52 protein-coding genes (1 of these 52 only partly in view) are annotated in these 56670 nt (G+C 62.7%); 24 read left to right on the top strand and 28 right to left on the bottom strand.

Going from position 1 to position 56670, the window contains the following annotated elements; translation table 11 throughout:
* The coding region (locus AC1DVW_RS23400) for an alcohol dehydrogenase catalytic domain-containing protein (RefSeq protein WP_477326280.1) at positions 1-294 on the bottom strand (294 nt) is incomplete at its 3' end.
* Between the two features lie 197 nt (positions 295-491).
* On the opposite strand from AC1DVW_RS23400, the gene AC1DVW_RS23405 reads away from it, so the two are divergent.
* On the top strand, positions 492-2504 hold the full coding sequence (locus AC1DVW_RS23405) for an acetyl-CoA carboxylase biotin carboxylase subunit (RefSeq protein ID WP_477326282.1): 2013 nt from the start codon (positions 492-494) through the stop codon (positions 2502-2504).
* Between the two features lie 21 nt (positions 2505-2525).
* Here AC1DVW_RS23405 and AC1DVW_RS23410 read toward each other — a convergent pair whose 3' ends face one another.
* Positions 2526-2978 carry a hypothetical protein gene (locus AC1DVW_RS23410; RefSeq protein ID WP_477326284.1) on the bottom strand — a complete coding sequence of 151 codons (453 nt, stop codon included), beginning with the start codon at positions 2976-2978 and terminating at the stop codon, positions 2526-2528.
* A gap of 5 nt (positions 2979-2983) precedes the next feature.
* Positions 2984-3211 carry a hypothetical protein gene (locus tag AC1DVW_RS23415; protein ID WP_477326286.1) on the bottom strand — a complete coding sequence of 76 codons (228 nt, stop codon included), beginning with the start codon at positions 3209-3211 and terminating at the stop codon, positions 2984-2986.
* A gap of 271 nt (positions 3212-3482) precedes the next feature.
* Between AC1DVW_RS23415 and dnaE the strand changes: the two genes are divergently transcribed.
* Positions 3483-6977 (top strand): DNA polymerase III subunit alpha, encoded by a 3495-nt coding sequence (dnaE, locus tag AC1DVW_RS23420; RefSeq protein ID WP_477326446.1) that lies wholly within the window; start codon positions 3483-3485, stop codon positions 6975-6977.
* On the opposite strand, the gene AC1DVW_RS23425 is transcribed toward dnaE, so the two are convergent.
* Entirely contained in the window at positions 6974-7855 is an 882-nt protein-coding gene (locus tag AC1DVW_RS23425) for a DMT family transporter (RefSeq protein ID WP_477326288.1), read from the bottom strand. The two genes, dnaE and AC1DVW_RS23425, sit on opposite strands and share 4 nt — an antisense overlap.
* 185 nt (positions 7856-8040) lie before the next feature.
* Between AC1DVW_RS23425 and AC1DVW_RS23430 the strand changes: the two genes are divergently transcribed.
* Positions 8041-8547, top strand: a complete 507-nt coding sequence (locus AC1DVW_RS23430; protein WP_477247330.1) for a hypothetical protein — start codon at positions 8041-8043, stop codon at positions 8545-8547.
* Positions 8548-8557: 10 nt separating this feature from the next.
* On the opposite strand, the gene AC1DVW_RS23435 is transcribed toward AC1DVW_RS23430, so the two are convergent.
* Positions 8558-9886 (bottom strand): DNA polymerase IV, encoded by a 1329-nt coding sequence (locus AC1DVW_RS23435; protein WP_477326290.1) that lies wholly within the window; start codon positions 9884-9886, stop codon positions 8558-8560.
* A 65-nt stretch (positions 9887-9951) separates the two neighbouring features.
* Here AC1DVW_RS23435 and AC1DVW_RS23440 point away from each other — a divergent pair, with 65 nt between their 5' ends.
* Together AC1DVW_RS23440 and AC1DVW_RS23445 are read left to right on the top strand one after the other, a co-directional pair.
* Positions 9952-10527 carry an N-acetyltransferase family protein gene (locus AC1DVW_RS23440; RefSeq protein ID WP_477326292.1) on the top strand — a complete coding sequence of 192 codons (576 nt, stop codon included), beginning with the start codon at positions 9952-9954 and terminating at the stop codon, positions 10525-10527.
* A 103-nt stretch (positions 10528-10630) separates the two neighbouring features.
* Positions 10631-12163, top strand: a complete 1533-nt coding sequence (locus tag AC1DVW_RS23445; protein ID WP_477326294.1) for a hypothetical protein — start codon at positions 10631-10633, stop codon at positions 12161-12163.
* 25 nt (positions 12164-12188) lie between these two features.
* On the opposite strand, the gene AC1DVW_RS23450 is transcribed toward AC1DVW_RS23445, so the two are convergent.
* Together AC1DVW_RS23450 and AC1DVW_RS23455 are read right to left on the bottom strand one after the other, a co-directional pair.
* Positions 12189-12842: a hypothetical protein gene (locus AC1DVW_RS23450; protein ID WP_477326296.1), complete on the bottom strand. Its 654-nt coding sequence runs from the start codon at positions 12840-12842 to the stop codon at positions 12189-12191.
* Positions 12839-13138: a DUF3572 domain-containing protein gene (locus AC1DVW_RS23455; protein ID WP_112564834.1), complete on the bottom strand. Its 300-nt coding sequence runs from the start codon at positions 13136-13138 to the stop codon at positions 12839-12841. The genes AC1DVW_RS23450 and AC1DVW_RS23455 overlap by 4 nt, the downstream gene beginning before the upstream one ends.
* A gap of 237 nt (positions 13139-13375) precedes the next feature.
* Between AC1DVW_RS23455 and AC1DVW_RS23460 the strand changes: the two genes are divergently transcribed.
* Positions 13376-13747, top strand: a complete 372-nt coding sequence (locus AC1DVW_RS23460; protein WP_023667574.1) for a response regulator — start codon at positions 13376-13378, stop codon at positions 13745-13747.
* A gap of 33 nt (positions 13748-13780) precedes the next feature.
* Positions 13781-15154 carry a PleD family two-component system response regulator gene (locus AC1DVW_RS23465; RefSeq protein ID WP_477277293.1) on the top strand — a complete coding sequence of 458 codons (1374 nt, stop codon included), beginning with the start codon at positions 13781-13783 and terminating at the stop codon, positions 15152-15154.
* Positions 15155-15634: 480 nt separating this feature from the next.
* Here AC1DVW_RS23465 and rpmG read toward each other — a convergent pair whose 3' ends face one another.
* The 8 genes from rpmG to AC1DVW_RS23505 form a co-directional block, all read right to left on the bottom strand.
* Positions 15635-15802, bottom strand: coding sequence for a 50S ribosomal protein L33 (rpmG, locus tag AC1DVW_RS23470; RefSeq protein ID WP_006201775.1), 168 nt, complete (start codon positions 15800-15802; stop codon positions 15635-15637).
* Between the two features lie 164 nt (positions 15803-15966).
* Entirely contained in the window at positions 15967-16425 is a 459-nt protein-coding gene (locus AC1DVW_RS23475; RefSeq protein WP_477326298.1) for a YqfO family protein, read from the bottom strand.
* Between the two features lie 121 nt (positions 16426-16546).
* Positions 16547-17722, bottom strand: coding sequence for an MFS transporter (locus tag AC1DVW_RS23480; RefSeq protein WP_477326300.1), 1176 nt, complete (start codon positions 17720-17722; stop codon positions 16547-16549).
* 23 nt (positions 17723-17745) lie between these two features.
* Positions 17746-18486: an NUDIX hydrolase gene (locus tag AC1DVW_RS23485; RefSeq protein WP_477247693.1), complete on the bottom strand. Its 741-nt coding sequence runs from the start codon at positions 18484-18486 to the stop codon at positions 17746-17748.
* Positions 18487-18662: 176 nt separating this feature from the next.
* Positions 18663-19115, bottom strand: coding sequence for a DUF983 domain-containing protein (locus tag AC1DVW_RS23490; RefSeq protein ID WP_477326302.1), 453 nt, complete (start codon positions 19113-19115; stop codon positions 18663-18665).
* Positions 19115-21421 carry a ribonuclease R gene (gene rnr, locus AC1DVW_RS23495; protein ID WP_477326304.1) on the bottom strand — a complete coding sequence of 769 codons (2307 nt, stop codon included), beginning with the start codon at positions 21419-21421 and terminating at the stop codon, positions 19115-19117. Before rnr ends, AC1DVW_RS23490 begins: the two co-directional genes overlap by 1 nt.
* 4 nt (positions 21422-21425) lie before the next feature.
* On the bottom strand, positions 21426-24062 hold the full coding sequence (gene topA, locus AC1DVW_RS23500) for a type I DNA topoisomerase (protein ID WP_477326306.1): 2637 nt from the start codon (positions 24060-24062) through the stop codon (positions 21426-21428).
* Positions 24063-24435: 373 nt separating this feature from the next.
* On the bottom strand, positions 24436-24813 hold the full coding sequence (locus tag AC1DVW_RS23505) for a COG4315 family predicted lipoprotein (protein ID WP_477247308.1): 378 nt from the start codon (positions 24811-24813) through the stop codon (positions 24436-24438).
* A gap of 195 nt (positions 24814-25008) precedes the next feature.
* Here AC1DVW_RS23505 and AC1DVW_RS23510 point away from each other — a divergent pair, with 195 nt between their 5' ends.
* From AC1DVW_RS23510 to AC1DVW_RS23525, 4 genes are all read left to right on the top strand, one after another.
* A complete protein-coding gene (locus tag AC1DVW_RS23510) occupies positions 25009-25755 on the top strand; it encodes a cytochrome c biogenesis CcdA family protein (protein ID WP_477277301.1) in 747 nt (248 codons plus the stop codon).
* A gap of 125 nt (positions 25756-25880) precedes the next feature.
* Positions 25881-27239 (top strand): bifunctional UDP-N-acetylglucosamine diphosphorylase/glucosamine-1-phosphate N-acetyltransferase GlmU, encoded by a 1359-nt coding sequence (glmU, locus tag AC1DVW_RS23515; protein ID WP_477247304.1) that lies wholly within the window; start codon positions 25881-25883, stop codon positions 27237-27239.
* Between the two features lie 190 nt (positions 27240-27429).
* A complete protein-coding gene (gene glmS, locus AC1DVW_RS23520) occupies positions 27430-29253 on the top strand; it encodes a glutamine--fructose-6-phosphate transaminase (isomerizing) (protein ID WP_477326307.1) in 1824 nt (607 codons plus the stop codon).
* 80 nt (positions 29254-29333) lie between these two features.
* On the top strand, positions 29334-30092 hold the full coding sequence (locus AC1DVW_RS23525; protein ID WP_477277308.1) for a DUF502 domain-containing protein: 759 nt from the start codon (positions 29334-29336) through the stop codon (positions 30090-30092).
* Here AC1DVW_RS23525 and recG read toward each other — a convergent pair.
* Positions 30044-32152 (bottom strand): ATP-dependent DNA helicase RecG, encoded by a 2109-nt coding sequence (recG, locus tag AC1DVW_RS23530; protein ID WP_477326309.1) that lies wholly within the window; start codon positions 32150-32152, stop codon positions 30044-30046. The two genes, AC1DVW_RS23525 and recG, sit on opposite strands and share 49 nt — an antisense overlap.
* Before the next feature lie 93 nt (positions 32153-32245).
* Between recG and AC1DVW_RS23535 the strand changes: the two genes are divergently transcribed.
* The 4 genes from AC1DVW_RS23535 to AC1DVW_RS23550 all read left to right on the top strand — a co-directional run bounded on the left by AC1DVW_RS23535 (position 32246) and on the right by AC1DVW_RS23550 (position 38436).
* A complete protein-coding gene (locus AC1DVW_RS23535; protein ID WP_477326311.1) occupies positions 32246-32533 on the top strand; it encodes an FAD assembly factor SdhE in 288 nt (95 codons plus the stop codon).
* Positions 32534-32546: 13 nt separating this feature from the next.
* Positions 32547-36038 (top strand): transcription-repair coupling factor, encoded by a 3492-nt coding sequence (gene mfd / locus AC1DVW_RS23540; RefSeq protein ID WP_477326313.1) that lies wholly within the window; start codon positions 32547-32549, stop codon positions 36036-36038.
* Between the two features lie 130 nt (positions 36039-36168).
* Positions 36169-37542: a class II 3-deoxy-7-phosphoheptulonate synthase gene (locus AC1DVW_RS23545; protein WP_477247291.1), complete on the top strand. Its 1374-nt coding sequence runs from the start codon at positions 36169-36171 to the stop codon at positions 37540-37542.
* Between the two features lie 189 nt (positions 37543-37731).
* Positions 37732-38436, top strand: a complete 705-nt coding sequence (locus tag AC1DVW_RS23550; protein WP_477326315.1) for a hypothetical protein — start codon at positions 37732-37734, stop codon at positions 38434-38436.
* Between the two features lie 157 nt (positions 38437-38593).
* Here AC1DVW_RS23550 and AC1DVW_RS23555 read toward each other — a convergent pair whose 3' ends face one another.
* From AC1DVW_RS23555 to AC1DVW_RS23565, 3 genes are all read right to left on the bottom strand, one after another.
* The gene (locus tag AC1DVW_RS23555) at positions 38594-39361 is read right to left on the bottom strand and encodes an RES family NAD+ phosphorylase (RefSeq protein ID WP_477326317.1); all 768 of its coding nucleotides are present in this window, start codon (positions 39359-39361) and stop codon (positions 38594-38596) included.
* Positions 39321-39704: an antitoxin Xre/MbcA/ParS toxin-binding domain-containing protein gene (locus AC1DVW_RS23560; RefSeq protein WP_477326319.1), complete on the bottom strand. Its 384-nt coding sequence runs from the start codon at positions 39702-39704 to the stop codon at positions 39321-39323. The genes AC1DVW_RS23555 and AC1DVW_RS23560 overlap by 41 nt, the downstream gene beginning before the upstream one ends.
* A gap of 92 nt (positions 39705-39796) precedes the next feature.
* Entirely contained in the window at positions 39797-40867 is a 1071-nt protein-coding gene (locus AC1DVW_RS23565) for a GGDEF domain-containing protein (RefSeq protein WP_477326320.1), read from the bottom strand.
* A gap of 333 nt (positions 40868-41200) precedes the next feature.
* Between AC1DVW_RS23565 and AC1DVW_RS23570 the strand changes: the two genes are divergently transcribed.
* The 3 genes from AC1DVW_RS23570 (at position 41201) to AC1DVW_RS23580 (ending at position 42706) form a co-directional block, all read left to right on the top strand.
* Complete coding sequence (locus AC1DVW_RS23570; RefSeq protein WP_477326322.1) at positions 41201-41620, top strand: GFA family protein; 420 nt, start codon at positions 41201-41203, stop codon at positions 41618-41620.
* Positions 41621-41712: 92 nt separating this feature from the next.
* On the top strand, positions 41713-42072 hold the full coding sequence (locus tag AC1DVW_RS23575) for a diacylglycerol kinase (protein WP_477247279.1): 360 nt from the start codon (positions 41713-41715) through the stop codon (positions 42070-42072).
* Positions 42073-42112: 40 nt separating this feature from the next.
* The gene (locus AC1DVW_RS23580; RefSeq protein WP_477326324.1) at positions 42113-42706 is read left to right on the top strand and encodes a hemerythrin domain-containing protein; all 594 of its coding nucleotides are present in this window, start codon (positions 42113-42115) and stop codon (positions 42704-42706) included.
* 16 nt (positions 42707-42722) lie between these two features.
* Here the strand turns inward: AC1DVW_RS23580 and AC1DVW_RS23585 are convergent, their stop codons facing one another.
* Together AC1DVW_RS23585 and AC1DVW_RS23590 are read right to left on the bottom strand one after the other, a co-directional pair.
* Positions 42723-43328, bottom strand: coding sequence for a DedA family protein (locus AC1DVW_RS23585; RefSeq protein ID WP_477326326.1), 606 nt, complete (start codon positions 43326-43328; stop codon positions 42723-42725).
* A complete protein-coding gene (locus AC1DVW_RS23590) occupies positions 43325-43882 on the bottom strand; it encodes a DUF1003 domain-containing protein (RefSeq protein ID WP_477326328.1) in 558 nt (185 codons plus the stop codon). The genes AC1DVW_RS23585 and AC1DVW_RS23590 overlap by 4 nt, the downstream gene beginning before the upstream one ends.
* 96 nt (positions 43883-43978) lie before the next feature.
* Here AC1DVW_RS23590 and AC1DVW_RS23595 point away from each other — a divergent pair, with 96 nt between their 5' ends.
* Positions 43979-44692 (top strand): DNA-3-methyladenine glycosylase I, encoded by a 714-nt coding sequence (locus tag AC1DVW_RS23595; protein ID WP_477326330.1) that lies wholly within the window; start codon positions 43979-43981, stop codon positions 44690-44692.
* Positions 44693-44866: 174 nt separating this feature from the next.
* Here the strand turns inward: AC1DVW_RS23595 and AC1DVW_RS23600 are convergent, their stop codons facing one another.
* Together AC1DVW_RS23600 and AC1DVW_RS23605 are read right to left on the bottom strand one after the other, a co-directional pair.
* A complete protein-coding gene (locus AC1DVW_RS23600) occupies positions 44867-45823 on the bottom strand; it encodes a tetratricopeptide repeat protein (RefSeq protein ID WP_477326332.1) in 957 nt (318 codons plus the stop codon).
* A gap of 14 nt (positions 45824-45837) precedes the next feature.
* Positions 45838-46263, bottom strand: a complete 426-nt coding sequence (locus AC1DVW_RS23605; protein WP_477326334.1) for a hypothetical protein — start codon at positions 46261-46263, stop codon at positions 45838-45840.
* Between the two features lie 338 nt (positions 46264-46601).
* Between AC1DVW_RS23605 and AC1DVW_RS23610 the strand changes: the two genes are divergently transcribed.
* The 4 genes from AC1DVW_RS23610 (at position 46602) to AC1DVW_RS23625 (ending at position 52359) form a co-directional block, all read left to right on the top strand.
* Complete coding sequence (locus AC1DVW_RS23610; RefSeq protein WP_477326336.1) at positions 46602-48284, top strand: NAD+ synthase; 1683 nt, start codon at positions 46602-46604, stop codon at positions 48282-48284.
* Between the two features lie 35 nt (positions 48285-48319).
* Positions 48320-49213, top strand: a complete 894-nt coding sequence (locus AC1DVW_RS23615; RefSeq protein WP_477326338.1) for an SPFH domain-containing protein — start codon at positions 48320-48322, stop codon at positions 49211-49213.
* Between the two features lie 4 nt (positions 49214-49217).
* Positions 49218-50168: a diacylglycerol kinase catalytic domain-containing protein gene (locus AC1DVW_RS23620; RefSeq protein ID WP_477326340.1), complete on the top strand. Its 951-nt coding sequence runs from the start codon at positions 49218-49220 to the stop codon at positions 50166-50168.
* Between the two features lie 385 nt (positions 50169-50553).
* On the top strand, positions 50554-52359 hold the full coding sequence (locus AC1DVW_RS23625) for an ABC transporter ATP-binding protein (protein WP_477326342.1): 1806 nt from the start codon (positions 50554-50556) through the stop codon (positions 52357-52359).
* A 65-nt stretch (positions 52360-52424) separates the two neighbouring features.
* Here the strand turns inward: AC1DVW_RS23625 and AC1DVW_RS23630 are convergent, their stop codons facing one another.
* The 5 genes from AC1DVW_RS23630 to AC1DVW_RS23650 form a co-directional block, all read right to left on the bottom strand.
* On the bottom strand, positions 52425-52736 hold the full coding sequence (locus AC1DVW_RS23630; RefSeq protein WP_477277329.1) for a PilZ domain-containing protein: 312 nt from the start codon (positions 52734-52736) through the stop codon (positions 52425-52427).
* A gap of 106 nt (positions 52737-52842) precedes the next feature.
* Positions 52843-53331, bottom strand: a complete 489-nt coding sequence (locus tag AC1DVW_RS23635; protein ID WP_477277331.1) for an NUDIX hydrolase — start codon at positions 53329-53331, stop codon at positions 52843-52845.
* 211 nt (positions 53332-53542) lie between these two features.
* Positions 53543-54043, bottom strand: coding sequence for a xanthine phosphoribosyltransferase (gene gpt, locus AC1DVW_RS23640; RefSeq protein WP_477247260.1), 501 nt, complete (start codon positions 54041-54043; stop codon positions 53543-53545).
* A gap of 124 nt (positions 54044-54167) precedes the next feature.
* Entirely contained in the window at positions 54168-55001 is an 834-nt protein-coding gene (locus tag AC1DVW_RS23645; RefSeq protein WP_477277333.1) for a universal stress protein, read from the bottom strand.
* A gap of 81 nt (positions 55002-55082) precedes the next feature.
* Positions 55083-55826, bottom strand: a complete 744-nt coding sequence (locus AC1DVW_RS23650; RefSeq protein WP_477247252.1) for a competence/damage-inducible protein A — start codon at positions 55824-55826, stop codon at positions 55083-55085.
* Between the two features lie 176 nt (positions 55827-56002).
* Here AC1DVW_RS23650 and AC1DVW_RS23655 point away from each other — a divergent pair, with 176 nt between their 5' ends.
* On the top strand, positions 56003-56670 hold the 5' portion of the coding sequence (locus AC1DVW_RS23655; protein WP_477326344.1) for an alpha/beta fold hydrolase. 346 nt of this gene lie beyond the right edge of the window; the window shows 668 of its 1014 coding nt (coding positions 1-668); it begins with the start codon at positions 56003-56005; its stop codon lies off the right edge, out of view.

Below are 56670 nucleotides of genomic sequence, written 5' to 3' on the forward strand. Positions count from 1 at the left end.
GCAGGACGGGCACTGGCGGCATTCCGGCGTATAGAGCGGGATGACGTGGTCGCCCTTCTTGACCGAGGTGACGCCCTTGCCGACATCGACGACGATGCCGGCGCCCTCATGGCCGAGAATGGCCGGAAACAGGCCTTCAGGGTCGGCGCCTGACAAAGTGAACTCGTCGGTGTGGCAGATGCCGGTCGCCTTGATCTCGACCAGCACTTCGCCGTCGCGCGGACCATCGAGGTCGACCTCCATGATCTCCAGCGGCTTTCCGGCGGCGACGGCAACAGCGGCGCGGGTTTTCATCAGGCAATTCCTCCCAAGGCGATTTTTTGCTCAAGCTTTCAGGTTTTCTCGATGCGATCAACTGGAAGCTGGTGGCAAGACTGGGCCACAGCGGCGAATTGGAATCGCAAATCGATTGAAAGGCGGTGAATTGCATGGTCGGCTTGACCGTACAAGCACAAGCCATAAAAGGAATGGCCGGAGGGAACGACATCAGCATGTTCACGAAAATCCTGATCGCCAACCGCGGCGAGATCGCTTGCCGCGTCATCAAGACGGCGCGCAAGATGGGCATTGCCACGGTCGCCGTCTATTCCGACGCCGATCGCGACGCCGTGCATGTCGAGATGGCCGACGAGGCGGTGCATATCGGGCCGTCGCCGGCCGCGCAGAGCTATCTCTTGCCGGAAAAGATCATTGCCGCCTGCAAGCAGACCGGCGCGCAGGCCGTGCATCCCGGCTACGGCTTTCTCTCCGAGCGTGCATCCTTCTGCGAGGCACTGGAGGCGGAGGGCATAATCTTCATCGGCCCGAAGCCCAAGGCGATCAAAGCGATGGGCGACAAGATCGAATCGAAGAAATTCGCCAATGCCGCCAAGGTTTCCACCGTGCCCGGTTGGCTCGGCGTCATCGAGAATGCCGATCACGCCGAAAAGATCGCCGGCGAGATCGGCTATCCCGTGATGATCAAGGCCTCGGCTGGCGGCGGCGGCAAGGGCATGCGCATCGCCTGGAGCCAGTCGGAGGTGCGCGACGGTTTTGACCGGGCGCGCTCGGAAGCCAAAAGCTCGTTCGGCGACGATCGCGTCTTCATCGAAAAATTCGTCGTAGATCCGCGCCACATCGAAATCCAGGTGCTGGCCGATGCGCATGGCAACACGCTCTATCTCGGCGAACGCGAATGCTCGATCCAGCGCCGCAACCAGAAGGTCGCCGAGGAGGCGCCGTCGCCTTTCCTCGATGCCAAGACCAGAAAAGCCATGGGCGAGCAGTCGGTGGCGCTGGCCAAGGCCGTCGACTACCAGAGCGCCGGCACGGTTGAGTTCATCGTCGACAGCGACAAGAACTTCTATTTCCTTGAAATGAATACACGATTGCAGGTCGAGCACCCGGTGACGGAACTCGTCACCGGCATCGATCTGGTCGAGCAGATGATCCGCATCGCCGCCGGCGAAAAACTCGCCATCAAGCAGAGCGACGTCAAGCTGAATGGCTGGGCGGTGGAAAGCCGCCTCTACGCCGAAGATCCCTATCGCAATTTTCTGCCGTCGATCGGCCGGCTGACGCGATACCGGCCGCCGGAGGAAGGACAGTTCGGCGACGTCATCATCCGAAACGATACCGGCGTCACCGAAGGCTCGGAAATTTCGATGTTCTATGACCCGATAGTGGCAAAGCTCTGCACCTGGGCGCCGACGCGGCTCAGGGCAATAGACGCCATGTCGGAAGCGCTGGACAGTTTCGTCGTCGACGGCATCGAGCACAACATCCCGTTCCTGGCCGCGCTGATGCAGCATCCGCGCTGGCGGGAAGGCCGGCTGTCGACCGGCTTCATCGCCGAGGAATATCCCGACGGGTTTGCGCCGATCGTGCCGAACGGCGAGGAAAAGGCGGTGCTGGCATCGATCGCCACCGCGGTCGAACTGCTGCGCCGCGACCGGCTCGACCGGCTGGGTGGGCGGTTGGCGCCGCATTCCGGTGCCCTGAAACGCGACTGGGTTGTCAAGGTCGGCCAGGACTACCTCTCGGCCGCCATCCTCGAGGGTATGATCTCGATCCCGATGGAAATCGACCTGTCGATCGACGGCGGCAAGGCGCTGACGGTAGCGTCAGACTGGCGGCCGGGCGACCTCATCTGGCGCGGCACGGTCGGCTCCTCCAAGATCGCGGCGCAGATCAGGCCGCTGCCGAACGGGCTGCGCATCGCCTGGAAAGGCATGTCGGTGACGGCGCGCGCCATGCTGCCGCGCATCGCCGAGCTCGAAAGGCTGATGCCGGAAAAAGTCCCGCCGGATACGTCAAAAATGCTGCTCTGCCCGATGCCGGGCCTCGTCGTGTCGATTGCCGTAGCCGAGGGGCAGGAGGTCAAGGTGGGCGAGACTTTGGCCGTGGTCGAGGCGATGAAGATGGAAAACGTGCTGCGCGCCGATCGCGACCTCACCGTGTCGAAACTCAACGCCAAGCCGGGCGATAGCCTCGCCGTCGATGCGGTGATCATGGAGTTCGCCTGATTTTTCGACGGCGGATGGCAGTCAGGCGTCTGCGGCCAGCATGCTCTGGTCGGTGACGACGTAGACGCAGGCACGGCAAGCATCCGCTCCACGCTGGCTGTACCAGCGGCAGGAGCCACGGATGGCGCAGCGCGGCAGGTTTTCGGCGGGCGCGATCATCTGCTCGGCCATGCCGGTCAGCACCTTTTCGATGACGCCGCAGGAATTGCCGGTCCACTGTTTGCACTTGCCTTCGACGCAACGGCCGGCAAAGCGGAAGCGCGCTTCCGGCACGCCGGCCTTACTCGCCAGATCGACGAACTCGGCATCGATCTCCAGACGCGTCGGGATCGGCTGGACAATGCCGTCCGCCCCGACAACGCCAATCAGCAGCGCCCCCGGTTCGGCGCGGGCGCTCGGACAGGACTTTTCGCCGTCCTCGGCGATTTTCGGATTCGCCGAGGCCTTCTTCATATCTGTTGAAGCAAGTGACATCGGTGTCAGCGCAGCATTCCGTTGATCTCTTTGTCGAGCGCGGGCAGCTGGTGTTGGTCGATATGCGCGACCAGTCCGAGCCATTCCCTGGGAAAGCGCAAGACGAGTTCCGGTTGCGTGTGCGTCTCGGCGAGAGTCGCCAGCACCGCGTGCTGGATGGTTTTCGCCAGCTTCTCATCCATGCCCTTGGAGAGCTTGAGACCGCTGAGATCGACGACAAAACGGTTGGCCATGAAAATCTCCTGTTAAAAAGATGATTTCGTCCACATTGGCAGTGTGCCGATGCCGGTGCCCGTCAACCATGAAGCGCTTCACATCGACTGATCTCGGACGCTGCCGGCCGTTCGCGCGGGCGTTGAGTTTGTCAGGGGATCGGCAGATATCGGGGCCGGGAATGCTGGCGGGCAGTGGCGTGGGAGCCTAGATTAGGACGACAACCAGATTCGCCGACAGGATTGAGAGCCAGACGAAGTGGCAGACGAGAAGATGACACGCGATCCGCTGATGCGCGAGGCCATTGCCAGGGCGGCAAGGCCTGAGGCGCCGGCGCGGCCTTTCATCCATCTGCGCGTGCATTCGGCCTATTCGCTGCTCGAAGGCGCTTTGCAGCTCGGCAAGATCGTCGGTCATGCCGTGCAGGACGAGTGCCCGGCGATCGCCGTCACCGACACCAACAATCTGTTCGGCGCGCTCGAATTCGCCCAGAAGGCGGTGAAGGACGGCATCCAGCCCATCATCGGCTGCCAGATCGACCTGGTCTTTTCCGGCGAAACCAGCGACGCCCAGCGCGACCGCCGCCGTCATGGGCCCGAGATGAGCCCCGTGGTGCTGCTTGCCGCCACCGAGACCGGCTACTCCAACCTGGTCAAGCAGGTCAGCCGGGTCTACCTCGAAACGCCACCGGGCGAACCCGTGCATCTGACCACCGAGATGCTGCGGGGCCATTCCGACGGTCTGATCTGCCTCACAGGCGGGCCGCGCGGGCCGATCGGCCGGGCCTTGAAGGAAGACCGCCGCGATCTCGCCGAGGCGCGGCTCCTGGCGCTCAAGGCGCTGTTCGGCGATCGGCTCTATGTCGAGCTGGACCGGGTCTCCGGCTATGACCGGGCGATCGAGAAATCGTCGGTGGACCTCGCCTACAGCCATGATCTGCCGCTTGTCGCCACCAACGAGGCATTTTTCTTCACGCGCGACGACTATGACGCACATGACGCGCTGATCGCCATCGCCGAAGGCTCGGTCGTCGCCGCCGACAACCGCCGCCGGCTGTCACCAGACAATTTCCTGCGCAGCCAGGCCGATATGGCGCGGCTGTTCGCCGACCTGCCGGAAGCGATCGACAACACGGTCGAGATCGCGCTGCGTTGTTCCTACTACCCGAAAAACCGCAGCCCGATCCTGCCGCGTTTTACCGGCGGCGATGTCGCCGACAATGAATTGGCGCTGAAGGCAGAGGCCGACGAACTGCGCCGGCAGGCCCACGAAGGGCTTGATGCGCGGTTGGCGGCGCATGGACCCACCGTCGGCTACACGGTAGAGCAGTATCGCGAGCGGCTGGATTTCGAGCTCGGCATCATCGAGAAGATGAAGTTTCCCGGCTACTTCCTGATCGTCGCCGACTTCATCAAATGGGCCAAGGCGCAAGGCATTCCCGTCGGCCCGGGCCGCGGTTCGGGCGCAGGATCGCTGGTCGCCTATTCCACCACGATCACCGACATCGATCCGTTGCGCTTCTCGCTGCTGTTCGAGCGCTTCCTCAATCCCGACCGCGTCTCGATGCCCGATTTCGACATCGACTTCTGCCAGGACCGGCGCGAGGAGGTCATCCGCTACGTCCAGCAGAAATACGGCCGCGACCAGGTCGGACAGATCATCACCTTCGGTACGCTGCAGGCCCGCGCCGTGCTGCGCGACGTCGGCCGCGTGCTGCAGATGCCCTATGGCCAGGTCGACAAGCTGTCCAAGATGGTGCCGCAGAACCCGGCCAATCCGGTCAAGCTCGCCGACGCCATCGCCAACGAGCCGCGCTTTGCCGAAGAGGCCGAGCGCGAGCCGATCGTCCAGACCTTGCTCGATATGGCGCAGAAGCTGGAAGGGCTCTACCGCCACGCCTCGACGCACGCCGCCGGCATCGTCATCGGCGATCGGCCTTTGTCCGAACTGGTGCCGATGTACCGCGATCCGCGCTCGGACATGCCGGTCACCCAGTTCAACATGAAATATGTCGAGCAGGCCGGGCTGGTAAAATTCGACTTCCTCGGCCTGAAGACGCTGACCGTGCTGGAGACCGCGGTCAAGCTGATCCGCCGCCGCGGCATCGAGATTGATCTGGCGACGATCCCGCTCGATGATCCCGATACCTATGCCATGCTGTCGCGCGGCGAAGTGGTCGGCGTGTTCCAGGTGGAAAGTGCCGGCATGCGTAAGGCGCTGATCGGCATGCGGCCCGATTGTATCGAAGACATTATCGCGCTGGTCGCGCTCTATCGGCCCGGCCCGATGGAGAACATCCCGACCTACAATGCCAGAAAGCATGGCGAAGAGGAGATGGCCTCGATCCACCCCAAGATCGACCATCTGGTGAAGGAGACGCAAGGCGTCATCGTCTACCAGGAACAGGTGATGCAGATCGCGCAGGAGCTGTCCGGCTATTCGCTGGGCGAAGCCGACCTGTTGCGCCGCGCCATGGGCAAGAAGATCCGCGCCGAAATGGACAAGCAGCGCGAGCGCTTCGTCTCGGGCGCGGTCGAGCGCGGCGTCGGCAAGCCGCAAGCCGACTTCATTTTCGACCTGCTGGCCAAGTTCGCTGACTACGGTTTCAACAAGTCGCATGCCGCCGCCTATGCGGTTGTCTCCTACCAGACTGCCTATCTGAAGGCGCATTACCCCGTCGAATTCCTGGCGGCGTCGATGACGCTCGACATGGGCAACACCGACAAGCTCGCCGATTTCCGCCAGGATGCGCTGCGCCTCGGCATCGTGGTCTCGGCGCCGTCGGTGATGACGTCGTTCCGGGATTTCGAGGTCGGCGAGAACCGCATCTTCTATTCGCTTGCCGCTCTCAAGGGTGTCGGCGATGCGGCGGTCGAGCATATCGTCGCCATGCGTGGCGAAAAACCGTTCAAGAACCTCGCCGATTTCTGCGAAAGGGTCGATCCCAAGATCGTCGGCAAGCGCGTCTTCGAAAGCCTGATCACCGCCGGCGCGCTCGACTGCTTCGGCCACGACCGCGCGGCGATGATGGCGGGGGTCGAGCGGATGATGGGGCTGGCTTCGCTGGCGCAGCAGAACGCCGTTTCCGGCCAGGCGGACATTTTTGGCGCTTCGCTGGGCGCCCAGTCGCAGGCGCTCAACCTTCCGGTGACAGAGCCGTGGCTCGCCGCCGACCGTCTGCACCGGGAATTCCAGGTGGTCGGCTTCTATCTTTCGGCGCATCCGCTCGACGAGTACAAGGCGGCGCTACAGAAGATGCGGGTGCAGAACTGGGGCGAGTTCTCGGCCGCAGTCAAACGCGGCGCCGCCGCCGGGCGGCTGGCCGGGACCGTGACCACCAAGCAGGAGCGCAAGACGCGCACCGGCAACAAGATGGGCGTTATCGCTTTTTCCGACACGTCCGGCCAGTATGAGGCCGTGCTGTTTTCCGAAGGGCTGGCGCAGTATCGCGACCTGCTCGAGCCCGGCCGCTCGGTGGTGATCACCGTTTCGGCCGAGGACCGGCCTGAAGGCGTCAATCTGCGCATCAACTCGGTGCAGTCGCTGGAGGACGAGGCCAGCCGCATCCAGAAGGCGCTGCGGGTCTTTGTGAGAGACGAGGGCCCAACTTCAATCATTCAATCGCAGCTCAAACAGCGTGGCGACAGCCAGGTCAGTATTATCCTGATCAAGGGAGAGGCGCAGGGCGAGGTCGAGATCGCTTTGCCGGGCGGGTATCGCGTCTCGCCACAAATTGCATCCGCCATGCGCGCGGTGCAGGGCGTGGTGGAAGTCGAGCTGGTCTAGGATGCCGCGATCTCGGCTGCTTGCGGTGCCTTGCGCTGCAGGTTGAGCAGATTGCCCATCAGGATGAGCAGCGCGCCGCCGGCGGTGAAGGCGTCGATCTGCTCGCTATAGAGCAGCCAGCCGATCAGAGCCGATAACGGCACGCGCAGAAAATCCATCGGCGAGATGACCGTCGCGTCGGCATAAGCGAGCGCGCGGGCCATGCAGAAATGCGAGGACATGCCGCTGAAGGCGATCAGCACGATCCACGGCCAGAGTTCCAGCGGCGGGTTGCGCCATTCGTAGAGCGCCGGGATCAAGCCGACCACCGACTGGATGATCAGCATCCAGAAGATGATGCGCACGACGCTGTCGGTGCGCGTCAGCGACTTGACCATGACCACCGAAATGCCGAAGCAGACCGCGGCGCCGAGCACGATCAGGTGCCCCGGATCGACCGCACCGACGCCGGGGCGCACGATGATCACCACGCCGATCAGCCCCAGCGCGATCGCTGCCAGCTTGGGCCGCGACAGCCGTTCGCCGAGAAAGCCGACCGCCAGCAGTGCCGTCCAGATCGGCGTCGTGAATTCGATCGAGATCAGCACGGCGAGCGGGATCAGCGTCAGCGCGTAAAGCCACGCCGCCTGGCCGGTGTAGTGGATGAGGTTGCGGGCGAGATGGGCGACGGGGCGCTCAGTGCGCATCGCAGCAAAGCCGCCGCTCATCATCACCAGCGGCAGCAGGATGAAAAAGCCGATCACCGAGCGCAGCTCCAGCACCTGGAAGACATTGAGTTCGGCTGTCGTGGCGCGGCCGGCGACCGACATCGCCAGGAACGACGCGATCGACAGTGCCATCCAGAACGCGGCCTTGGGGATCGAGGGAGCAGGTGCCATGCGCGCTATCTCGCAAGTCGGGACCTTTATCGCAACCGCTAGCCGCCGCATTCGACTGGGCCACAGCCGCGTTGCAAAACAGTCATGTCGGCAGCGGAACCTGCCGCAGCGGCAGGCGTTGATTCCCGGTATTTGCCAAAATTGTTGGAAGTGCGGTTTTTCAACACCAACGGGGAGAGTTTAAGATGAAATCATTCGCACGATTTCTGCTTGCCGGGTGCCTGATGGCCGCAAGCGGCGCAGCCCATGCCGACGAGGCCGATTTTCTGAGCTCATTGCAGGGGAATTTCGCTGGCAAAGGCACGGTCCAGGTAACCACCGATGTGCCGAATGTCGGTGTATCCTGCAGCTTCAAGTCGAATGCGACCTCAACCTCGCTCTCGCTGGATGGCAATTGCCGCGGTCTCGTTGTGGTAACGCGGGCCATCAGCGCCAACTTGAAGGTCACAGGTGCGAAATACAGCGGCGTCTATGTCGGATCGCGCACCGGGCCGGCGCAGCTCGCCGGCAGCCGATCGGGCAATGCGATCAATCTCGGCATTCGTTGGGCCCAGGTCGTCAACGGCGATCTCAAGGCGCGGCTGACGGTCGAGAAAACCAGCGGCGACGGCATGCGGCTGACGGTTACCGACGTCGATCCGAAGACCGGCAAGAGCGTGGTGACGAGCCGGATCGATCTGAAGCGAACTTGATCTCGATGCCTCAATCCTCAATCGGCTCGGGCGGGTGGGCGTTGCGGCCCTTGCCGAAGGTATAGCCGGTTTCCACCGCCTTCTTGCCGAACTTGTCGCGCAGCGTGTCGATGGCGCCTTCGGCCATGGCGCGCTTGCGCGACTGGATGTCGACGAGGTCGGGCGGGTCGGCCTTGTCGTCGTCCGAGAGGTCGCTGACGCCGATGCCGAGCAGCCGGTATTTCGTCCCGTCCGCTTCCTTGCGCAGCAGTTCGAGCCCGGTCTGGAAAATGCGGTCGGCCAGCCGGGTCGGGTCGCCGAGCTGTCGGTTGCGGGTGCGGAGCTTGAAATCCTGCGTCTTCAGCTTCAGCACCACGGTGCGCCCCGCAATACCTGACTTCTTCAGCCGTCCCGAGACCTTCTCCGACAGCGCTCTCAGCACCGGGACCAGTTCGTCCATGGTTGCAATGTCGGTGTCGAAGGTGGTTTCCGCCGATACGCTCTTGGCGTCCTGGTCGGGATGGACGCGGCGGTCGTCCTCGCCGCGCGACAGGTGGTAAAGCCGGTCGCCCATGACGCCATAGCGGCGCATCAGGTCGCCGCGCTCCATGCGTTGCAACTGGCCAATGCTGCGGATGCCGTCGCGTTCCAGGTTTGCGGCGAAGGCCTTTCCCACACCCCAGATCATCGTCACCGGCTGCTCAGCCAGAAAGCCGGGCGCCTCGGCCTCGCCGATCACCGAAAAACCGCGCGGCTTGCGGAAGTCGGACGCCACCTTGGCGAGGAACTTGCAGTAGGAAAGGCCCGCCGAAACGGTGATGCCGATCTCCTTTTCGACAGTCAGCGCGAACCGCGCCAGCACCACGGCAGGCGGCATGCCATGCAGCCGCTCGGTGCCGGCAAGGTCGAGAAAGGCCTCATCGATGGAGAGCGGCTCGACCAGCGGCGTCAGCGCCTGCATCAACGCGCGCACCTCGCGGCCGACGCGGACGTATTTTTCCATGTCCGGCGGGAGAACGACCGCTTCCGGACAGGCTTCGAGCGCCTTGAACATCGGCATCGCCGAGCGCACGCCGTGGATGCGGGCGATGTAGCATGCGGTGGAGACGACACCGCGCTTGCCGCCGCCGATAATCAGCGGCCGGTCCTTCAGCGCCGGATTGTCGCGCTTTTCGACGGCCGCATAGAACGCGTCACAGTCGATATGGGCGAGATGCAGACGGTAGAGTTCGGAGTGGCGGGCCAGCCTCGGGCTGCCGCAGCGCTCGCAACGGCGTGCCTCGCTGCGCTGAAAGGTCAGGCAGTCGCGGCAAAAACCGTGCTCGGGATTGTTGACAGGGGCCGCCATCGCTGCGAACATAAAGAGAACAAATGCAATGGTACGTCAGTCCGAGGGCAGCGACAAGCTTGGCCTGGGGAGAACGCATGAGCACGACCATAAAGCCGCTGGCGCCCGCGCTGTGGGCGGATTTCGAAGACCTTTTCGGCAAGCAGGGCGCCTGTTACGGCTGCTGGTGCACGCATTTCCGGCTGGCGCCGGCCGTGCGTCGCGAGAGCAGCCGCGAGCGCAACAAGGATCATATCAAGGCGCGGATCGAGGCCGGGCCGCCACCCGGCCTGCTGGCCTTCGAGGACGACAAGGCGGTCGGCTGGATGCAGATCGGCCCGCGTGCCGACGTGCCCGAATGGAACAATCAGGGCAGGGGGTCGGCGCCGGTCGACCCGGCCGATGCCATGGATCCCGGCGTCTGGGCGATCTCCTGCTTCTTCATCCGCGCCAAGGCGAGGGGGCGAGGCATCTCGCACCGACTGGTCGAAGGCGGCATCGCCTTTGCCCGCGAGAAGGGTGCGCGGCAGGTCGAGGCCTGCCCGATCGACCTGTCGCGCGATTCGCGATCGATCGGCCTGTTCGTCGGCTCGTCGCGGGTGTTCGAAAAGGCCGGCTTCGAGCGGCTGGTCGAGCGCAAAACCGGCCGGCCGCTGATGCGGCTGGTGCTGTAGGACAGCCCGCCAGCAATCATGGGTGTTGTCTTGCAGCCGTGATGGTATTTCCCTACCAGTGGCAAGAACGGTTTTGACGGCCGCAATAGAGTGGAGGATCGATATGAAGCGCGTTTTGCCATTTGTTTTGCTTCTTGCCTGCAGCGCACCGGCGCTTGGCCAGACGGTTGATAGCCAGGGCGCGAAGCAGCTTACCGACAATCTGGCGCGCTATTTCGGCAAGACGCCGTTCGACATCGGGTTTCTGAAGATTTCGGTCGACGGCGATGCCTACAAGCTCGCATTCGATTTCAAGCCGCTCGTGGATCTCCTGGGCAAACAGGATGGCTTGAAGCTTGATCTCACGCCCTATGCGCTCTTGACCAAGCCACGCAGCGATGGCGCGTGGGATGTCTCAGGCAATCTGGCACCGGAAGGGACGATGGAGTTCAACGGGCCTCAGGGTCCGCAAAGCATGAAGGTGTCGATCAAGGGCGGCAAGTTCGTCGGCATCTACGATCCCGAACTGGCGGCTTTCAGCAGCGCGACGTCGTCGCTGGAAGGCATGACGATGACGTCGCAGGACGCCAGGCAGCGCACGGAGATGAGTTCTGGTGCTGGAACTGCCACAATAAGCGCTATCAAGGGCGCAAATGGCGGTGTCGATTTCAACATGGTTCAGACAATCGCCGACTTTGCCGAATCGATCGCGATCGATAACCCTAACAGCGGGCAGAAAATCCCGCTGGCGATCAAGTCGCCCGAATTGTCGGTGGACGCTAAAGGCAAGGGGCTGCGGACGAAGCCTCTTCTGGACCTGTTGGCCTTCGCCGTGGCCAATCAGGACGAGGCGAATCTGAAGGCCAACCAAGCCGAACTCAAGTCGCACCTCTTGGCCGCGCTGCCGCTATGGGAGCGGATCGATGGCGCTTACAGGTTCAAGGATTTCAGCGTCGGCAGCCCGGTCGGCAGTTTCGGCGCGGCCAATGTGGGTGTTGCTTTCGGCATGGACGGCGTCGCCCGCAGCGGGACGATCAATTACGGGATCAAAGCGTCGGGGCTCTCGATACCGCAACATCTTGTTCCGGCCTGGAGCGTGGCGCTGCTGCCCACCGATTTCGATCTCAATTTCGGCGGCGCCAACATCGATCTCGACACCATGGCGAAGAAGGCAATCGAAGCCTTCGATCTCAACAAGAATCCGCCGCTGTCGGACGATTTTGGCGAGGGGCTGAAGGCTGGCTTCCTGGCCAATGGTCCTAAGATTTTCGTCGGCCACAGCACGGTCAAGAGCGGCGGTGCTGAAATCGCGCTGGAGGGCGACATGACGTTTCCCGATGGCGAGAAGCCCGATGCCAACGTGACCATCGACGTCACCGGCTATGACAAGATCGTGGCAAGCCTGCAGGAAGCGGCGAGGACCGACCCTCAGGCTTCGCAAGCTTTCACCGGCGCGCTGGCCATCAAGGGATTTGCCAAGACGCTGCCGGACGGCCGGCTGGAATGGGTCATCAACGCCAAGCACGACGGTTCGGTGGCGGTCAACGGCGCCATGTTGAAGGGTCCCGATCCGGTGGTGGAAGACAACACCGATCAGGATGTGACTCCTGGCGAGGGGAACAGCGGTGGTGGGGCAGGGGCGAAGCTTAGTCCCTGAGCGCCGGGCTTCGACGCGACTGGCTTTAGAGCCCGAGCGCCATCGCGATCTTCGGCATAGCCGCGTGCCAATCCTCAACAACCACGATGTCGTCAGGCACTGGCGGCAGGAAGGCGCGCAGCGAATTGTCGGCCATCAGGTGGAAGAGGTGCGCATCGGCGACGGCGCTACGCACCGACACCAGATTGTGCGGCTGGTCGTCGACGAAGGCCACTGGCCGGCCCTTGGTGCCGCGTAATTTGGCCACGGCCGGGCCCTTGGCCATTTCGGTGGTTAAAGGCGGGTGGTTCAGCCCGAGAGCGTCGAGATGGGCGCGGCGCACCGCGCGATGTCTGTGCGGCATGGCTGTCAGCAGGATGATCTCGACGCGATCACCGAGGCTCGTCAGCGCGTGCGCGGCGCCGTCGGTGACACTCTGCCAGTCGGCCTGTGCGTCAAAGAAATCACCCAGAAGCGTCGTCACTTCTTCCTGTTCGATCAGGCGGCCGCTCGCTGTTTCGGCAATGTTGCCGGTGAGGCGAAACGAGGCCAGCGTCAGCTCAAAGCCGCGCGACTGGAGAAAACGCGGGAACGGCCGGATGAATTCGAGCACGACATCGTCGACGTCGAGCACCAGCAGCGGCCGGTTGTCCGAGGCAAGCTCCTCGATCTGGCGGGCGGTTTCGGGATCATCGCTCATATCGAATGCTCATGATCGTCGCCGCCAAGCGGCAGCGCCCGCAAGGCCTTGCCGACGGAGGCCGGCGGCGTGCCGGTTTCCTCGGCGAAGCGCAACAAGGTTGGTTCGTGGGCGAGGATGAACTGCAGCACGCCGGCGAGGAATCCCGGCTCGCTGGCGGCCCGCCGGATGGAATGGGCTTCGATTCCGGTGATCGCCAGGAAACGCGGCAGGAGCTCCGGATCGGCGGCGACGAAGCCCAGTGCCTTCACGGCAATGGTTTCGGCTTCCTCGCGCATTGACGCTGCGTTTGCCATCACTACCTTCTGGGTGCGGAAATGAGTCTCTTTTCCGCAGTAATCGCAAGCGTCGCCTGCGGCAAGCCACCGCCCCGGTCCAATGCGGTTTTCGAGATGGAATCCGAATAGCTTTTGCAACTGCGGGTTTCCGTTTCGTCAATCATATTGCCTTAGAGTGAACGTGGGTTTGGTGTGCTCCAACAAGGGCGCATGACGGCAGCCTTCGGGCAGAAGGCTCGCCGGGACGGGAAATCGATGCCTAAGAAGGTCATGATCGTCGAGGACAACGAGCTCAACATGAAGCTCTTTCGGGACCTCATCGAAGCAAGCGGCTATGAGACGGTGCGCACGCGCAACGGTCTGGAAGCGCTCGATCTGGCGCGCCAGCACCGGCCGGATCTCATCTTGATGGATATCCAGCTGCCTGAGGTGTCAGGCCTGGAGGTGACCAAATGGCTCAAGGAGGACGATGACCTCCACTCCATCCCGGTCATTGCCGTCACCGCGTTTGCCATGAAGGGCGATGAGGAGCGCATTCGCCAGGGTGGCTGCGAGGCGTATATTTCCAAGCCGATCTCGGTGCCGCGTTTCATCGAAACCATCAAATCCTATCTGGGCGATGCCTGATGCGCATCGCCAGCCTAGCCGGAGCCTCATGACATGACTGCGCGGATCCTCGTCGTCGACGACATCCCTGCCAATGTGAAGCTGCTCGAGGTCCGGCTGCTGGCCGAATATTTCGAGGTGCTGACCGCCTCCAATGGGCCGGACGCGATCGAGACCTGCGAAAACGGCAAGGTCGATGTCGTGCTGCTCGATGTGATGATGCCTGACATGGATGGGTTCGAGGTCTGCAGGCGGCTGAAGAGCGATCCGGCGACATCGCATATCCCGGTTGTCATGATCACGGCGCTCGACCAGGTTGCGGATCGGGTGCGCGGTCTCGAGGCTGGCGCCGACGATTTCCTGACCAAGCCGGTCAATGACCTGCAGCTGATGACGCGCGTGAAAAGCCTGGTCAGGCTGAAGTCGCTGACCGACGAATTGCGCCTGCGTGCCTCGACCACACGCAACATCGGCATCGAGGAGCTTTTGAGCCGCACCTTCACGTCCGAAGACGCGACGCCAAAAGTTCTGCTGATCGACGAGCGCAAATCCTCAGTCGAGCGCATCCAGAAGATGCTGCGCGACAGTGCCGATCTCGACATTGCCACCGATCCGCATGCCGGCTTCTTCCAGGCTGCCGAAGCGCCCTATGAATGCGTCATGATCTCGACGGCCTTTGCCGAATTCGATCCGCTGCGGCTATGCTCGCAACTGCGTTCGCTCGATCGTACCCGCTTCCTGCCGATCATCCTCCTTGCCGAGGAAGGTGAGGAGGGGCGGATCATCCGCGGCCTCGAACTCGGCATCAACGACTACCTGATGCGGCCGATCGACCAGCAGGAGTTGCTGGCGCGGCTGCGCACGCAGGTGCGCCGCAAGCGCTATAACGACCAGCTCCGCGCCAGCGTCACCCAGACCATCGAGATGGCGGTGACCGATGGACTGACCGGGCTGCACAATCGCCGCTACCTCGACAGCCATCTGCAGACGCTGTTCGATCGCGCCGTGGCGCGACGACGGCCCCTTTCGGTGATGATCACCGATCTCGACCGCTTCAAGACGATCAATGACGCGTATGGTCATGACGGTGGCGATGCGGTGCTGCGCGAATTCGCGCGGCGGCTGCGTAAGAATGTGCGCGGCATCGACCTTGCCTGCCGCTTCGGTGGCGAGGAATTCGTGGTGGTGATGCCGGACACGGATGGCGCGGTCGCCGAAAGGGTTGCCGAGCGTATTCGCGCCGAAATCGCCCAGCTGCCCTTTGCCCTCGGTCATGAGGGCAAGACGGTCGAAGTCACCGTCAGCGTCGGTGTATCGTCGGTGCTCAAGGGGGCGGATACGGTCGCGGGACTGATGAAGCGCGCCGATCTTGCGCTCTATGAAGCCAAAAGCGGCGGCCGCAATCGCGTCGTTGCCAAGGCGGCTTAGGGCCTGTTCCATCCCGATGGACGCGGGATGGAGTTCTATCTCGGTGTTCGAGCATGATCTTTTCTAATCATGCCCAGGGGCCGGCGCCCGATTATCCTGTCAACCCGACAGGGTTACGAATTTACCTTAATCCAAGCGATTCGGGAGCCTTGGTTAAGAAACTGTTGATTTCCATAAGCTGTTGCGCAAATGTGCAGCCCATAGACGGAGCCGGCGCGAGGACAGATTGCCGGATCGATCCGAAAAATACCCCATGATGCTCAGGTCCGCCGCATCTCCTGGGTCCGTGGGGTCGGCCGGCCGGCGCTGGCACATAGTGGCCTCCTCGTACCGCTGCCAACCGCCGACCGGCCCCCTTCTCTCAAAAGGATTACATCAGGATTCCGCGCCAAACTTCGGAAGTTTCGTGCTTTTCAGCGCGCCTTGAAACAAAAACGCCGCCCAATGGGCGGCGTTTTTGTATCGCGGAGAGAAACCAGATTACTTGATCTTGGTTTCCTTGAACTCGACGTGCTTCTTGGCGACCGGGTCGTATTTGCGGAACGACAGCTTGTCGGTCTTGGTGCGGCTGTTCTTGCTGGTCACGTAGAAGAAACCGGTGTCGGCGGTCGACAGAAGCTTGATCTTGATATTTGCGGCTTTGGCCATGATGTTCGTCCGTTGTGTTGGTGGAGTTTTGGCCGCTGGAGCACGGGGAAACACCCGGACGCGGGAAACTTGGCGCGACACATAAAGAAAGCGCCCTGAAAGTCAAGCCCGCGCGGCTTGGTCACGAATTCCCGAGCCGGTCTGGAGCCCACCGTTCCCCTTTGTCAGGCGTCCTCCTTGAGCGGCGAGGCGGCCTTCTTCCAGTCACCCGTCGTGTTCCACCAGCGATTCGGATTGGCCTGGTCATCCAGCCCCTTGGACCGGCTGGCGAGGATTGGCTGAATGCGGATCACCGGTTCCTGATAGGAGTGCGCCTGGAAGATTGCCTCGACCACCCGGGAGGCCAGTGCCTGGTCATCGGGCAATTCGAACGAAACCTCCACCGTGCCCGGGCGACGCCGCAGTTCGGTCTCCGGCCCCGCGGCAGTGCCTTCCAGGCGCCTGTAGCGTTCGATGCCGTGCGCCGACTGATAGGCATTGCGGTCATATTTGCCCATGACCAGCGGCGCTATCGCGACCACGGCGTCCATGATGCGGTCGACATCCGCGGCCGGCGCCTGGAAGGTCACAAGCAGCAGAAGCGTCATTCGAAGGGATGTGGTTTCAAAGCCGCTGTCGATCATGGAGATATCCTCAACTCAAGGTGTTTTCGAGGACACTCTTTTACCCGGAGGCTCCTGACACGGTTCTGTCAGCAGCTACAGCGAGCGGCTATGAACGCAGGGCTGGCGGCCATGCAGTGCGCTACAGGATCTTTCGCAACAGCCTGACGCCGACCAGCGCGATATAGGCGCCGAAGAACAGGCCCAGCGCCCAACCGAAACCGGACGGTCCAAAAGCGTCCATGCCGATGCCGATCGCCTGCGGCCCAAGCACCATGCCGACGCCGTAGCAGAGCACGAAGGCAGCGTTGGCGGATGCCAGTTCATGGCCGGAGAGCTGCGAGCCGAGATGAGCGAGGCCGATCGTGTACATGGCTGCGACCACACCGCCCCAGACGAACAGAAGTGCTGCCATCAGATGCCAGTTCTGAGCGAAGAACGGCATGAAGATGGTGCCTGCCAGTCCGACGATGGCGCAGGCCAGAAGCAGATAGCGGCGGTCTGAGACGCGGTCGCTGACCATGCCGATCGGGATCTGCAACAGCACGTTGCCGAGGCCGATCATGGTCAGCAGCAGGGCGGCGTCGGCCTCGGAGTAGCCGATGCGGTTGCCGTAGACCGGGAACAGCGCAAAACCGCCGGTTTCGACGGCGCCGAATACCAGCACGGCGGCGGTCGCCGTCGGCACCAGCCAGATGTAGCGCAGGAAATTGCTGGTCTCGCCGTCGGCCACAATGGTTGGGCTTTCGTTCCGCGCGGCCAGCACCGGTATGGCGGCCAGCGTCACCAATCCGATGATGACGCCGAAGGGCGCGAAGCCGGAACTGCCGAGATGGGCGAACAGCCACGGTCCCGCGGCAAAGCCGAGCGACAGGACGGTGGCGTAGATGCCGAGAACCAGGCCACGCCGGTGCGGCGGCGCCGAGGTGCTGATCCAGAACTCCGACAGGATGAACAGCACCGTCAGCGCTATGTGCAGCACGATGCGGAGCGGAAACCACATCCAGAAATCCGGCGCGAAATGGAAACCGACGAAGGCGAGCGCGCCCGCGACAATCATGGCAATCATCGTCCAGGCGACGCCGAAGCGCATGGCAAGCGGGGTGGCAAGCGGGGCGCCGGCGATCGATGCCAGGCCGGCGACCGCGGTGTTGAGGCCGATCATCGATGCCGAATGGCCGCGCGTTTCCAGGATGACGCTAAGCAGCGGCATGCCAAGGCCGATGGCGATGCCGACGACGCTGATCGACGAGATCGCCGCGATCATCGGCAGCCAGTGTACGCGTTCGTCGCCCTGTGGTTGGGTATCGACCGTCATGAGATGCCTGATTACTCGATGCTTTACAGAATTTCGCGGGTGAAGCGGTTGCGGACCAGCCGGTAGAAGGGCACCGAACCACCGGGATGCAGCAGCGGATCGCGGGCGAGCCGGGTCTGCAACTCGTCCAGGATCATGCGGGTGATGTCGGGTATGTCGGCCTCCCTGGCCTTGGCCAGCGGCAACCAGACCAGTTCTTCCAGTTCGTTGGTCGGGCCGCCGCCCGGCAATTCGACCACCACATCGCTGCGCCACGCGCTGAGGAAGCGCGTGTCGAAACGGCGCACCCGGTTGGGCGGGGTGATGGCGCGGGCAATGAAGCGCAGCGCTGCCAGCGAAGGCGTTACGCCGTGCTCGACGAAACCCTGCCAATCGCGCTTGTCCGTCGCAAAGGCGCCTTTCTGACCGATGAGCAGGCCGGCTTCCTCGTAGGTTTCGCGGATTGCTGAGAGCGCAATGGCGCGGGCACGCGCCAGGCTGGTGCGGCCGACGCCGGCGGTCAAATTCGCTTCTTCCTGCGGATGCAAGGCGGTGGCGACGGGGATACGGCTGTCGGCGGGATCGGTGCGGCCGCCGGGAAAGACGAATTTCCCCGGCATGAAGGCGTGGCCGGCGTGGCGACGGCCCATCAGCACCAGAAACTCATCGCCCTGGCGGTCGAGCAGGATCAGCGTCGCGGCGTCACGCGGGCGCATAGGCCTGGCGTCACGCGGTATTTCGCGCCGCTCAACCCTGTCGACTTCTGCCTTGGTCATCCCGTCCATACGCTCGACCTGATGCATGCCGCCCAAAAGTGCGTAGCGGTTTGGGACAACGACATGCATGAAAACACAAATCAAAAGCGCGTCGCATGAATCCCTTCACACGCGACGCGCTTTAGCGGAATCTTCTCGGATGCGAAAGTGGCGTTCGGCCGTGGCCGATTGCGCCAGTCTTGATTTCAAGCCTCGGGATGAGACTCGATCCTGTCTTCTTCACCACCGAAGCCGTGCATATAGAACGCCCATTGCAGGCCGATGACGGCGCCCTTGACTGGCTGCAGCAGCGCCAGCGCCAGAAGGATGGTCAGCGGCACCCAGATGACGATGTGCTGCCAGAGCGACAGGGTGGAGGTCGCCTCGATACCCATGAAGGCGCCCAGCACGATGTGGCCGACGATGACGATGACGAGATAGGCGGGCAGGTCGTCGGCGCGGTGGTGATGAAGGTCCTCGCCGCAGACATCGCATTTTTCGACGGTCTTGGTGAAGGCTCGGAACAGTTTTCCTTCGCCGCAATGCGGGCAGCGGCAGAGCGCGCCGCGCTTCATCGCCGTCCACAGCGGGCGGGCGGCCCGGCCCGAGTGATGTTCGCCACCGAAGATCGGCTGTTCGAGACCCAGTTCGTTTTGCATCATCGTCTCCTGCCGCGCGAGCCTGGACGCGATTGCGACGCACGGGCGCGGCCTTTGGCCTTGTGAAACGACCGCTTGGAGCCGGGTAGCGGCTTCGGGTCGGTCAGCATCTCAAAGCGCATCGCGCCGGCCATCGGCGCCACTTCGATGAGGCGGACTTCGACGCGGTCGGCAAGCTGATAACCCTTGCCGGTGCGCTCTCCGTAGAGCGATCGGGCCGTCTCGTCGTATATATAGTAATCACCGCCGAGGGTTGACACCGGGATGAAACCATCTGCGCCAAATTGTGGCAATTGGACAAATAGTCCCGATTTGGTGACGCCCGAAATGCGCGCGTCGAAACGATCGTCGATGCGCTCGGCGAGATAGGCTGCGATCAGCCGGTCGACCGTGTCGCGTTCGGCGGCCATGGCGCGGCGCTCGGTGCCGGAGATCAGCACTGAGACGTCTTCGAGCCGCGCTTCCTCATCCTGTGTCAGCCCGCCCGGACCAAGGCCAAGGGCGGCAATCAGCCCGCGATGCACTATGAGGTCGGCATAGCGGCGGATCGGCGAGGTGAAATGCGCGTAGCGTTTCAGGTTGAGGCCGAAATGGCCGATGTTCTTGGGCGAATATTCGGCCTGGCTCTGCGAACGTAGCACCACTTCATTGACCAGCCCCTCATTGTCGGCGCCGCGCACGCGCTCCAGAATGCCGTTGAACTGGCTTGGCCGCATCTGCGCGCCGCGCGCCAGCGACAGGCCAAGCGTCTGCAGGAACTCGCGCAGCGATTCCTGCTTGGCGAGCGATGGCGCGTCGTGGACACGGAAAACGAGTGCCTGTTTCTTCGCCTCCAGCGTCTCTGCGGCAGCGACATTGGCCTGGATCATGAATTCTTCGATCAGCTTGTGGGCGTCGAGCCGTTCCGGGACGATGACGCGATCAACGGTGCCGTCCTCCTTGAGCATGATCTTGCGCTCGGGCAAATCGAGCTCGAGCGGCTGGCGTCCGTCTCGGCCACGCTTCAAGATGCCGTAGGCGTCCCACAGCGGCTTCAGTATGGCGTCGAGGATCGGGCCGGTCTTGTCGTCGGGCGCCCCGTCGATCGCCGCTTGCGCCTGCGGGTAGGCGAGTTTTGCCGCCGACTTCATCATGACACGGTGGAAGGAATGCCTGAGCTTGCGGCCATCGGCGGCAAAAGTCATGCGCACCGCCAGAGCCGGGCGATCCTGGCCTTCGCGCAGCGAACAGAGATCGTTGGAAATGCGCTCGGGCAGCATCGGCACGACGCGGTCCGGAAAGTAGACCGAATTGCCGCGCTTCAGCGCCTCGCGGTCGAGGGCGGTGCCATAGCGGACATAGGCGGCGACATCGGCGATGGCGACGGTGGCGATGACGCCGCCAGGGTTCTTCTCATCAAGATCCGGCGTGGCGAACACCGCGTCGTCATGGTCCTTGGCGTCGGCGGGGTCGATAGTGATCAGCGGCAGGTCGCGCCAGTCCTCGCGGTGATCAAGCGTCGCCGGCTTCACGGCCTCGGATTCGGCGATGACGTCGGCCGGAAAAATGTGCGGAATGTCATGGGCGTGGATGGCGATCATCGAGACCGCCTTTTCGCTGGTCAGCGACCCCAGCACCGCCAGCACTTTTGCGCGCGGCAGGCCATAGCGCGAGGCCCTCGCGGGCTCGACCTCGACCAGATCGCCGTTTTTGGCGCCGTTCTGGAATTCCTTGTCGACGATCAGCTCGGGCTGGCGGCGCTCGACCGGCTCGATGCGAAAGGTGCCGTCCTGCAAGATGCGAAAGATGCCGAGAACGGCATCGGTGCGCTTCTCGAAGATCTTCATCACCCGGCCGGTATAGGCGGGGCCGGTCGCCTCATTGGTCGGAAAGGTCTTGGCCAGCACGCGGTCGCCGATGCCGGGCGCCGGCCCGTTGCCGCTGCGCGACACACGGATCGAGACGACGGGCGGTTCGCCAGGGCCGACGGCCTCGGCCGGATGCGCCAGCAAGATGCCGTCGCCGTCGCGGCCAAAAATGTCGAGCACGGCGACATGGGGCAGGGCGCCGACGCGGGCGAGTTGCTTGCGCTCCTTGGTCAGCAGGCCCTCGTCCTGCAGGTCGCGCAAAATATCCTTCAGCCAGATGCGGTCGTCGCCGCGCAGCGCAAACGCTTTGGCGATCTCGCGCTTTCCGGAACGGTCGGGATTTTCGGCTATGTAGCGCAGGATTTCGTCGCGCGACGGGCGATAGTCGTCCTTGACCTTGGCGCGGGTATCAGCGGTGCGCGGATCGCCGTGGGTTCTACCGGTGATCCTGCGCGCCACGCCGTTATCCTTTTTTCTTGGCCGCCGGTTTTTTCGCCGCCGCCTTCTTGGTTGCTGTCTTCTTGGTTGCCGGGGCCTTGGCCGCCGCCGCCTTGCGGAAAGGTTTTTTGCCGCCGCCGCCCTTGGCTTCCTTTTCGGCGATCAGCGCCAGCGCGTCCTCGATCGTCACCGACTGCGGGTCCTTGCCCTTCGGCAACGTCGCATTGACCTTGCCGAAGTTCACGTAAGGCCCGTATTTGCCGTCGCGCACGATGATTTTGCCGCCGCCGTCGGGATGGTCGCCAAGCTCTTTCAGCGCAGCGGCGGTGCCGCCATTGCGGCCGCCCTTGCCCTTCAATTGCTTCTCGGCAATCACCGACACGGCGCGGTTGAGGCCGATCGAAAACACCTCGTCGATGCCTTCGAGGTTGGCGTAGGTGCCGTCATGCAGCACGAAGGGCCCGTAGCGACCGAGCCCGGCCGAAATCATCTTGCCGCTCTCCGGATGCTTGCCGACATCGCGTGGCAGCGACAGCAAAGCGAGCGCCTTTTCGTGGTCGATGGACTCGACCGTCCAGCCCTTGGGCAGGCTGGAGCGCTTGGCTTCCTTGCCGTCGCCGCGCTGCAGATAGGGGCCGAAGCGGCCGCTGCGCAGCGTGATTTCCTCGGCGGTGTAGGGATCCTTGCCGATCACCTTGGTGCCGTCTTCGCCCCCGCCATTCTCGCCATTGGGGTTGGCGGCGTCGCCGAGTTGGCGGGTGAAGGAGCATTCCGGGTAGTTCGAGCAGCCGACAAAGGCGCCGAATTTGCCGAGTTTCAGTGACAGATTGCCGGTGCCGCATTTCGGGCAGATTCGTGGATTGGAGCCGTCCTCTCGCGCGGGAAACACCAGCGGAGCCAGTTCTTCGTTCAGCGCATCGAGCACGTCGGTGACGCGCAGTTCCTTGATGTCGGCGACGGCGCCGGAAAAATCCTTCCAGAAATCGCGCAGCACGTCCTTCCAGGCGAGCTTGCCGTCGGAAATCTCGTCGAGCTTTTCTTCGAGAGACGCGGTGAAGTCATACTCGACATAGCGCCGGAAGAAGCTTTCGAGGAAGGCCGAGAGCAGCCGACCCTTGGCCTGTGGCACCAGCCGGCGCTTGTCGAGGGTGACATAGTCGCGGTCCTCGAGCGTCTTCAGGATCGCGGTGTAGGTCGACGGACGGCCGATGCCGAGTTCTTCCAGCTTCTTGATCAGCGACGCTTCGGAATAGCGCGGCGGCGGTTCGGTGGAGTGCTGGGTGGCGTTGATCGCTTCGCGGGCAAGCTGCTCGCCGGCGCGGATCTCGGGCAGACGGCGGTTTTCCTCGTCTTCCGCGTCGTCGTCCTTCTGGTCGGTGTAGGCGGCAATGAAGCCGTCGAAGCGGACGACCGAACCGATGGCGCGAAGCTCGGCGGTGCGGGCGCCGTTCACCGCCTCGATCTCGACCGTGGTGCGCTCGATCTCGGCCGGCTGCATCTGGCTGGAGATGGCGCGCTTCCAGATCAACTCGTAGAGCCGCATCTGGTCGGAATCGAGATATTGCCTGACCGAAGCGGGAGTGCGCATGAAATCGGTCGGGCGGATCGCCTCGTGCGCTTCCTGGGCGTTCTTGGCCTTGGTCGTATACTGACGCGGGTTTTCCGGCAGGTATTTCGGGCCGAACTCCTTGACGATGGCGTCGCGCGCGGCGGTGATCGCCTCGGGCGCCATCTGCACGCCGTCGGTCCGCATATAAGTGATCAGACCGGTGGTCTCGCCGCCGATTTCCATGCCTTCATAGAGCCGCTGTGCCACTTGCATGGTGCGGCTGGCCGAGAAGCCGAGGCCCGATGACGCAGCCTGCTGCAGCGTCGAGGTGGTGAAGGGCGGGCCGGGATTGCGCCTGGTCGGCTTGGCTTCAACCGACAGCGCCTTGAAGGTGGCGCCGTCGAGCATCGCCTTGATGTCGTCGGCCTGCGCCTTGTTGGCAATGTCGAGCTTCTGCAGCTTCTTGCGGTCGAAAGCGGTCAGCCGCGCTTCGAAATTCTCCTTGCGCGGTGTGCCGAGAATGGCAGCGATCTGCCAGTATTCCTCGCGGATGAAGCGCTCGATCTCGGATTCGCGATCGCAGACGAGGCGCAGCGCCACGGACTGGACGCGGCCGGCGGAGCGGGCGCCCGGCAGCTTGCGCCACAGCACCGGCGACAGCGTGAAACCGACGAGATAGTCGAGCGCGCGGCGGGCGAGATAGGCGTCGACCAGCGGACCGTCGATCTGGCGCGGATTGGCCATCGCTTCCAGCACCGACGACTTGGTGATGGCGTTAAAGACGACACGGCTGACCGGCTTGTCCTTCAGCGCGCGCTTCTGCTTCAGCACTTCCAGCACATGCCAGGAAATCGCTTCGCCCTCACGATCCGGATCGGTGGCGAGGATCAGGCCATCGGCGTCCTTGACCGCCTTGGCGATGTCGGCAAGGCGCTTGCCCGAGGCCGTGTCGACCGCCCAGGACATGGCGAAATCCTCGTCCGGACGCACCGAGCCATCCTTGGCCGGCAGATCGCGGACGTGCCCGAACGAGGCCAGAACCTTATAGTTCTTGCCGAGGTACTTATTGATTGTCTTTGCCTTGGCCGGCGATTCGACGACGACGACGTCCATGAGGTCTCATATCAGCTGTGGTGCGGCAGAAGGATTCCGCTGCGCGCGACGAAATCTCGTTCTATTTGTCGCTCACATGGCCGCGCTTTTGCATCCGGTCAAGGGGAAGCGGCCAAATTGCCGGCATGTCCGCAGCAATACACTCTTAGAGTGTATGGAGAAAATCACAGAATTTTGGGCGAGGGCACTTTGTGTCTCGGGTCTCGGAAAACGACTCGGGGCTCCGTCGCCTCACCGTCCGTTTAGATCAGGCCGGGTGCCACACACGATCGAGCATCGAGATAGGCAAAAGGCTGACCGCCGGAGTGCTTGGAGGGGGATATCCGGCAGCCAGCCCGTTTCCCGCCGATGGAGCGGGAATCCAGTTCGAAAATCAGTCGGCCTTGACGATATGCCAGACCTCGCCGACACCGTCGCCGGTCGTATCGCCGGCCTTCTTGTCCTTGATGAAGGTGTAGACCGGCTTGCCGTCATAGGCCCACATCTTGGTGCCGTCGGTGCGGTCGACGATGCTCCATTCGTCATCCGCCTTGGCGCCGGCCTCGGCCTTCAGCGGCGGCCAGTTGGTGGCGCATTTGTCGTAGCAATTGGTCTTGCCCTTCTCGTCCTTGTCATAGGTATAGAGCGTCATACCGTTGGCATCGGTGTAGATCTTGACGCCTCCGACCTCGGCTTCCTTCCACGCTTCGGCGGCGAAGGATGCGGCGGTGCTGAGCAAAAGCGCGGCCAAGCCTGCTGTTATCGTTTTCATCGGAATCTCCCTGGGTGATCGAGAAGCGCGCGGAAAATCGCGGCCTCGTTCGATAAACGCTGCCCGGCTGCGCTTTCTTCCCAGGCAATCCGCTTGCGTATGGCCTCTTGCGCATGGCGACGACTTGCCACGCGATGGTGATTGGCGGACGGGTACGGTCGCGGCTATATGGCAGCGCAAGACCAGGAGACGGAAATGGCATTGGACATCGGCTATGTCAGCGCGATCGGAGCAGGGGCGATCTCGTTCCTGTCGCCTTGCGTGCTGCCGCTGGTGCCGCCCTATCTCTGCTACATGGCCGGCGTCTCGGTCGACGATTTCCGCGGCGAGGCCGGCGTGACGGCACGGGAAGGTGCGCGCGGTGCGCTGCTTTATTCCTCGCTCGCCTTCGTGCTCGGTTTCTCCACAGTGTTCGTGGCGCTCGGCGCCGGCGCCTCGACCATTGGCCATTTGCTGCGCGTCTGGCAGGAACCGCTGGCGATGGCCGCCGGTGTGCTGATCATCTTGATGGGCCTGAATTTCCTCGGCATCTTGCGCATTCCGCTTTTGTCACGCGAGGCGCGCTTCCAGTCGCAAGGCAAGCCGGCCAGCTTGATAGCCGCTTATGTCATGGGGCTGGCCTTCGCCTTCGGCTGGACGCCGTGCATCGGCCCGGTGCTGGGGCCGATCCTGACGCTGGCCGGTGGCCGCGAGACGGTGGGCGAGGGCGCGGCTCTGCTCGCCGCCTATTCGCTTGGGCTCGGCATCCCGTTCCTGATCGCGGCGCTGTTTTCCGGCGCCTTCATGCGCTTCCTCGGAAAATTCCGCGTCCATCTCGGCCGCGTCGAAAAGGCCATCGGCGCGCTGCTGGTGATCGCCGGGGTGTTTTTCCTCACCGGCGGCGTGCAGGCCGCGTCCTACTGGCTGCTGGAGAATTTTCCGGTGCTAGGGCAGCTGGGGTAGGCTAGACCGTCTCATTGAGAGTCAGCAGCTCTGTCATCTCACCGGAATTTAACCGCATTGGTTCAGCATGGCGCCAATGCTAGATAGTTCCGATTCCTGATCCTTTTTCATACGGTTGCCATTCCATGAGCCAGAGATCCTGCCTGTCCGTCATCCTCGCCGCCGGCGAAGGCACGCGCATGAAGAGTGCGCTGCCGAAGGTGTTGCATCAGATCGCCGGGCTGCCGATGGTCGCTCATGTCGTCAAGGCGGCCGAAGCCGCAGGCGCCGGCGACCAGGCGCTGGTGATCGGCCATGGCGCCGACGAGATGCGCAAGGCGGCGCAGAAGTTCGCACCGAAGGCCGAGACTTTCGTTCAGGAAAAACGCCTCGGCACTGCACATGCCGTGCTGGCGGCGCGCGCTGCGATATCAAGGGGTTACGACGATGTGCTGGTGATGTTCGGGGACACGCCGCTGATCGATCCGGATGCATTGACCGTGGCGCGGCTGAAGCTGGCGGAAGGTGCGGCCGTCGTCGTCATCGGCTTTCGCACGCCCAATCCGACCGGCTATGGCCGGCTTATCGAAAAGGGCGGCAAGCTCGTCGCCATCCGCGAGGAAAAGGACTGTTCCGAGGAGGAGCGGACAATAAACTTCTGCAATGGCGGGCTGATGGCGGTTGCCGGCAGCCAGGCGCTGAAGCTGCTCGATGCCGTCGGCAACACCAACGCCAAGGGCGAATATTACCTCACCGATATTGTCGAGATCGCCAGCGGGCAAGGCCTCGATGTCGTCGCCACCGAGGCGAGCTTCGAAAACGCGCTCGGCATCAACAACCGGGCGGAACTGGCTGAGGCCGAAGGCATCTGGCAGACGCGCCGGCGGCGCACGGCGATGCTCTCCGGCGTTACGCTGATCGCGCCCGAAACCGTGTACTTCTCGCACGACACCGAGATCGGCGCCGATACCATCGTCGAACCCAACGTCTGGTTCGGGCTGGGCGTAACGATCGGCACGGCGTCGAGGATCCACGCCTTCAGCCATTTCGAAGGCGCCACCATCGCCTCGAATTGCGAGGTCGGGCCGTTCGCGCGGCTGCGGCCGGGCGCCGATCTCAGGAACAAAGCCAAGGTCGGCAATTTCTGCGAGGTCAAGAAGGCGACCATCGAGGAGGGCGCCAAGGTCAATCACCTCACCTATGTCGGCGATGCCCGCGTCGGTCCGGGCGCCAACATTGGCGCAGGCACCATCACCTGCAACTATGATGGCTACTCGAAATTCTTCACCGATATCGGCGAAGGAGCTTTCATCGGCTCGAATTCCTCGCTGGTGGCGCCGCTCACGATCGGCAGGGGCAGCTACATCGCCTCGGGCAGCGTCATCACCGAAAGCGTGCCTGACGACGCGCTGGCCTTTGGCCGCGCCCGCCAGAAGACCATTCCCGGCAAGGGCAAGGAAATACGCGAGCGTTTCGCTTCGGTCGCGGCGGCGAAGAAAAAGTGAATATTTTCAGGTCGATCGCCTGAAAAAACTGAATGATTGCAGTAACCGGATTGCAAGAGCGGTCTGGCATGGTGCATCGGTGCAGAAGCGTCCCGGCTGATACGGGACGAAACGCAATGTGACTTTCGCGGCAGGCCGGCCATCCCTAAATAGCGCTGGGTTTTCTGCAGGGAATCGGGGGCAAGCAGCCATGTGCGGTATTGTTGGGATTGTCGGCCATTCGCAGGTGGCGCCGCTCATCGTCGATGCGCTGAAGCGGCTCGAATATCGCGGCTATGACTCCGCCGGCGTCGCCACCATCGAGCATGGCCAACTCGGCCGCCGCCGCGCCGAGGGCAAGCTGGTCAACCTCGAGCGCCGGCTCAAGGACGAGCCGCTCGACGGCACGATCGGCATCGGCCACACGCGCTGGGCGACGCATGGCGTGCCCAACGAGACCAATGCGCATCCGCATTTTTCCGACGGCGTCGCCATCGTCCACAACGGCATCATCGAGAATTTCGCCGAACTGCGCGAGGAGCTGATCCGCGACGGCTATTCTTTCGCGTCTCAGACCGACACCGAGGTGGTGGCGCATCTGGTGGCGCGCGAACTGGCCAGGGGGCTGAAACCGGTCGAGGCCGCGCACCAGGCGTTGAAGCGCCTGGAAGGCGCCTTCGCGCTGGCCATCATGTTCAGGGGTGACGAAGACCTGATCGTCGGCGCCCGCAACGGCCCGCCGCTGGCCGTCGGCCATGGCGACGGCGAGATGTTTCTCGGTTCCGACGCCATCGCGCTCGCCCCGTTCACCAATTCGATCACCTATCTGGAAGACGGCGACTGGGCGGTGGTGCGCCGCGACGGGGTCAGCATCTTCGACATGGATGGCAAGAAGGTCGAACGCAAGCGCCAGCAGTCGCTCTCGACCAGCTTCATGGTCGACAAGGGCAACCGGCGCCATTTCATGGAAAAGGAAATCCATGAACAGCCTGAGGTGATCTCCCACACGCTGGCGCACTACGTGGATTTCGTTGGTGGGGTCTCGAAGCCGCTCGACCTGCCGTTCGACTTTGCCAAAATCGGCCGGCTGGCGATCTCGGCCTGCGGCACTGCCTATCTCGCTGGGCTGATCAGCAAATACTGGTTCGAGCGCTATGCGCGGCTGCCGGTCGACATCGATGTCGCCTCGGAATTCCGCTACCGCGAAATGCCGCTGTCGGCGAATGACGCCGCCTTCTTCATCTCGCAATCGGGCGAAACCGCCGACACGCTGGCCTCGCTTCGCTATTGCCGCAAGGCAGGCATGAAGATCGGCGCGATCGTCAATGTGCGTGAATCGACCATGGCGCGCGAATCCGACGTGGTGCTGCCGACGCTCGCCGGCCCCGAGATCGGCGTTGCCTCGACCAAGGCTTTTACCTGCCAACTCTCGGTGCTGGCATCGCTGGCGGTGCGGGCCGGCGTGGCGCGCGGCACGATCTCGAAGGAGCAGGAGAAAACCCTGGTGCGGGAGCTCTCCGAAGCGCCTCGCTATGCCAACCAGGTGCTGAAACTCGAAGCGCAGATCGAAAGGATCGCGCGCGAACTGTCGCGCTACTCCGATGTGCTCTATCTCGGCCGCGACACCAATTTCCCGCTGGCCATGGAAGGCGCGCTAAAACTCAAGGAAATCTCCTATATCCACGCCGAGGGCTATGCCGCCGGCGAGCTGAAGCATGGGCCGATCGCGCTCATCGACGAGAACATGCCGGTCATCGTCATCGCCCCGCATGACCGTATTTTCGAAAAAACCGTGTCGAACATGCAAGAAGTGGCAGCACGCGGCGGCAAGATCATCCTGATCACCGACGCCAAGGGTGCGGCCCAGGCGAGCGTGAAGACGATGGAGACGATCATCCTGCCCGACGTGCCGGAAATCATCTCGCCGATCATTTATGCGCTGCCGATCCAGATGCTGGCCTATTTCGCCGCCGTGTTCATGGGCACCGATGTCGACCAGCCGCGCAATCTGGCGAAATCGGTGACGGTGGAATAGGCGTTCTTTAAAAACTTCGCAGTTCCAAAGCGCTTTCCGGTTCACTAGTGTTGCGGTGCAACCTGCGCCCCCGGTGACCCATGTCCGACGCCCCACGAACCTCCGGCATGACCCGGCTGAGGAATTATTTCCTGACGGGCTTTGTCGTCTGCGCGCCGCTGGCGATCACCGCCTATATCGCCTGGTCCGTCGTCGGCTGGGTCGATTCCTGGGTAAAGCCCTATATTCCGGCGCGCTACAGCCCGGATACCTATCTGCCGTTCCAGGTTCCGGGGTTCGGTCTGATCGTGGCGCTGTTCCTGATCACCATGATCGGCTTTCTCACCGCCAACATCGTCGGCCGTGCCATCGTCAATTTCGGTGAGCGCCTGCTCGGCCGCATGCCGTTGGTGCGCGGCATCTATGGATCGCTGAAACAGATTTTTGAAACCGTGCTGTCGAACAAGGGCGACATGTTCCGCCAGGTCGGACTGGTCGAATATCCGCGCAAGGGTGTCTGGTCGCTGGTTTTCGTCGCCAGCGAGAAAGAGACCGAAATCAACCAGAAGCTCGATCAGGAAGGCGATCCGCTGATCGCCGTGTTCATGCCGTGTACCCCCAACCCGACCACCGGCTTCCTGATGTATGTGCCGAAATCCGACATCGTGCTGCTCGACATGACGATCGAGGATGGGGCCAAGCTGATCGTTTCGGCAGGGCTGGTGGCGCCTGAGGTCAACGCCAAATTGGTGACGCTGAACGGCGAGCAGATCGATGGAGATCTCGCCAACCCGCCGATCGGCGCCTTGTCTCATCCGGCGCGCAGGAGCCGCACGGCTTCGTCGCGGCCGAACAGGTAAAGCAACAGCCGCAGGGCTTCGCCGCGCTCGGACTGCAATTCGGGATCGCCCGACAGGGCCAGACGCGCATCGTCACGGGCGGCTTCGAGCAGGTCGGCATGCACTTCCAGGCGCGCTACCTGGAAGCCCGGCGTGCCGGATTGGCGGGTGCCGAGCAACTCGCCTTCGCCGCGCAGTTTCAGATCCTCCTCGGCGATGCGGAAGCCGTCTTCCGTGTCGCGCATCACCGACAGGCGGCGTTTTGCCGTCTCGCCGAGTGGGTCCTTGTAGAGCAACACACAGGAGGAGGGCTTGTCGCCGCGCCCGACCCGGCCGCGCAGCTGGTGCAACTGGGCGAGGCCAAAACGCTCGGCGTGCTCGATGACCATGATTGTCGCATCCGGCACATCGACGCCGACTTCGATCACTGTTGTGGCGATCAGGATGCGTGTCTCGCCTTGCTTGAAGGCGCGCATCGCCTCGTCCTTCTCGGCGCCCTTCATGCGGCCATGGACAAGGCCGATGCGGTCGCCGAACAGGGGCTGCAGCGAGGCGAAACGGTCCTCGGCCGACATCAGCTTGATCTCTTCGGATTCCTCGACCAGTGGACAGATCCAGTAGATCTTCTGGCCATCGGCGACGGCATCCAGCATGCGGCCGACCAGTTCGTCGAGCCGCTCCAGCGGCAGCGTGACGGTGCGGATCGGCCGGCGGCCAACCGGTTTCTCCGTCAGCTTGGAGACGTCCATGTCGCCGAAAGCGGTCAGCACCAGAGTGCGCGGGATCGGCGTTGCTGTCATCACCAGCATGTCGGGCGCGTCGCCCTTGGCGGTGATGGCGAGCCGCTGGTGGACGCCAAAGCGGTGCTGCTCGTCCACGACGGCGAAGACGAGGTCGTTGTAGGTCACCGTCTCCTGGAACAGGGCGTGGGTGCCGACGACGATGTCAATTTCTCCGCTCGCCAGACCGGCAAGCGTGTCGGTGCGCTCGCGGCCCTTTTCGCGGCCGGTGAGGATGGCGACGCGCAAGCCGGCTCGTTCCGCCAGCGGTGTGATGGTCGCAAGATGCTGACGCGCCAGGATTTCGGTCGGCGCCATCAGCGCCGCCTGGCCTCCGGCTTCGACGGCGCGCGCCATGGCGAGCAGCGCCACCACCGTCTTGCCCGAGCCGACATCGCCCTGCAGCAGGCGTAGCATGCGTTCGGGGTCGGCGAGATCGGCGTTGATTTCGGCGAGGGCGAACTCCTGTGAAGCGGTGAGCTTGTAGGGCAGGGCAGCGCGCAATTTCTCGACGATGCGGCCGTCGCCGACCAGCGGCCGGCCCGATCGGCGGCGCACCTTTGCCCGCACCAAAGCGAGCGACACCTGGCCGGCAAGCAATTCGTCATAGGCTAGGCGGCGCCATGCCGCCCCCTCGATGGCGACATCGATCGGATCCGCCGGATAGTGAATGCGGGCAAGCGCATCGGCGAAGGCAGGGAAGGTCTGCTTGCGCATAAAGGCATCGTCTTGCCATTCCGGCAGTTCCGGCAGTCTTCCGAGCGCCTGGCCGATCGCACGGCGCAGCACTTTTCCTGACAAGCCGGCGGTGAGCGGATAGACCGGTTCGACCAGCGGCAGGTTTTCGGCGTCGCCGGCCAGCGCGATATGGTCGGGATGGACCATGGTCGGGCGGCCGTTGAACCATTCCATGCGGCCGGACACGACCACATGCTCGCCCACCGGCATCGCCTTTTCGAGATAGGCGGCATGGGCATGGAAGAAGGTCAGCCCGATCTCACCGGTGTCGTCATGGGCGTAGACGCGGTAGGGCACCGAGCGGTTGCCGCGCGGCGGCGGCTGGTGGCGGTCGATGCGCACGTCGAGCGTGACGATGGCGCCTTCGGCGGCAAGTGCGATGCCCGGCCGGTTGCGGCGGTCGATCACCGTGTGCGGCAGCACGAACAAAAGGTCGCCTGCGCGGGCAGTGCGGTCGCCAAGATCGGCCGGCACGATCTTCTCAATCAGCGTGCCAACCTTCGGCCCGACGCCGGCAAGCGAAGTGATCGGGACGAACAGCGGATCGAGGATGGAAGGACGCATGATGTCAGCTTATGTCGCGACAGCCGCAGCGCAAGGCTGACACCGCCCTCTATCCACGCTATATGCGCCGTTCACGACTTGGGATGCGGCACAATGACCGGAACGACACGATCAAGCGAGGGGCTCGACGCCCGCCGCCGTAAGCTGCTGTTTCGCTCCTGGCATCGCGGCATGCGCGAGATGGACCTCATCCTCGGCAGCTTCGCCGATGCCGAGATCGGCGCCTTTACCGGCGACGAAATCGACCAATATGAGAGGCTCCTCGACATTCCCGACACCGAATTCCTGCCCATGGTCACCGGCGAGCGCCCGGTTCCCCTCGAGATCGACTGTGCGGTCCTGCAAAAGATCCTGGCGTCCCGCCGCTCCATGACATTCTGAAAAACGTGATTTTATGAGCCTTATCCCTACAATCGGCCTGCCGAAGGGCCGCGCCGGCCAGTTCATCGTCGACGGCGTTGCCGACGGCTACGAGGCCTTTGCGCTGGTGCAGGCAGCACTTGAGATCGCGCCCGACAAGCCGGTGCTGTTCGTGGCGCGCGACGGCCAGCGGCTGCCGTCGATCGTCGAGGCGCTGGCCTTTGCCGCGCCCGGCCTGCCGGTGCTCGAATTGCCGGCCTGGGATTGTTTGCCCTACGACCGTGTCTCGCCCGGCTCCGACGCTGCCGCCAAGCGGCTCGATGCGCTGACGGCAATGATCGCGCTGGCCAAGAAGCCGCACCGTGCGGTCATCCTGACCACCGCCAATGCGCTGTTGCAGCGCATTCCGCCGGCAAACCTCGTCGAGTCGCAGACTTTCCATGCCAAGCCCGGCAACCAGATCGATATGAACGCGCTGGTATCGCGGCTGGAAACATCAGGTTTCGAGCGGGTGCCGACCGTGCGCGGCGTTGGCGAGTTCGCGGTGCGCGGCGGCATTCTGGACCTGTTCGCGCCCGGCTGGAGCGAGGCGCTTCGTCTCGATTTTTTCGGTGACACTCTGGAATCGATCCGCGTCTTCGACGCCGCCACCCAGCGCACCACCGGCCAGCGCAAATCGATGGCGTTGCAGGCGATGAGCGAAGTGGCGCTTACGCCCGAGACCATCAGCCGCTTCCGCCGCTCCTATATCGAGGCCTTTGGCGCGCCACAGCGCGATGACGGGCTCTATGCGGCGGTCAGCGAAGGTCGCCGCTTCGCTGGCATGGAACACTGGCTGCCGTTCTTCTACGAGCGGCTGGAGACAGTGTTCGACTATCTGCCTGACACACCGGTGGTCTTCGATCATCTGGCGCATGAGGCGCTGGCCGAACGCCATACGCTGATCCTCGACCACTACGAAGCGCGCAAGAAGCAGGCCGACGGCGCGCTGAAGGATGCCGTGCCCTACAAGCCGGTGCCGCCGGATTTGCTTTATCTTTCGCCGGAAAACCTGGTGGCGTCGCTCGGGCCGCGCGAAGCGATCGACTTCACGCCTTTCGACGCGCCCGACGCCGGCGCCAAAAAGGTCTACCATGCCGGCTCGCGCCATGGCCGCAGCTTCGTCGAGGAGCGTGCCGATCCCGGTGTCAACGTCTTCGACGTCGTCGTCAAACACATTGCCGACGAGCGTGCGGCGCGCCGCCGCATCGTCGTTGCCGGCTGGACCGAGGGCTCGCTCGACCGGCTTGGCCAGATCCTCGCCGAGCACCATCTTGGCAACCTCAGCCAGGTCGCGACGCTGGCCGAGGCGGAAAAGCTCGAGCCGGGGCAAGCGGCACTTGCCGTGCTACCGCTCGAATCCGGTTTTGAGACCGAAAAACTGGTCGTCGTCGCCGAGCAGGACATTTTGGGCGACCGGCTGATCCGGCGCTCCAAGCGCAAGAAGCGCGCGTCCGACTTCATCGCCGAGGCCTCGTCGCTGTCGGCGGGCGACATCGTCGTCCACGCCGACCACGGCATTGGCCGCTTCATAGGCCTGCGCACCATCGAAGCGGTCGGCGCGCCGCATGACTGCCTCGAAATCCACTATGCCGGCGACGACCGGCTGTTCCTGCCGGTGGAAAACATCGAGCTTCTGTCGCGCTACGGTTCGGATTCGGCCGAAGCCTCCCTCGACAAACTTGGCGGCGGTGCCTGGCAATCGCGCAAGGCGCGGCTGAAGAAGCGCCTGCTCGACATGGCCGGGCAGTTGATTCGCATTGCCGCCGAGCGGCAGATGCGCGCCGCCCCGGCGCTGGTGCCGGCGGAGGGGCTCTATGGCGAATTCGCCGCGCGCTTCCCTTATGAGGAAACCGACGACCAGCAGACGGCGATCGACTCGGTCAGGGACGATCTGGCGGCCGGAAAGCCGATGGACCGGCTGATCTGCGGCGATGTCGGCTTCGGCAAGACCGAAGTGGCGCTGCGCGCGGCCTTCATCGCGGCCATGGAGGGTTTTCAGGTCGCGGTGGTGGTGCCGACGACGCTTTTGTCGCGCCAGCACTTCAAGACGTTTTCGCAGCGTTTTTCCGGCCTGCCGATCCGCGTCGGGCAGGCCTCGCGGCTGGTCGGCGCCAAGGAACTGGCTGAGACCAAGAAAGGCATCGCCGAAGGCCAGGTCGACATCGTCATCGGCACCCATGCGCTGCTCGGTTCCGCGATCTCGTTCAAGAACCTTGGCCTTTTGATCATCGACGAGGAGCAGCACTTTGGCGTCAAGCACAAGGAGCGGCTGAAGGATCTGAAGACCGATGTCCACGTGCTGACGCTGTCGGCAACGCCGATCCCGCGCACGCTGCAACTCGCGCTGACCGGCGTGCGCGAACTGTCGCTGATCGCCACGCCGCCGGTCGACCGCATGGCGGTGCGCACCTTCATCTCGCCCTTCGATCCGCTGGTCATCCGCGAGACCTTGCTCAGGGAGCGCTACCGCGGCGGCCATTCCTTCTATGTCGTGCCGCGTATCAGCGATCTCGCCGAAATCCATGATTTCCTGCGCGAATCCGTTCCGGAATTGAAAGTGGCGGTGGCCAACGGCCAGATGCCACCCGGCGAACTCGACGACATCATGAACGCCTTCTATGACGGTCAGTACGATGTGCTGTTGTCGACGACGATCGTCGAATCCGGCCTCGACATCCCGACCGCCAACACGCTGATCGTGCATCGCGCCGACATGTTCGGCCTGTCGCAGCTCTATCAGCTGCGTGGCCGCGTCGGCCGCTCGAAAGTGCGCGCCTATGCACTGTTCACGCTGCCGGCCAACCGCAAGCTGACCGACACCGCCGAACGCCGGCTGAAGGTGCTGCAGTCGCTGGATACGCTCGGCGCCGGCTTCCAGCTCGCCAGCCACGACCTCGACATCCGCGGCGCCGGCAATCTTCTGGGCGAAGAACAGTCCGGCCACATCAAGGAGGTCGGCTTTGAGCTCTACCAGCAGATGCTGGAAGAGGCGGTCGCCGAAGTGAAGGATTCCGGCGAGGTGCAGGATGGCGGCTGGTCGCCGCAGATCGCCGTCGGCACGGCGGTGATGATCCCGGAAAGCTATGTGCCGGACCTGCAGCTCAGGCTGGCGCTCTATCGCCGCCTCGGCGATCTCGAAAACACCGAGGAGATCGACGCCTTCGGCGCCGAGCTGATCGACCGCTTCGGCCCGTTGCCGGAGGAGGTGAAGCATCTGTTGAAGATCGTCTTCATCAAGGCGCTCTGCCGCAAGGCGAATGTCGAAAAGCTTGATGCCGGGCCAAAGGGCGTCGTCATCCACTTCCGCAAGCGCGAGTTTTCCAACCCGGTCGGGCTGGTCAAATTCATCGGCGAGCAGGGCTCGCTGGCCAAGATCCGGCCGGACCACAGCGTCGTCTTTGCCCGCGACTGGCCGACGGCCGAAAAGCGGTTGGCGGGTTCGGCCGTGGTGATGACGCAATTGGCGCGGCTGGCTGCGGCATAGCCGGCTCATTCGCCAGCGCTGAAATTCCGGTCTAGAATAGGAAATCGGCTTCGTGTATGGAGCCGCCACCCCATATAGGGGCTGAAATGGCGGACGCGGGTGTTCGCGGGAAAGAGCGTTGGGTGCAACGATGACGAAATGGTCGCCGAATTCCTGGAGATCGATGCCGATCAAGCAGGTTCCTGCTTATCCGGATCTCACCGCGCTCAAGAACACGGAAGCCCAGCTCGCCACCTTTCCGCCGCTGGTTTTTGCAGGTGAGGCGCGCAAGCTGAAGAAGCAGCTTGCTTCTGTCGCTGCCGGTGACGCATTCCTTCTGCAAGGCGGCGATTGCGCCGAGAGCTTTGCCGAACATGGCGCGGACAACATCCGCGACTTCTTCCGCGTCTTCCTGCAGATGTCTGTGGTGCTGACCTTTGCCGGCGCGCAGCCGGTGGTCAAGGTCGGCCGTGTCGCTGGCCAGTTCGCCAAGCCGCGCTCGTCCGACAACGAGACCAAGGGCGATGTGACGCTGCCGAGCTACCGCGGCGACATCATCAACGGCATCGAGTTCGACGCCAAGTCGCGTATTCCGGATCCCGCACGGCAGGAGATGGCGTACCGCCAGTCGGCGGCGACGCTCAACCTGTTGCGCGCCTTCGCGCAGGGCGGCTATGCCAGCCTGGAGAACGTGCACAGCTGGATGCTCGGCTTCGTCTCCGACAGCCCGCAGGGCGAAAAATACGAGTCGCTGGCCAATCGCATCACCGAGACGATGGACTTCATGAAGGCCGTCGGCATCACCTCGGAGACCAACTACGCGCTGCGCGAGACCGATTTCTATACCAGCCATGAAGCGCTGCTGCTGGGCTACGAGGAAGCCCTGACCCGCGTCGATTCCACCTCCGGCGACTGGTATGCAACGTCAGGCCACATGATCTGGATCGGCGACCGCACGCGCCAGCCCGACCATGCGCATGTCGAATACTGCCGCGGCATCAAGAACCCGCTCGGTCTGAAATGCGGTCCGTCGCTGACGCCGGACGGTTTGCTGCAGCTCATCGACCTGCTCAATCCGGAAAACGAACCGGGCCGGCTGACGCTGATCGCGCGCTTCGGCTCCGACAAGGTCGCCGACCATCTGCCGAAGCTGGTGCGCGCGGTGAAGAAGGAAGGCCGCAGCGTGGTGTGGTCGTCGGACCCGATGCATGGCAACACCATCGAGGCCGCCGGCTACAAGACGCGGCCGTTCGACCGCATTCTCAAGGAGGTGCAGACCTTCTTCGAGGTGCATCGCGCCGAAGGCACGCATCCGGGCGGCATCCATGTCGAGATGACCGGCAAGAACGTCACCGAATGCACTGGTGGCGCTCGCGCCATCACCGCCGAGGAATTGCAGGATCGCTACCACACCCATTGCGACCCGCGCCTCAACGCCGACCAGGCGATCGAACTGGCGTTCCTGGTCTCGGACCTGCTCAAGAAGAGCCATCCGGTGCAGCACAAGCAGGTTGCAAACGGCTAAGCCTGCCGGCTTGAGTTTGGTTGATCAAAAGCGCTGGAGAAATCCGGCGCTTTTTCGTTTCGCGGCGATGCATGGCGGGCCGTCATCACATCCGAGCATACGAAAATGTGTTCGCACGCGACCATTGCAAAACCAAGATTGGGGCGGAACGCGGAAGCTCCGAGCCCTCTCCATCCGGTCGCCAACACCATGCGCCACGAGCATGCCATCACCCACCACCGCGCGCTTGACTTCTGGTCGGCGCGCGCTGCGGTCCTCGTCATCATCTGCCTGCAGCTTCTCGTCATCAACGATTTGTCGTTCGGGCCGCGCTGGTTGGCGCCTGTGATCGAGGCGACCCTGCTTGTACCGCTGTCGATCGCGACCGCCTGGACACAAATGGCGACGCAGAAGGCCGTCGACCACGAGCATTGGTATGCGATCGGCCGGTTTCGCGTCTACATCCGCCGGACGGCACTGGTCACGACCGGCGTCATCAGCATCATGAACTGCGGGGCGCTGGTTCTGCTGGTCAAGGCGCTGCTCGAAGGCCACGCCGGCGCCGGAACGACGTTGCTGGTCGACGCGCTGAACATCTGGGTGACCAACGTCATCGTGTTTGCTCTATGGTTCTGGAGCACCGACCGGGGCGGGCCGCCGACCTGCGGTCTGGTCAAGCGCGCGCAGGCCGACTTCCTGTTCCCGCAAATGACGCTGCCCGACCGCGAAACCCATGACTGGCTGCCCGGCTTTGTCGACTACGTGTTCCTGGCCTTCACCAACGCGACGGCGTTCTCGCCCACCGACACCTTGCCGCTCAGCCAGCGCGCCAAGCTGCTGATGATGGCGGAGGCGATGATCTCGCTGCTGACGATCGCGCTGGTGGCGGCGCGTGCCGTCAACATCCTCGCGTAAGCTGTGTCGGTATTCAGGTGATGCCGGCCTGCAAATGGCGGCTTCCTGCGCTTCCGGTGCTCACGTACGAAAAGTACGCTCCGCTCCGGTTCTCGGAATCCGCCATTTTCGACTCGGCCTGACCTGAATCTCAACACACCTTGGAGCCGAGCTGGAGCTATTTGCGCCCGCGTTCCCAGCGCAGTCCATTCAGTCGGGGATCGGCGGCAAAGGCGGTCCTGGAAAACTCGATGCGCTTTTCCGGGAATTCGCAGATCGCCTGCACGCCGAAGGCGCCGAGGCGGATGCGCCAGGTCTGCGGCTCCAGCGGCTTTGCCTTGGCGAACCCCTTGCAGGTCAGCAGTGCGATGTTGGCGCCCTTGGGGTCACGCGCCGAGCGATAGCGGATTGCCTGCATGCCGGCCTCGCGCGCGACATCGGCAATGGACTGGCAAGCGGTATAGTCGGTCGGATGCGTCCACGCCGCGGCATCGCGATCGAGCGGCGGCCGCGTCAGGTCGATGGCGTTGGCACATTTGATGGCGGCGGCGAAGGCGGTGTAGTCGGCCGCGTCGCGTGGCCAGGGCGTATCCGGGGATTCGGCAAAGAACAGCAGCCGGTAGAAGGCCATTTCGGCAACCGCGGTCATCATGGTTTCGGCGGCATAGTAGACGCCCAAGGTCTTGCCGGCACGGCGGAAGCGCGAGCCGTGCGGATAGACCGAGCCGTAGCGGAACGGCGTCGCCAGGAGATAATGGAGATGCCGGCATTCGAGCGGGATCTGCGGTTTGGTTTCCTCGATCAGGTCTTCCAGCAGCGCCTGCTCGTCGAGCGTGTCGACGACTTTCAATGTCGAGACACGATGCTGCGCCTCGACCATGCGCCAGTATTTGCCGTCGAGGCGCTCAGACGAGAGCGCGTCGGGAGTCCAGATAGGCAATGACATCGACAAGCCCTGATATGGTCAGGATTTTTTCCAGCGGGCTGCCGTCGAACGCCGTATTGGCGTTCTTCAGCCACGCGCGGGCAACGGTCTCGTCACCGCCGACAATGGCGTCGAGCGAGCGGAACAGCCGCACGAACAGCACCGCAAGCTCGAACGGCTTGGTGCCACGCTCCAGCAGGAACTCCTGCCGGCGCATGCGTGAAACCGTGGCTTCCGAAACGCCGATGACGGACGCCAGCACCCTGGCGGTTATGTCCAGAAGGTCGGCGGCGCGCAGCGTGGCCTTGGTCAGGACCGCATTTTCGGCTGCATTGGCAGCGATGTGGGGTTGTGTCACGGACATGGTCTTTCCATTTCTGTGGGAAATATAGTCCACAAAAATTCATATGGAAAGATGCTGGATCAAAACAATTCGGGGTGCGGCCGACAGAAGGGTCAGTCCTTCTTGTAAAGCAGCCAGCTTTTGCCGGCACGGCCGGCCATCGCCGAATGCTTGGTCACGCGGTTGCGCCCGCTGACCTTGGAGCGATAGAGCGCCCGGTCCGCCTTGGTGTACAGGTCCTCGGCGCTTTCGGCCTCGGATGCCATGCAGATGCCCATGGATACCGTGACGGTGCCATAGTTGGTGCCGGTCTGGCTGCTGGTGAACGGCGTCTGTTCGATCAGCTGGCGGATGCGCTCGGCGATCTCGTAGGTGGTGTCCTCGCTGACGCCCTCGATGATGAGCGCAAATTCCTCGCCGCCGGTTCGGGCCACGAACATGTCGGCGGCAATGCTGGTCTGGAAAATGTCGGCAACAATCTGGATGATCTTGTCGCCGACCGGGTGGCCGTAGCGATCGTTGATGTCCTTGAAGCGGTCGATGTCGGCAAGGACCAGGGCGTTGAACAGGATGCCCTTGTTGCTGGTGTAGATCCTGGTGATCTGCTTGTCGAAGGCGCGACGGTTCCAGATGTGGGTCAACGGATCGGTGTCGGCGAGCCGCTTATACTCTTCGAGCTTGGACTTGACGCTCTCGAGTTCGGCCGTCTTGTCGCTCAGCGTGCTGGCAACCTGCTTGCCGTGGTCGATCGTCGAGTTGGTGGCCGCAGATATGGCGCTGACGACCTTTTGCAGCAGATCTTGCGAAAGCAGGCTGCGGTTGGAAAGTCCGCTCGACGTCTCGTCGAGGATCCTGCCGTATTTCTCGATATGGCTGCGTTCGTTGCGCAGCAGCGCGGCGATATCCTCCAGCTCGCTGGCAAGGACGTCACGCGCCTGCTCGACAATGCCGGGACCATGATGCTGCGCAAAGAAGGTGCGGCCGATCTGGTCCAGTTCCTCTTGCGTCGGCCGGTTGCTCAACGAGACGACGGCAAGGCTGAGCTCGCGATTGGTGCCGTTCAGCGCCTCGTAGAAGATTTCATAGTTGCGCGGCAGGCCGAGCACGCCGAGCTGGCGCATGGTCGTCACAACATTGGTTGCGATGTCGGCGTTTCGGTCGGTCTGGACGGCTACCGGCTGCATGTTCTGTTCACTCTACCCCCTGGGAGCCTTCGCAGACCTGCGAGTGCAAGATATCGCCGACGGGGGCGTGAGCCGAATTCCAGGTCAACCTTCGAAAAGCCGCGTCCCCTATCACGACTTTCGCTGCAAGGACCATAGATGCGGGGGCGCTAAAGTTTCCTTAATGTCACGTGGTTCAGGACGTTTTCTCTACCTCAGGCTGCAAAGTGTTTGCTGCCGTGCAGCGGGCATTCGAAACACGCCCGCGCCGTGTCGCATTTGCCTGTACGCAGCAGGACTGGAATCCTGCCAGTGTGGCGAAGCCATGAATGGCGCTATCAAATGGAGGCCGGGATGGATGACAATCACAGCGGATCATGCCTGTGCGGGGCGGTGCGCTTCAAGACGCGGGGAGCGTTGCGCGGAGTGGTCTATTGCCACTGCTCGCAATGCCGCAAGCAGAGTGGGCATTTCTACGCCGCAACCAATGTCCTCGATGAAAACATCACGATAGCGGGCACCGATAGCATCAGCTGGTACGAGGCGTCTTCGTTTGCCAAACGCGGTTTTTGCAAGACATGCGGCTCGCTGCTGTTCTGGAAGCCGCGCGACGACACCTATGTTTCGGTCATGGCCGGGTTGTTCGACAAGCCCACCGGGCTCGAGGGTCAGTGCCACATCTTCGTCGGCGACAAGGGCGACTATTATGCGATCGACGACGCGCTGCCGCAGTTCGAGAAGTCGACGCCGTCGGTCAAGGTCGCCGAAGAGTGACTTTGCGGGCCTACGATTTTTGAAGCAGCTGCCTTATTCCCTTGATCCAGCCATTGCGTTATCCCCTGCCGGTGATTCCAGGGGATTTGAGCATGCAGCGGCTTATCGATGCTTTCTTCAATTCAGTGCGGGCGTTTCGCAAGCTGGCTGCCAGCGAAAAGGCTTTTCAGCAGGAGCTGATGCTGCTGGTGCTTGCCTTGCCGCTTGGCTGGTTCGTCTCGGTGTCGTGGCGCGGCTATGCGCTGCTGGTCGGCGCGGTGCTGCTTTTGATCATGGTCGAGGTTCTGAACACCGGCATCGAGGCGGCCTGCGATGCGTTCAGCCGGGAGTTCAACGTCGATATCCAGCTGGCCAAGGATTGTGGTTCGCTGGCGGTGCTGATTTCGGTGCTGATCGTCGCCGGTGTCTGGGGGATCGCCATCATCGAGCGCATCACGGGACTACCGATCTGACAATTGACGCACTACATGACGGTTTCCAAAGGAGACTGTCATGGCCGAGGCCACCGATTTCTTACTGCTTGAGCGGGCGGGCCTGCCGGACGATCTGCGCTGGCTGACGGAAAAGTATCCGCGCGAAACCTGGCAGGGCCACGCCAACATCCATGGCATGGCGAACATGTGGCTGCAGCGGCACGATATGTTCCGCGAGCTCGGCGGCATGCTCAGCAACGGCATTGGCGACTATCGCGAGGGCAGGCTGACGGCGCCGGATTTCGCCCGCTGGTTCGCGCCGCGCCTCAACCATTTTCTTGGTAACCTCGACGGCCACCACAATGTCGAGGACTATCAATACTTCCCGGTCTTCGCCAAAGCCGAGCCGCGGCTGAAACGCGGCTTCGAGATCCTCGATGCCGATCACCACACGATCCACGAGGGGCTGGAGCGCAATGCCGAAACGGCGAACGCCTTCATCAGGACGCTGCAGGAGAGCGACGACAAGCAGCGCTTTGCGGCGGACGCTTATGCCGACGAGAACGGTCGGCTGATCGCCATGCTGAAGCGGCATCTGGCTGACGAGGAGGATTTGATCATCCCGCTGATCCTCGACCGCGGCGACCGCGCCTTGATCGGGGACGACGACTGAACTACGTGGCTCGCCGCTACGTGGCTTCGCTGTCGCGGGTGTCCTTGGCGCGCTCCTTCTTGGCGACCAAGCGGGCGAGGACCCAGGCAAGGATGGCGACGACAAGCCCGATGGCGAGCGCCACCAACAGCCGTTCGTGACGATGCAGTGCCTGGCCGACGATACGCTCAGCACCCAGTCCGAAGACATAGCCGATGGTGCAGAACAATGCCGCCCAGACCAGCGACGAGATGGCGTTGAGAATGACGAAGCGTGTCACCGTGATGCTGGCAAAGCCGGCGGCAATGCCGCCGACCAGGCGCAGGCCGTAGATGTAGCGGTTCGACAGCACGAAGATGTTGGGATGCGAGGAGACCAGACGGTAAGCGTGATTGAAGCCCGGCCTGGCTTTCAGTTTGAGAACGTAAGGATGGTCGGCAAAGCTTCGCCCGAGAATGAAGAAGAAGGTGTCGCCGACGAAGGCGCCGAGGGCGGCTGCGAGGAAAGCCTGCCACGGGACGAAAACGTGCTGGTGCGCGAAGAAGCCGCCGAGGATGGCGGCACTTTCACCCTCGGCGACGCAGCCGAGAAAGACGGCGATCAGCCCATACTGCTCAATGAGATGATGGATCGTCTCCGTCATGAGGTCTGCGGCATCAGCCGTTCGTCGATCCGCTTGAGCCGATCGGCAATCTGCGCGATCTCGTCGCGCATGCCGATGATCTGGCTGTGGCGCAGCTCGTCCAGCTTTTCATGCAGCGCCATGATCTCGATCTCGGCCTTGAGATTGACCTCATAGTCGTGCGCGGCGTCGATGCGGTCGCGCGCGGCCTGGCGGTTCTGCGACATCATGATCACCGGCGCCTGCAGGGCGGCGATCATGGAGAGCACAAGGTTGAGGAAGATGAAGGGGTAGGGGTCGAACGAACTTTGCCCCAGCAGCCACCAATTGCCACCGATCCAGAGGATCAGGAAGGCGATGAATGACAGGATGAACGACCATGAGCCGCCGACGCGGGCGATGGCATCGGCGATACGATCGCCCGCGCCCTGAAGGCCGGCAAGATTTTGGTTGATGTCTTGCGATATCGGCTTGCGGTCGACGGTGCTTTGCAGCACGCGTCGCTCAAGCTCGCTGAGAGCCTCCGGCGTTCGCTTCAGCCAGCGGTTGGCGAGTTCCGGCACGGTCTTGTTCATGGATGTCTCCATAGGAAAAGCATCGGCTTGGCAGCCATGTTTGCATATAGGAAGATGGCGCTCCGTCAAAAGCGTGGCGTGAGGATGGGAAGCAAAATGCCCGATTTCGCGAAAATCCGCGCCCGCGCCGCCAAACGCAAGGGCGGTGAGGGGGAGCTTTCGTCGCTGCTGGGCCCGGCGCCCGACAATGCCGCCGTCGCCGACATCGCGGATGATCGCATCCTGTCCGTCATGGCCGAGCGCGTCTTTGCCGCCGGTTTCGTCTGGCGCGTCATCGAACAGAAATGGCCCGGTTTCGAAGAAGCCTTCCTTCGCTTCGAGCCAAAGCGGCTGTTGTTCCAGCCCGATGATTTCTGGCACGATCTGACGGCTGATCAACGCATCGTACGCAACCCGCAAAAAATCAAAGCCGTGCGCGACAACGCCGTCTTTGTCGAGCGGGTGTCGAAGGAGCATGGCGGTTTCGGCAAATTCCTCGCGGAGTGGCCTGATGACGACCAAGTCGGGCTGATGGCGTATCTCGGCAAACATGGCAGCCGGCTCGGCGGCAACACCGGCCAGTATTTTCTGCGCTGGCTGGGGTGGGATGCGTTCGTCATCTCGGCCGATATGGCGGCAGCATTGCGCGATGCGGGGCTCGACATCGCCGAAAGCCCGACTTCGAAGCGGGATCTCGACAAGATCCAGGTTCAGATCAATGTCTGGGCTGCAGAAACCCGGCTGCCGCGCCGGCATATTTCGCGCATCCTGGCGATGTCGATCGGCGAGAACCATTCGCCGCAATCGCTGCGCCAATATATGGGCGAATAGGCTGGTGATTTGACGCTGCCGGTATCCGATTAAATTTGGAGCCCTTCCCAATAGCCTCCCAAGGATTGCGGGACAGAATTCCTAAAATGTCAACGAAACTCTTGTGAGACACGGATCGTTGGATACAGTTGTTCCTACAAGAGCAGGGCTTCTGGGAAATTGGAATGGCCCAACCTAGGCCTTTTTTGCCGGTGGCTCTAACTTGATAAGATTGGCCTTGGCAGTGGGATCCCCTTGATCAGCAGCCTTGCGAATCAAAATGAGAGCGTGGGCATTATCCTGCTTCACACCATGGCCATCCAGGTATGCTACTCCAAGGTCGTACTCAGCACCCGCATTCCCCCGGTCCGCAGCCTTCTGGAACCAAGAGACGGCCTGCACATAGTCTAAGGGGACCCCTAGCCCCTTGTAGTACGAAACACCAAGGTCGTACTCAGCACCCGCATTCCCCTGGTCCGCAGCCTTCTGGAACCAAGAGACGGCCTGGGCGTAGTCAATCGCAACGCCTAGGCCCTTCGCATACACTACACCAAGATCATGCTGCGCCAGGGCATCTCCTTGTTCCGCCGCTTTGCGATACCATGCGATTGCCTGAGCATAGTCCTGGGCGACGCCTTGACCTTTGAGGTAAGCCAATCCCAGAAAGTATTGGGCAATGGCCGTTCCTTGATCAGCGGCCTCACGGAACCACGTGTCAGCTTCTTTATAGTCCTGTGGAACGCCTCTTCCATATCTGTACAGCAATCCGAGACCGGTTTGAGCGGCTGCTAATCTTTGATCGGCAGCTTTGCGATACCAAATTGCGGCTTCGGCATAGTCCTGTTTGACGCCTTGGCCACGGTCGTAAAGATTGGCGAGATTTTCCCCTGCCTGGGCATCACCCTGGTCTGCTGCCTTACGGTACCAAGCCGCAGCTTGATCGTAATCCTGTGTGACACCGTGCCCTTCGGCGTAAGCAGTGCCAAGATTGTCCTGCGCTTTGGGATCACCGGTGTTAGCCAGGACGCTCCACAACAAGACAGCCGCTGCGTAGTCTCCTCTTTTATAGGCCCGTTCCGCTTGCCCAGCATTGGCGACGCCGGCCACCAGCATGCCGGAGACGAAACAAAGCAACTTCGAACAGCTCTGCATGGTGGGTCTCCGATTTACGGGTTCAACCATTCCTTGATTCCCAGCACCCCGATCCGAACCCTTTCGGAAAAGGATCTCTCATTCAGCTTGGCTCTAATAAATCTTCCCTGCGCACGGGCCATTCTCGTATTAAACTTTGCCAAAAGATATGAATCCCAAATCATAATAATAAATCCCGGAGCAATGACCACTTTGTCCGGAATTAAAAGTATCTTTGATAGTATAATCATTATGACAACACCAAAGAAGCAATTATATGCCACGAATATTCCATCTTTCCACATACGATTTATTGGGAGATATTCTTCCATCCAAGGCATGATGAACGGGTTATCATCCCAGAATTGATCAATAGTAATGGGACCATGCGTAATGCCGTCTGTCTTGGTAACTTCGGCCCCAGCCTCAGCAGCGTTGTTTGGATTGACCTCTTCAGCCATTCCTTCCTCCCTTTCGCTTGGCTAGAAGGAATTCTGCTGCGCCTCTTTGAAGTCAATCTGGGATGGAGATCAACTTTGCGTCAGCTGATCCCATCGCAGTGCGGCGGAAACCCGGCTGCCGCGGCCGGCATATTTTGCGCATCCTGGCGATGTCGACCGGCGAGAACCATTCGCCTGACACACTGCGCGAATATATGGGCGAATAGGCTGGTCGCCATCAGGTCAGGACACGAATGACACATGTCATTCGGTCCTGGACGTGGTCGAATTCGATCAGTCCGGATTGGTCCAAACGAACGGCATTGCCCGCTGAATTTTGTCGCGCTAAGTCAGCAGGCATGACCAAGAAGACCGCTCCCGATATTCTGCGCATCGCAGTTGCCCAGCTCAACCCGACGGTCGGCGACGTCGCCGGCAATCTTGCCAAGGCGCGCGAGGCGAGGGCGGATGCCGCCCGCCAGGGCGCCGACCTCGTGCTTTTCACCGAGCTGTTTCTCGCCGGCTACCCGCCGGAGGATCTGGTGCTGAAGCCGGCCTTCCTGAAGATCTGTGAAAAGGCGGCGCAGGACTTTGCCGCCGACACCGCAGATGGTGGACCCGGCGTCATCATCGGCACGCCGCTGAAGCGCAAGAGCGGCACCCACAATTCGATCATCTTTGCCGATGGCGGCAAGATCCTTGCCGAGCGCTACAAGCTCGATCTGCCGAATTACGGCGAGTTCGACGAGAAGCGCGTCTTCCAGGCCGGGCCCGAGGCTCAGGGACCCGTCAATTTCCGTGGCGTGCGCATCGGAGTTCCAATCTGCGAGGACATCTGGGGCGACGTCGGCATCTGTGAGACGCTGGCCGAAAGCGGGGCGGAAATCCTGCTGGTGCCGAACGGCTCGCCCTATTATCGCGCCAAGATCGACGTGCGCCATCAGGTCGTCATCCGCCAGGTCATCGAAACCGGTCTGCCGATGATCTACGCCAATCAGATGGGCGGCCAGGATGAGTTGATCTTCGACGGCGCCTCTTTTGCCATCGGCGCCGACAAGACGCTGGCTTTCCAGATGAGCCAGTTCGAGGAGACGGTCGACGTCACAACCTGGAAACGCACGGATGGTGGCTGGGTCTGCTCGGAAGGGCCGATGTCGAAAATCCCGGAGCGCGAGGAGGCGGATTACCGCGCCTGCATGCTGGGCCTGCGCGACTACGTCAACAAGAACGGTTTCAAGAACGTCGTGCTCGGCCTTTCCGGCGGCATCGATTCGGCGATCTGTGCCGCGCTCGCCGTCGATGCGCTTGGCGAGGAGCGGCTGCGCGCCGTGATGATGCCTTACCGCTACACCTCGAAGGATTCTCTCAAGGACGCCGAGGATTGCGCCCGTGCGCTTGGCTGCCGCTATGACATCGTACCGATCTTCGAGCCGGTCGAAGGGTTCCTGCACACGCTGACGCAGATGTTTGAGGGCACCAAGGAAGGCATCACCGAGGAAAATCTGCAGAGTCGCGCGCGCGGCACCATCCTGATGGCGATCTCCAACAAGTTCGGCTCGATGGTCGTCACCACCGGCAACAAGAGCGAGATGTCGGTCGGCTACGCCACGCTCTATGGCGACATGAATGGCGGCTTCAATCCCATAAAAGACCTCTACAAGATGCAGGTCTATGCGCTGTCGCGCTGGCGCAACGGCCATGTGCCGCCAGGTGCGCTCGGGCCCTCAGGCGAGGTGATTCCGAAAAACATCATCGACAAGGCGCCTTCGGCCGAACTGCGCGAGAACCAGACGGACCAGGATTCGCTGCCACCCTATCCGGTGCTGGACGACATTCTGGAATGCCTGGTCGAGAACGAGATGGGCGTCGACGACATCGTCGCGCGCGGCCACGACCGGGCGACGGTGACGCGCATCGAGCACCTGCTCTACATTGCCGAATACAAGCGCCGGCAGGCAGCACCCGGTGTAAAGATCACCCGGAAGAACTTTGGCCGCGACCGCCGTTATCCGATCACCAATCGATTCAGGGATCGCGGGTAAACATCTGTTTTGATTTGATGAACCTGGGGGCGTGCATGTTTGTCAGTTATTTCAGGGGAACGCCTGAGTATCACATCGTCCGCTTCAAGAACGGCAAGATCCTAGAGCAGGGGCGCGGCATCAGCTTCTGGTACGGCACGCTCGGCACCACCATCGCGATGGTGCCGGTGACGTCGCTCGACAACCCCTTCATCTTCACCGAAACGACGGCGAACTTCCAGGATCTGGCGATCCAGGGTTCGGTCAGCTACCGCATCGTCGATCCGGTCAAGGCATCGGAAGGTTTTGATTTCAGCGCCAGGCTCAGACGCGCCGATATTGCCGGCGATGGCCGTGAGAAGATCGCCGAACGCCTCGTGCTCGCGATCCAGAGCCATGCGCGCGCCGTGGTCTCGCGCATGAGCCTGGAGCAGGCGCTGGCCGAGGTGACGAAGCTCGGGGGCAATCTGGCCGAATTGCTGCGCAGCGATCCGATCGCGTCGACGGCAGGGCTGTCGATCGAAGAAGTCCACATCACATCGGCGCAGCCGACACCTGAGATCCGGCAGGCCCTGCAGACCGAGTACCGCGAGACCCTGCAGCGCCAGGCGGACGAAGCGATCTATGCGCGCCGGGCGCATGCCGTGGAAAAAGAGCGCGAGATCAAACAGAGCGAGCTGGCCACCGAGATCGAGCTGGCCGAGCGCAACAAGGTGCTGGTCGACACCGAGGCGCGCAACAAGCTGACGCTTGCCGAGGCGGACGCCAAGGCGCAGCAGCTCGAGCTCACCGTCTATTCTTCGGCGCCAGCCAATGTGCTGACGGCGATGGCCTTCAAGGCCTGGGCGGAGAAGGGCGGTTCGGTCGGCAATCTGTCGATCACGCCGGACATGCTGACCAGCGCGCTCAGCCAGCTCGCCACGCCGGCGAAAGCCGGGCCTTCGAAGTGATCTAGTGGCCAGCGAGGGCAATGACAGGCCGATCGACCGGGTGATCGTCGTCACCCGCAAGACCGAGCTCGAGGAACTGACGGCGCGCTTCAACACGCAAGGCCAGGCCCGCTTCTATCTCCGCCAGGCCGGCATGAATTTCGATCCGGTCAAGGCCGCGCACGATACCTATCATCGGGCGCTCGATATCGTCATGGGTTCGCTTCCCGCCGGTCTCAAGCAATTGCGGCTGGACCGCGAACTTGTGCCGCAGTTCGAATTCACAACCGATGTGGTGATTGCGCTCGGCCAGGACGGGCTGGTCTCCAACACCGCGAAATATCTGCCGCACCAACCGCTGATCGGCATCAATCCGGATCCGGCGCTTTTCGACGGTGCTCTCCTGCCGTGGCGCGCCGACGACACCGAACGCGTGCTGGCGATGACGATTTCCGGCAAGGCGCGCCGGCAGGCCGTGGTTATGGCCGAGGCGCGCTCCAGGGATGGGCGCCGGCTGCTCGCCTTCAATGACCTGTTTGTCGGCGCCCGCACGCATGTCTCGACGCGCTATGATCTCAGCTACGACGGCAGGACCGAGCGCCAGTCGTCGAGCGGCATCATCATTTCGACCGGCGCCGGCTCGACCGGCTGGCTGCGCTCGGTCATGGCGGGCGCCGCCGGTCTTGCCGCGGCCTATGGCGATACCTCGGTGCCGACAGTGCCGCCGCAGGGCTACGACCGGGAGGGCGAGCAGCTCTTCTTTTCGGTGCGGGAACCGTTTCCGAGCAAGACGACAGGCGTATCCCTGGTGCATGGCGTCATCACCCGCGACCGTCCGCTTGTCGTGTCTTCGCGGCTGAGCAAGGGCGGCGTGGTTTTCAGCGACGGCATGGAAATGGATTTCGTCGATTTCAATTCCGGCACGGATATGTCGATCGGCATCGCCGATCAGAAGGCTTATCTCGTGGTGCCGTGAGCCCGACAGGCTGAGCGTCGTTGTTGCAAATTCGTCTCACTGGTTAGACCAGATGCGCTTTCGGCAGGACTTCATCTTGGCGAGGCGTCGAGCCGTCCGTATAAGAACGTCTCCGCGATTCCCCTTTGGGAGGACCGAATGCCAGGATTTGACATTATTCTGCGAGGCCGCGAAGCCTAGGTCTCAGACGGCGCGCTACGAGGTTTTTACCTCTGTGGCAAAGCCGGACTGAGAACAGGCGTTCGTCGATGCCGGTCGCCACCCGACAAATCGGGTGCGCCGCCAAATATGCCGAACCTCCGCATTCCCTGGCGAATTGCCCTAGCGCGGTTTCTTCAATTTTCGACCTTACCGGGATCGGGCTCGTTTGGGCCCGAATGACATCATGGCTCGTTTTCGAATAGATCTGCGCGCAGGCGCCTTTCGCAGCGTTCTTGGCTTCACGCTCGGCCATTGGCGGCGTCAACCGTGGCGGCTTTCGCTCATCATGGGCACCTTCCTGCTGTCGACCCTGGCCGACGTTTTGACGCCGCTCTATTCCGGCCGGCTGGTCGATGCCGTCGCCAGCAGCGCCGGCGCGGACGAGGTGGCGTGGAACGCGGCAATGGCGGCGTTTTCGATGCTGGTGGCGCTGGCGCTTGCCGGCGTCGTGCTGCGCAACCTGGCGTTCATGGCCATCGTCGAGCTGACGCTGAAGATGATGGCGGATATCGCCGCCGACGCCTTCCACCGCGTCCAGCGCTTTTCTACCGACTGGCACGCCAACAGCTTTGCTGGCTCGACCGTGCGCAAGGTGACGCGCGGCATGTGGGCGCTCGACCTGCTCAACGACACCATCCTGATCGCGCTGTTGCCGTCCGTCGTCATGCTCGCCGGCTCGACGCTGCTGCTCGGCTGGTTCTGGCCGATGATGGGTGCGGTCGTGGCGGCCGGCTCGATGTTGTTCATCACGGTGACGGCGATGCTGTCGCTCGGCTATGTCGCGCCGGCGGCACGGCTCGCCAATAGCTGGGACACACGCCTCGGCGGCTCGCTCGCAGATGCGGTGAGCTGCAACGCCGTGGTCAAAGGGTTTGGCGCCGAAGTGCGCGAGGAAACGCGCCTTGCCAGGGTCGTCGCCAAATGGCGCGCGCGCACGCGCCGCACCTGGGTGCGCGGCACCGTCAACGGCACCACGCAAGGGGCGCTGCTGCTGGTGCTCAGGGCCGCCGTGATCGGCCTGGCGCTGATGCTGTGGTCGTGGGGGCAAGCGAGCGCCGGCGATGTCGCCTTCGTGCTGACTGCGTTCTTCGTGCTGCAGGGCTATCTCAGGGATATCGGCACGCATATCCGCAATCTGCAGCGCTCGATCAACGACATGGAGGAACTGGTCGACTTCCAGTCCGAGCCGCTCGGCATCGAGGATCGGCCTGGCGCCAGGCCGATCCGAATTGCCGATGGCCGTATCAGCTTCGACAATGTCACCTTCCACTATGGCAACCATCGACTGCCGCTTTACCGCGACTTTTCGGTGGACATTGCGCCGGGTGAACGTGTTGGCTTGGTCGGTCATTCAGGCTCGGGCAAGACGACCTTCGTCAAGCTGATCCAGCGCCTCTATGACGTCAACGCTGGCAAGATCCTGATCGACGGCCAGGATATTGCCACGGTGGCGCAAGCGTCGCTGCGCGGGCAGATCGCCATCGTCCAGCAGGAGCCGATCCTGTTCCACCGGTCATTGGCCGAAAACATCGCCTATGCCCGGCCGGGCGCCAGCCAGGCCGAGATCGAGCACGCGGCACGGCTGGCCAGCGCGCACGACTTCATCGTCGGCCTGCCGAAGGGCTATGGCACACTGGTCGGCGAGCGTGGCGTGAAACTATCGGGCGGTGAGCGTCAGCGCGTGGCGATCGCGCGCGCTTTCCTCGCCGATGCGCGCATCCTCATCCTGGACGAGGCGACATCGAGCCTCGATTCGGAATCGGAGGTGCTGATCCAGCAGGCGATGGAGCGGTTGATGGTCGGCCGCACGACGCTGGTCATCGCGCACAGGCTTTCGACGGTGCGGGCGCTCGACAGGCTTTTGGTGTTCGATCGCGGCCGCATCGTCGAAGAGGGCTCGCATGACGAGTTGATCCGGCTGCAAGGCGGCATCTACCGCCGCCTGTTCGAGCGTCAGGCGCTGGAACTGACCAAGGGGCTGGTGATCTGATCGAGAAGGCACCCGGATCGAAGTCCGGTCCGGGTGCCTTGGTCTGAGTGCCAAATGCGGAATGATCAGCCGTAATGCAGCTTCGGCTTGCCCTCGGTGCCGGTAAACTGAACGCCGATCCTGTCGTTGCGGCGCCAGCGAACCTCGGATCGATAGCCAATTCCATCGACGGGAATGTAGAGCAGGAAGCGATCGGGCACCCGGGCATCGGCCGCGACCTTCAACTCGGCGCCGCCCTCATGCTGGTTGCGCACGGTGCAGCTGATCTCGGAATTCTGGATCCCGGTGATGATCGTCCCGCCCTTGAGCACGCGCTGGCGGTGTTCGCGCCGGTGCTCGTCGGACTTCTCTTGGAGTGGGTTTGCGGGGTTTACCATTGATAAAATCGGCGTAGCCGATCGATTCCTCGACGCAACAGCACCCCCGTGCCGGCACGCAGTATGCCACAAATCAGTGGCCGTCGCAGGACATTTCAGTTTTGAATCAGTCGAACCTGTGCGGATCGGCGCAGAAATAGGCGATGATCTGGCAAAGATCCGGTTCGTTGACCATGCGCACCGCTTCGGTGGAATTCACCCATTTGCGGGTGCGCGCGCGCTTTTCCTTCCACCGGTCGGCGACCTTGTCGACCAGCAACGGAAATACCAGCACTTCGCAAGGTACTTCCTCGCCGGAGGCCAACATTTTGGCATAGAAGTAGCGGCCGGCTTCGAGATGGGAGACGGTGCCGCGCAATCCGGCTTCCTCGCCGGCTTCGCGCGCCGCAGCCTCGCAAAGTGGCTCCTTGGCCTCGGGCCAGCCCTTGGGGATCACCCAGCGGCCAGTGTCACGGCTGGTGATCAGCATGATCTCGACGCCGTTCCCGGTATCGCGCCAGGGCAAGGCGGCAACCTGCAGACGGCACGGCGCCGAGCCGAAGAGTCGCCGGACCCTTTCGGCCAGATGGTTGTGCGTCGTTGGCCTCGTCAACATTGCAGAAGCTAGCCCCAGCCTCCAGAATCGTTTGCCGTCTCACGAATCTTACGGCTAATCATAAGCAATAAAAGTAAAAAACTTCACACCGGTGCGTAAAACGTCACCGAAAACGGTCGACTTCACGAAATATGGTGGTCTGCGGGCCTCTTTCCAAAGCAAAGAGTGCTCGCCTGGCCGTTTCAACTGGAAAGAAGAGCCGCCTTGCGAATCAACCAGCGTGGTCGTCGGCGATCGGCTTCTGGTAGGTAAAACCCATGTCCCAGGGAAAATAGATCCAGGTGTCCTGGCTGACTTCGGTGACGAACGTATCGACCAGTGGCCGGCCTTTCGGCTTGGCATAAACGGTGGCGAAATGCGCCTTGGGCATCATGGCGCGCACGATGCCCGCCGTCTTGCCGGTGTCGGTGAGGTCGTCGATGATCAGCACGCCGACGCCGTCATCGACGAGCAGTGCCGGCGTGATCTCCTTCAGCACCTGCAACTGACCCTGGCTGGTGTAGTCGTGATAGGAGGCGACGCAGACCGTCTCGATGACGCGGATGCCGAGCTCACGCGAGATGATGGCGGCCGGAACCAGACCGCCGCGGGTAATGCAGACGATCGCCTTCCACTGGCCCTTGTTCGCGCCGGCAAGCCGCCAGGCCAGCGCGCGGGCATCGCGGTGGAACTGGTCCCAGGAGACCGGAAAAGCTTTTTCGGGAAGGGACATTCGTGCACTCCGCGCGCAACATCATGGAATGCGCGCGGAATTAACTGGAAAGTCAGGGCATTGGCAAGGGCAACGCCGCTCTAGGCTGTGGACTTGAAACGCGTCGCGCTCACGCCCTAATGCCTCAGCGCGACAGGAAGGCCGCGACCGGCACGGTGCGCAGCACCGTGCGCGTCACTCCGCCGAACAACAGCTGGCGCAGCCAGGAGTGGCTGTAGGCGCCGAGCACCAGCAAATCGGCGCCGGTCTCGGTAATCCTGGTCTGGATGACGTCATCGACGGAGATACCACCCGACTGCAGCACCGAGACGCTGACCGTGGCGCCATGCCGCGACAGAGCCGCAGCGATCTCGGCGCCGGCGGCCTCCGAATTCTCGTCCAGCGTATCCGGCGGATCGATGACCAGTATGTCGGTCTTCTCGGCCTCGATGATGAAGGGCAGGGCGTCGAAGGCGGCCCGCGCGGCCTCCTTGCTGCCGTTCCAGGCCAGAAGCACGTGCTTGAAGCTGGTGGCGAGCGGACCCGCATGCGGCACCACCAGCACCGGGCGGCCGGCGTCATAGACCAGCGTGTCGACGTCGGCGCTCGGGTCGCCGCCGGTGTCGCGCTGCGCGGCGATGATCAGATCGGCGGCGCGGACGCTGGAGATGCCGGTCAGCGCGCTGTCGCCGGAAAAGCTCTCCAGGCTGCGCCATTCGAAGGACAGACCGGAATTCTCGATGTGCTTGAGGAAAACGGCCTGCAATTTGTCGGCGCGCTCCCGGCTCATGTCGGCGGAAACCTGTAGGAATTCGGTGTCGGGAAAGCCGGTGGCCGAGGTGTAGGGGACAGGAAGCGCTTCGGCATGGATGCCAATGAGGTGGCTCTGGAAGCGCTCCGCAAGCGGGATTGCGCAGTCGAGCACGCGCTCGGCATCCTGCTCATTCTGCAATATGGCGACGATGGTCTTGAAACGCATGGCAAATCCCTCATTTTGCGACGATCGAAATCGTCTGTGGGAAACGCTACAGCGCCATGCTTGGTTCCGGTCTGATCCAGATCAACTTGCCGTGCTGGCGAGGCCCGCGACCAAGGCTTCGACATCGGCCCGCGCGGCGTCCAGCGCCTCCTGGCTGCGGGCACGGACGACCAGTTCCGTCCAGAATTTGCCGTCGCCATATTTCGGGTAGGAGCCAATGATGGTGTCCGGGTGGGCCTTCTGGATGTCGCCCAAGGGACCGCCGATCAGGCCTTCGCCGAACGGGCAATGCACCGTTGCCGACAGCATCTTTGTGCCCGCCTTCAGCGTCGGCACGACATTGTCGAGCATGGCCTGGAAGATCGACGGCACGCCGGCCATGACATGGACGTTGCCGACGCGGAAGCCGGGCGCGATGGACACCGGATTGTCGATATGGTCGGCGCCGCGCGGCATGCGCGCCATGCGCTTGCGCGCCTCGGTGTATTCGATGCCGCGCGCGGCGTAGCTTGCTTCCAGCATGGCATAGGCCTTGGCGTCGTATTCGCACGGCACGCCAAAGGCCTTGGAGATCGAATCCGCGGTGATGTCGTCATGGGTGGGGCCGATGCCGCCGGTGGTGAAGACATAGGTATAGCGGGCGCGCACGGCGTTGACCGCGGCGACGATCTCGTCTTCCTCATCGGGAACGATGCGCACTTCCTTCAAGTCGATGCCGATCGCCGTCATGATGTCGGCGAGGTGGCCGATGTTCTTGTCCTTGGTGCGGCCGGACAGAATCTCGTCGCCGATGACGAGCATGGCGGCGGTGACGATTTCAGGCATGGCAAGCTCCGGCAAACGGGTCGACTTGGGCAGACACGGTCGCCCGTGGCAGGCAAGGTCGCCTGAGATAGCGCGACATGGGACCGGCGGCAATGCAGCCTCTAACACGCTCGGCTCCCTTGCGGTCAAACCGGCCGTGGGTGATGGTGCGCGCCGGTCCAGATCCCGGGTGAAGAATGGATCTATCGATTCTGCTGTGGCTGCTCGGCGGCCTGCTGCTGCTGGCGGTCGCCGTGGGCGTCTTTCTGGTGCTGGCGACGTTGTGGATCGCCGCCAAGGCCGAAAGGCTGGTGCCGGCGCGCGGCAAATTCGTCGAGGTCGACGGCAACCGCATCCACTATGTCGAGGAAGGCGAGGGGCGGCCGATCGTCTTCCTGCACGGGATGGGCGCGCAGCTCCATCACTTCCGCCATACGCTGTTCGGACGCTTTGGCCCGGGATACCGGCTGATCGCACTCGATCGGCCGGGCTCGGGCCATTCGGTGCGGGTCAGGGGCGCCAGCGGGCGCTTGCCCGAACAAGCCGAAATCGTGCGGCACTTCATTGAAGCGCTCGGATTGGAAAAGCCGCTCATCGTCGGCCATTCGCTGGGCGGCGCCATCGCGCTGACGCTGGCGGTGGAGCATCCGCAAGCGATTTCCGGCATCGCCTTGCTGGCGCCGTTGACGCATCTGGAACCGCGTGTGCGGGAAAAATTCGGCTCGCTCTACATCCAGTCGCCCTTGCTGCGCTGGATCATGGCCCACACCGTGGCGATGCCGGCGGGCCTGAGATACGCACGGCATACGCTGAAGTTCGTCTTTGCGCCGCAGATCACGCCGGCCGACTATATGGTGGATGGCGG

The sequence above is a fragment of the Mesorhizobium sp. P3_B5 genome, assembly GCF_056402815.1.

Coding starts and splice junctions, on each gene's coding strand:
- glmS (WP_477326307.1), top strand. CDS start 27,430: ATGTGCGGTATTGTTGGGATTGTCGGCCATTCGCAGGTGGCGCCGCTC.
- AC1DVW_RS23410 (WP_477326284.1), bottom strand. CDS start 2,978: ATGTCACTTGCTTCAACAGATATGAAGAAGGCCTCGGCGAATCCGAAA.
- recG (WP_477326309.1), bottom strand. CDS start 32,152: ATGCGTCCTTCCATCCTCGATCCGCTGTTCGTCCCGATCACTTCGCTT.
- AC1DVW_RS23475 (WP_477326298.1), bottom strand. CDS start 16,425: ATGATCGACAGCGGCTTTGAAACCACATCCCTTCGAATGACGCTTCTG.
- AC1DVW_RS23490 (WP_477326302.1), bottom strand. CDS start 19,115: ATGCAAAACGAACTGGGTCTCGAACAGCCGATCTTCGGTGGCGAACAT.
- AC1DVW_RS23465 (WP_477277293.1), top strand. CDS start 13,781: ATGACTGCGCGGATCCTCGTCGTCGACGACATCCCTGCCAATGTGAAG.
- AC1DVW_RS23580 (WP_477326324.1), top strand. CDS start 42,113: ATGGCCGAGGCCACCGATTTCTTACTGCTTGAGCGGGCGGGCCTGCCG.
- AC1DVW_RS23600 (WP_477326332.1), bottom strand. CDS start 45,823: ATGCAGAGCTGTTCGAAGTTGCTTTGTTTCGTCTCCGGCATGCTGGTG.
- AC1DVW_RS23570 (WP_477326322.1), top strand. CDS start 41,201: ATGGATGACAATCACAGCGGATCATGCCTGTGCGGGGCGGTGCGCTTC.
- rpmG (WP_006201775.1), bottom strand. CDS start 15,802: ATGGCCAAAGCCGCAAATATCAAGATCAAGCTTCTGTCGACCGCCGAC.
- AC1DVW_RS23590 (WP_477326328.1), bottom strand. CDS start 43,882: ATGAACAAGACCGTGCCGGAACTCGCCAACCGCTGGCTGAAGCGAACG.
- AC1DVW_RS23635 (WP_477277331.1), bottom strand. CDS start 53,331: ATGTTGACGAGGCCAACGACGCACAACCATCTGGCCGAAAGGGTCCGG.
- AC1DVW_RS23645 (WP_477277333.1), bottom strand. CDS start 55,001: ATGCGTTTCAAGACCATCGTCGCCATATTGCAGAATGAGCAGGATGCC.
- glmU (WP_477247304.1), top strand. CDS start 25,881: ATGAGCCAGAGATCCTGCCTGTCCGTCATCCTCGCCGCCGGCGAAGGC.
- AC1DVW_RS23435 (WP_477326290.1), bottom strand. CDS start 9,886: ATGTTCGCAGCGATGGCGGCCCCTGTCAACAATCCCGAGCACGGTTTT.
- AC1DVW_RS23610 (WP_477326336.1), top strand. CDS start 46,602: ATGACCAAGAAGACCGCTCCCGATATTCTGCGCATCGCAGTTGCCCAG.
- AC1DVW_RS23510 (WP_477277301.1), top strand. CDS start 25,009: ATGGCATTGGACATCGGCTATGTCAGCGCGATCGGAGCAGGGGCGATC.
- AC1DVW_RS23565 (WP_477326320.1), bottom strand. CDS start 40,867: ATGCAGCCGGTAGCCGTCCAGACCGACCGAAACGCCGACATCGCAACC.
- AC1DVW_RS23630 (WP_477277329.1), bottom strand. CDS start 52,736: ATGGTAAACCCCGCAAACCCACTCCAAGAGAAGTCCGACGAGCACCGG.
- AC1DVW_RS23555 (WP_477326317.1), bottom strand. CDS start 39,361: ATGTCATTGCCTATCTGGACTCCCGACGCGCTCTCGTCTGAGCGCCTC.
- AC1DVW_RS23550 (WP_477326315.1), top strand. CDS start 37,732: ATGCGCCACGAGCATGCCATCACCCACCACCGCGCGCTTGACTTCTGG.
- AC1DVW_RS23415 (WP_477326286.1), bottom strand. CDS start 3,211: ATGGCCAACCGTTTTGTCGTCGATCTCAGCGGTCTCAAGCTCTCCAAG.
- dnaE (WP_477326446.1), top strand. CDS start 3,483: ATGCGCGAGGCCATTGCCAGGGCGGCAAGGCCTGAGGCGCCGGCGCGG.
- AC1DVW_RS23460 (WP_023667574.1), top strand. CDS start 13,376: ATGCCTAAGAAGGTCATGATCGTCGAGGACAACGAGCTCAACATGAAG.
- AC1DVW_RS23430 (WP_477247330.1), top strand. CDS start 8,041: ATGAAATCATTCGCACGATTTCTGCTTGCCGGGTGCCTGATGGCCGCA.
- AC1DVW_RS23575 (WP_477247279.1), top strand. CDS start 41,713: ATGCAGCGGCTTATCGATGCTTTCTTCAATTCAGTGCGGGCGTTTCGC.
- AC1DVW_RS23455 (WP_112564834.1), bottom strand. CDS start 13,138: ATGGCAAACGCAGCGTCAATGCGCGAGGAAGCCGAAACCATTGCCGTG.
- gpt (WP_477247260.1), bottom strand. CDS start 54,043: ATGTCCCTTCCCGAAAAAGCTTTTCCGGTCTCCTGGGACCAGTTCCAC.
- AC1DVW_RS23535 (WP_477326311.1), top strand. CDS start 32,246: ATGACCGGAACGACACGATCAAGCGAGGGGCTCGACGCCCGCCGCCGT.
- AC1DVW_RS23650 (WP_477247252.1), bottom strand. CDS start 55,826: ATGCCTGAAATCGTCACCGCCGCCATGCTCGTCATCGGCGACGAGATT.
- AC1DVW_RS23545 (WP_477247291.1), top strand. CDS start 36,169: ATGACGAAATGGTCGCCGAATTCCTGGAGATCGATGCCGATCAAGCAG.
- AC1DVW_RS23425 (WP_477326288.1), bottom strand. CDS start 7,855: ATGGCACCTGCTCCCTCGATCCCCAAGGCCGCGTTCTGGATGGCACTG.
- AC1DVW_RS23525 (WP_477277308.1), top strand. CDS start 29,334: ATGTCCGACGCCCCACGAACCTCCGGCATGACCCGGCTGAGGAATTAT.
- AC1DVW_RS23615 (WP_477326338.1), top strand. CDS start 48,320: ATGTTTGTCAGTTATTTCAGGGGAACGCCTGAGTATCACATCGTCCGC.
- AC1DVW_RS23505 (WP_477247308.1), bottom strand. CDS start 24,813: ATGAAAACGATAACAGCAGGCTTGGCCGCGCTTTTGCTCAGCACCGCC.
- AC1DVW_RS23560 (WP_477326319.1), bottom strand. CDS start 39,704: ATGTCCGTGACACAACCCCACATCGCTGCCAATGCAGCCGAAAATGCG.
- AC1DVW_RS23595 (WP_477326330.1), top strand. CDS start 43,979: ATGCCCGATTTCGCGAAAATCCGCGCCCGCGCCGCCAAACGCAAGGGC.
- AC1DVW_RS23440 (WP_477326292.1), top strand. CDS start 9,952: ATGAGCACGACCATAAAGCCGCTGGCGCCCGCGCTGTGGGCGGATTTC.
- AC1DVW_RS23625 (WP_477326342.1), top strand. CDS start 50,554: ATGGCTCGTTTTCGAATAGATCTGCGCGCAGGCGCCTTTCGCAGCGTT.
- topA (WP_477326306.1), bottom strand. CDS start 24,062: ATGGACGTCGTCGTCGTCGAATCGCCGGCCAAGGCAAAGACAATCAAT.
- AC1DVW_RS23605 (WP_477326334.1), bottom strand. CDS start 46,263: ATGGCTGAAGAGGTCAATCCAAACAACGCTGCTGAGGCTGGGGCCGAA.
- AC1DVW_RS23480 (WP_477326300.1), bottom strand. CDS start 17,722: ATGACGGTCGATACCCAACCACAGGGCGACGAACGCGTACACTGGCTG.
- AC1DVW_RS23450 (WP_477326296.1), bottom strand. CDS start 12,842: ATGAGCGATGATCCCGAAACCGCCCGCCAGATCGAGGAGCTTGCCTCG.
- AC1DVW_RS23485 (WP_477247693.1), bottom strand. CDS start 18,486: ATGGACGGGATGACCAAGGCAGAAGTCGACAGGGTTGAGCGGCGCGAA.
- AC1DVW_RS23405 (WP_477326282.1), top strand. CDS start 492: ATGTTCACGAAAATCCTGATCGCCAACCGCGGCGAGATCGCTTGCCGC.
- mfd (WP_477326313.1), top strand. CDS start 32,547: ATGAGCCTTATCCCTACAATCGGCCTGCCGAAGGGCCGCGCCGGCCAG.
- AC1DVW_RS23445 (WP_477326294.1), top strand. CDS start 10,631: ATGAAGCGCGTTTTGCCATTTGTTTTGCTTCTTGCCTGCAGCGCACCG.
- AC1DVW_RS23585 (WP_477326326.1), bottom strand. CDS start 43,328: ATGACGGAGACGATCCATCATCTCATTGAGCAGTATGGGCTGATCGCC.